A 40,861-nucleotide genomic window follows, 5' to 3' on the forward strand; every position below is an offset into this window, starting at 1 on the left:
TCCACACCCACAACATCATAGCCAACATACACATCACACGCGGGGGGGGCGCCCCCCCCCCCCCCCGCGACATTCGGGTCAGCTGAAGTACGCGTCGGCGGGATACCACACTCCGCCGCCGCCGATGGTGAGGGCGTTTCCGGGGTGGAACTCCGCCACGGAGATGGCGCGGTTCGACGAGGGCGTGGCCCAGAAGGCGTACCCCTTCTCACCGATCTGCCTGTTCACCTCTCCCCAGGCGGCCGCCTGGTCCTCGGGCGACGCGTCACGGGCTGTCTCCAGTGCCGCCTGGAACTCCGCGTCCTCGTGCTTCAGGTAGTTGCTTCCGGTGTTGGAGATCTGGTTGAAGAACGCGGGGAAGGGGCTCACGAAGGGCAGCCGCAGTGCGACGATGACGTCGTAGTTGCCCTCGACCGTCTGCCCCGCGAACTGCGTGAGATCCGCGGCGTTCACCTCCACGTCGAAACCGAGCTCGGTCAGCACGAGCTCGAAGTAGTCGTGGTAGTACTTCTGGGTGACCGTGGACAGCATCCGCACCTTGACGTCACCGCCATCCGCCGCGTAGTCGGCGATGATGCGCTTGGCCTCCTCGATGTCCGCGTCGGGGTACGAGCCGGAGCTGCACGCATCGGTGTCGGGGACGAACGGCACGCAATCGTGATCGCCGTCCCACTCGATGGCGTCGGCATTGAGCACCGTGTTGGCCGACTTCGGGTCGATGCCCATCTGCACCGCGCGACGCACCTCCGGATCCGTCATCGGCCCGCGGCTGACATTCGGATAGAAGGACTGCGCCCCGAGCGAACCCTCCAGGTAGATGACGAAGTCGTCATTGTCCCGGAACTGCACCCATTCCGATCCCTGCAGCGGCGGCGCCAGGTCGAGCGCCTTGCTCATCAGCGCCTGGGTGCGCGTCTGCGCGTCTGCGATGGTGTTGAACCGGAGGGAGGTCAAGGCGACGTTGTCGGCATCCCAGTAGTCCGGATTGGCGGTCAGCGACATGTGGCTGTCGCGCACCCACTCCTCCATGACGAACGGGCCGGCAGCGACCGGCGCAGTCGAGAAGCCTTCGGGGTCTGCCTGCATCGCGGTGGGCGAGCCGATATATCCCAGAGTGGTGTTGTTGGTCAGCAGGGACGGGAAGGATCCGCTCGGACGCACCAGGGTGAACTCCAGCGTCAGCGGATCGAGGATCTCGATGGACTCCACCGATGACAGCAGCGATTTGGCAGGTGACGTACTGTCCTCAGCACGGTGGCGGTCGATGTTGAACAGGACGGCCTCGGCGTCATACGGGGTGCCATCGGTGAACTCGACCCCGTCCCGCAGCGTCAGCGTCCATACCTTCAGATCGTCCGATTCCAGCGACTGCGCCATCGCCGGCACGACTCCCCCCTCCTCGTCGTACTTCATGAGCGAGCCGAAGATGGCCGAGGCCCGATCGCCGCCGGATGTGAAGGCGGTCGACAAAGCAGTGGGGTCGAGCGTCCGGATCTCCCCGGTCGTGGCGACGACGGCATCCGTCCTGACCGATCCGGAGCCCTCGTCGCCGCTTTCTCCTGGCGGCGCACTCGAGCAGGCGGTCAGGACCAGGGCGAGCGCCGCGACTGCGGCGGACAGAGCTTGCAACTTCATTGATGCACCTCTCTTTTCGAGCGGGACAGTCCCACTCACGTTTGACGGCGAGGTCCTCGTCGCCCGAGGCGTCCTGCGTGCACCGGGAGTGCCGCAGAACGCCGCTACACGTTCGCCACGCGCGGAGGGAGCCCGGCGTCAGTCGACACCCGCTCTGCGCGCTGCCATACCCGTTCCACCGCCGCCGGCTCCGGGATCAGCCAGAACCGGTCGGTGTGGACGGAGTCGGCTACGAGTTCGCCGACCTCGCGCGCAGGCTTGCCGAACTCGGCGAGCTTTCGCACGACATCCTGCCTGGCCTCGCGCTCCGCCTCGGTCAGAGGCTCGTCGCGGTACAGCCACCCTTGGTCGGGGTTCTTCAGCATGGAGTTCTGAGTGAAGCTCGGACACAGGCACGAGACCCGCACCGCCGAGCCCTGCCGAGCCAGGTCCGCACCGAGGATCTCGGCGAACGAAGCCGCGGCATGCTTGCTGGAGGCGTACGGTCCCATGCGCCCTGTGGTGATGCCCTGCATCGAAGCGGTGATGATCACGTGCCCCACGCCGGCTTGCATCATCGAGGGCAGAAAGGCCTGCACGGTGGCGATGGCCCCGAACACGTTGAGGTCGTATACCCAGCGCCATTCGTCGAGCGGGATCTCCCACGCGGGGCGCTCGCGGCCGCCCGACCCGGCATTCGCGCAGAGCACAGTGACCGGCCCGAGGGCGGCGCGGATCTCCTCCGCCGCGGCACCCAGCGACGCCGGGTCGCGCACGTCCGCGCGCAGGCCGAGGACGGTGGCGCCTTCTCCTTGCAGACGGTCGACCGTCCGTGCGAGCTGGTCTTCCTGGATATCGATCAGCGCCAGCGCGAACCCCCGCGCGGCGAGCGCCTCAGCGATCCCCTCGCCGATCCCGTTCGCTCCTCCGGTGATCACGGCGACGCCGTTGTCGCGATTGCCGTTCATGCGTTCCTCCCTTCGTGAGCTGCGCCGTCGCAGCTCAGGCAGCTCGAAAAGTCGGGACGCCGTCGCCCCGGGGTTCCTCCACAGCCCACCCGAGCGACACCGCGCGGCGAACGCGCGCCAAGGTGTCGCCGAACGCGAGGAACCACTCGTCGTTCACCAGGTCGGCGAAGCTCTTGCGACCACCCCGCCAGGGAATCGTCCCTGCGATCTCGTAGACCGTCAGCGGACGGTCGCCCAGCGCGGCACGCACAGGTGTCATCTTGGTGTCGACGTAATCGAGGTGGCTGCGGATCAGCCCGTCCACGTCTTCGACGAGCGGACCGTGCCCTGGCAAGCAGACTCTGATGTCCAGGTCGCGCAGACGGCGCAGCCCCTCGACATAGTCGGTCAGCGGATCGTGAGCGGTGAAGGGACGCACCGTCACATGTGGGTTGCCGTTTCCGCGCGGGAGCATCGCGTCGCCACTGAACAGCACACCGGTGGCCTCTTCGAACAGCGCCGCGTGCCCGGGGGTATGCCCCGGGGTCGGGAGGACCCTCAGCCGCCGTCGCCCCACTTCCAACACCGCATCGTCTTCGCACCACCGCATCACGCGAGCGACCAGCGGGTGGTCCGGCTGCTTCGTGTCGACGATCATCGCAGCTGTGTGGGCAGGGAAACCGAAGCCGCAGTACCAGTCGATGGCCGCCTGACGGTGCGGGAGCCCCTGGTAGTTGGACATCGCAGCGACCGTGGGCTGCTCATCACGATGCAGGCTGACCGGCAGCGGGTCGCCCCCCCGTTCGCTGAGGTGCTCTGCGAAACCGGAATGGTCGCGGTGAGCGTGGGTCAGGAAGATCCCGCCCAGGGGAGCGGAGGCGGCCTCGGCGAGCGCGGCGAGCGCGTCCACATGCCGCGTGGGCACGTCGTTCCACCATGCCGTATCGACCGCGAGCGCGTCGTCGTCACCCATCAGCAGGTAGGCGTTCGTGGTGATGCGATACGGCCTGCTCACCATCTCGGCTTCGACGCGCCAGATCCCCGGCAGCACCTCTACCGGCTCGCCCTCGTTCTCACACATGGGTGCCCCCGCGCCCCTGACCCACCTCAGACGTAGAGGTGCGCTTTCACGTCGAGCGCCGCGACGGCGCCGTCTTCGTCGATGACCAGCGGATTGAGGTCGATCGACTCGATCCGCTCGTCCCGCATGAGCTCGGTCAGCGCATCGACGACCGCGCGGAAACCGTCATGCCGCGCAATGGCAGGCACATAGCGCTCGAGCGTCCGCGCCAGCTGCACCTGCGACAGCGGCAGCATCCGCACCCCGACGCGCTTGTCCTCTACGCCCGACCCGCCCTCGCCGATGGCCACGAAAGGCTGCCCCTCCGCGCTCCGGGACAGCCCGACGAAGTGCTCTTCGTCGAAGCTGACGCGCTCCGAGAACGTGATGTCTCCGTCGAACAGGGCGCGCAGGTAGTCGACAGCGGCGACCCCCGCGGCCTCGTCCGGGATGTGGGTGAGCACAGCGCCCGCCTTCGCCCGATGCGCGAGGTCGGCCTCGGCCTTCGCGACCAGCGGATACCTCGCAGCAGCGAGCGCCGCGCGGGGGTTCTCGTCACGACCGACCCGCCACTCCTCGGGCCAGCGGAGCGGAACCCCTGCCAGCAACCCCCGCATCTCGGCGCCGGTCACGACGCGTGTCCGGCCAGCCGGGTCACCCTCGAACCGGATTCCGACGTCCTGCGTGCCGGCATCCCCGCTCGAGAAACGCGACAGCGCGCTGAGCTTGGCCACCGTCTGGGCGCTGCCGAGCGCGACGGTCGTCCGCTCGTAGAGGTTCGATGTACGGAACTCCCGGCGATCGGAACTCGTCGCCAACACGGGGTGCTTACCCGCGTGCAGGGTGAGGTTGATGGCATCCATCACCCAGCCGACATGGGGGGTGTACGTCGGGTCGGGGACGTCGAACAGGTGCACGGCGATGTCGACGTTCTCATCGCGGATGACGGCGCCGACCACGCGGCGGAACTCGTCGGGCCGACCGAGCAGCCCTGCTCCCATGTCGTAAGGGTTGTAGGCCTTGTCCGCATGCTCGGCACCCATGAGCTCGACGGCGGTCTCGCGCTCGAAGGCGGGCAGCACGAGGTCGGTGCCGTCGATCTGGTCGCTGAACGAGATCAGCGCGCCGCCGCTGCCCCCGAAGACACCGATACGCCCTTCGCCCCAGCGCCGGTAACCGGAGGAGTCCAGAGCGGCCAAGGAGGCCACCATCGCGTCGATGTTCGAGACGATGGTGACACCGAATTGCTCGGCGATGCCCTCGACCAGCCGCATCGGCGAGCCGATCGCCCCCGTGTGCGAGGCGGCGATCGCCTGCCCCTTGCTCGACCGCCCGGCGAGGAGCGCGACGATCGGGATGTCGCGGCGCGCCGATTCCTGCGCCAGCGCCGCGAACTCGGAGAGGTCCCCGACCGTCTCGATGTACACACCCAGCGCACGCACGCCCGTGTCCAGGAGCGCGCGGCTGACCGTGAGGTAGTCCATGACGGCCGACCCGCCGAGGGAGAATGCCGAGTGGATGCCCAGTCCGGCCGCGCACGCCGACGACAGGCAGTTGATGAGCATGCCGCCCGACTGACTGACAAGGCCGATGCCGCCCGCTCGCACCGGCTCACGCAGGCGGCTGATCATGACATTCATCCCGTGCTGTGCTGAAAGGAACCCGAGGGATTGCGGACCGAACAGCGGGATGCCGGTGCGCTCCGACCACGCCACCAGCTGACGCTGGGCCTCGTCGTTGCCGCTCTCGCCGAACCCGCCGGTGAACACGTTGACCGCGACGACGCCACGGCCCTCCAGCTGCGGCAGCAGGTCGAGCACCTGCGGCGCGGAGATGAGCAACCAGACGATCCCCAGAGCGCCATCGACCTCGTCGATGGACGCGACCGCCGTGCGGCCGAACATCATCCCGCCCCGTCGGCTGACCAGGTTGATCCGCCCGGCGAACGGCAGATCACCCTGGGTGAGCGAGTGCATGATCCACCCGCTCGTACCTCCGGACTCATTGGCGCCCACGATGGTGACCGCCTCCGCCTCCCAGATCCTGGCGAAGGCACCCGACCAGTCGGGCGTGGTCGTCTGGTTGCTCGTCATCTCGAGTGTCACTGTTTCGTTCCCTTCACGGCCGGCCGGGTCATCGACCGTGGAATTCGGGGGGAGGCTGCTTGTCGAGCCAGGCGATCACCGACTCCTGGTGGTCCTCACTGAGCATGGTGAGTCCTTCCAGCGCTGCGCCGGCGGCGTTGTTGCGGAAGAACTGCTCCTTGGCCATGTTGTTGAAGATCTTCTTCGTCCAGCGCATGGCGAGCGGCGGCAGCGTGGCCAGATCCTCGGCGATCTCACGGGCCGTCGGAATGACCTCGGCGTGAGCCACCGCGTGATTGACCAGCCCGATCCGCTCCGCCTCGGCGCCTGTGACGAGCGTGCCGCGCATGATCATCTCCTTCGCGCGCGGCAGCCCGACCAGGGCCGGGAACATGTAGGCCCCGGGGGACATCAATCCCCGACGCGTGTGAGGATCCCCGATCTTGGCGTCTTCATCCATGACGGTGACATCCGAGTACAACGCCAACCCCAGCCCGGCGCCGATGGCGTGCCCCGTGATCGCCGCGACCATCGGGATCTCCATGCTGAGGATCGCCATGGGGAGCTCGTCCGACCTGTCCACCGGAATCCGGGCCACCCAGTCGGGGTTCTCACGCAGGTTGCCCATGCGCTTGGCCTGCTCACGCATGCCGCCGACGTCGCCGCCCGACGAGAATTTGTGCCCCCGACCCTGGATGAGGATCGCCCGCGGCCTCGGGTCGTAGCGCACGAGCCGGAAGAACTGGGTCAGCTCAGGGGTCATCTTGTCGCTCGGGTTGGCCCGGTTCGGGTCGGACCCGAGTGTCACCACGCACAGTCTGCCGTCGAACTCGACCTCGATCGCCCGGAAGTCCGGGTACTCGGGCGGCTCGGTCGGGGCCTTGCGGTGGCCGTCCTCGCCGATGAGGGAGCCGGTCTGGCTCATCTCAGGACTCCTCGACGGAGCGAATCGACAGGAGCGACGGGCCCTCGGCGTCGGCGAGGAACTGGATCGGCCGCAACGTGATGTCTGCGATGGTCGAGATCGCCGAGACGGGATAGCGCATCCGCATCCCGGGCAGACCCCAACCATCCGCGTCGAACTGCCGGATCTCCGGGGTGCTCACCTCCGCCACCTTGAACGTGAAGTTCTCCGCGACCTGCACGATGCGCAGGCCCTTCGGGGTGTCCACCAGATCGACGCTGGAGTTGATGCCCATCGAGCTGCCGGCGGTCAGGATGGGCTTGGTCGTGACGATCTGGATCAGTTCCCGGCCACCGTCCTCCACGCTCAGATGACTGCCGTCGTGGTAGCGCTTGAGCTTGACCGAGTCAGCCGTTCGCAGTGGGATCCCCCACCCTGAGCGCAACGGCTCCACGGCGTCGGGGTTGTCGGTCAGGGCCGCGAGCTGGAAGATGCGGGGGCGGTAGCCGAACCGGCAGAGCACCCCCACCTGTGCGATCGAGGTCTCCCCCCACGGGGTCTCCGGGAAGTGATACGCCCGGACCATCACGAAAGACGGACCCCGCAGCGGCGCCAGTGACGACGGCAGATAGTTCTGCGCCGTGAACATGTCCATCTCATAGATGACCTGAAGGAATCGCGCGTCGGGGAACGTCAGCTCCTCGGAGGCGAAGCTCTCGATGAACGGCGCGTCCTTGGCGAGGTCGTCCAAGGACGCCTCACCGAACTCCGCCCAATCGGGGATGAACTGCAGGGTCGTCTTCGACCCGGTGGTGTTCGTCATCGTTCGCTCCTCACGCGTTCTTGAACTTGGGCATGACTTCGCGCGCGAACACGCGCATGCTGTTGAGGACGTCCTCCTGCTCGAGGCACTCGGTGGCCTGGACGACGAAGTTCATGCCGTCCACCCCGATCGACTCCCACTTCTTGATGACGCCGATGATGCGCTCCGGGTCGCCCACGGCGAGACCCGGCGGGATGCCGGTGTCGTCCGTCGCTCCCAGAGCCTCCTGACGCAGTGTCGGGAGGAATCCGCCGACCTGGTAGGTGGGCGACGAGTAGACCTCTTTGACAGGGGCACCGTGCGAGGTGCCGTAGTTGAAGTTGTCCAGCAGCCCGCGTCCGATCGTGGCCGCCCGCTGCGGATCCTCGTCGCAGAACATGAAGTTGACCGTCTGCACCTGCTCGTTGACGAAGGCACCGACCGGGTCGCAGTTGCGGATGATGCGGCGGTAGTTGGCGATCTTCGCCTCTTGCGCCCCGTATCCACCCATGCTGAGACCGAAGGAGCCGAGGCCGCGCTCGGCCGCGTCGATCTCAGTGCCCTCGCTCGTGACGGCGACCCACATCGGGGGGTGGGGGTCCTGGTACGGCTTGGGGATGACCTCACGCTCCGGCATGCTGAAGAACCGCCCCTGGTGCGAGAACGTCTTCTGGGTCCACATCTTGGGAATGGCGCGGACGTACTCGTCCCACGATTCCTTCGTCGTGTGCGGGTCGGCTCCGAAGCCGCCCAGTTCACCCCATCCGCCCGATCGTCCGGTGCCGAGGTCGACGCGGCCGCCGGACAGATAGTCCAGCACCGCCGTACGCTCGGCGACCTTGATGGGGTGGTTCATCCCCGGAACGAGCACCGAGATGCCGAAGCCCAGCCGGATGTTCTTGGTCTCCCGGGCGAGGGCCCCGAGGAACACCTCCGGGGCGACCGAGAACGAGAACGGCGACGTGAAGTGATGCTCGACGAGCCACACGTAATCGAAGCCCAGCTCGTCGGCGAGCTTGACCTGCGCGATCGTGTTCTCATACGCCTTGAGGATTCCCTCTCGGCTCGTGTCGAACGAGCCGATCTCGTACAGCAGACCGAATTTCATGGGTGCCTTCCTTCCGCGCTCTCAGCGCTCGTTACGTTCCGCGAATTCTGCGAGAGTCCTCTTGCCCACGATGAGCTTCTGCAGTTCTATGACGCCCTGTCCGACCTCATAGAACTTGCCTTCGCGGTACAGCCGTTCGAGGACCATGTCCTGGGTGAACCCGTACGCGCCGCAGACCTGCAGCGCGAGGCTCGTGACTTCACGCGCCATGCGCGAGCAGACGATCCTTGTCGATGCCGCGATGGCCTTCAGAGCGGGGTCTCGCCGATCGACGGCTTCGGCCGCCCAGTTGACCATCGCGCGCGCGCCCTCGACCTGCGCGACCATCTCCCCGATCAGCACCTGCACGGTGGGGAACTTCGCGCCGATCGCCTCGCCGCGGTGCTCTCGCGACGTGGCGTAGGCCAGAGCCTCCTCTACGGCGCGACGCCCGATGCCCACACAGATGGCGCTGGCCCGCACCTTGGCTTCGGCTTCGGTGCCGACCATGATGTCGAACCCGTTGGTGCCGTCACCCAGCAGAGCCGAATCCGGCACGCGGAGGTCGATCGTCACGGGAGCGGTGCCCTGACCACCGAACGCCATCATCTTGATCGGCGCATGAGGCTGCCAGCCGGGATCGGTCGTGTCGATCAGGAACGCCCCCATCTCCCGCTCGCCTGTCTTCGCGAACAGCAGCGCGACGTCCGCGTAGGGGGCGAAAGACGTGAACATCTTGGACCCGGTGATGACCCATCCGTCGCCGTCGCGCACCGCGCGAGTCGTGATCTGGCGCGGGTCCGAGCCGGTCTGCGGCTCCGTGAACGACCACGCTCCGAGCAACCCCCCGCTGATGAGGCCTTCGCCCCACCTCTGCTTCTGCTCGTCCGTACCGAATGCCTGGATCGCACTGGCGACCTGCACGGTGGGGCCGGAGTAGAGCGCGGCGCACGCACCGTGACTCGCGACCTCCTCGATGGCCTCGACATAAGCCCTGAACGACCCCTCGTGCCCCGCGGCGGCGTCGGAGAAGGGCATGGTCGGCAGCCCCAGTTCGCACAGCAGCTGCCAGAGCTCGCGGGAGAACTCCTGCTCTCGGTCGACTCGCGCGGCCAGGTCTCGGATCCGAGGCCCCGCGGCACGGAGAGCGGCGAGGATGTCAACATCCAGTTGCTGGGAAACGACCACGCTCACGAAAGGGCTCCTCGATCTACAGAACGGCCACGGGGGCGATCGGACTGCCGGTTCCGCCGCGGATCCGCAGCGGGCTGGCGATGAACAGGAAGGCCGTCGCGTCGCGACGGGAGAGCTCCTCGAGATCGAGGAACTCCAGCAGGTAGATACCGCAGTCCCGAATGAGGAACTGATGCACCGGGCACACCGTGCCCGGTGCCCACGGGATCACCTCGACACCTGAGTTGTCGGCGCCGACCAGGGCGACGTCGTGGCGGGCGAGATACTCGGCCGCATCGAGCCCGATTCCCGGGCGATCGCCGTGATAGCGCACGTCGTCCGACTCCCACGCGGTGATCCAGCCCGTCCGGATCAGGACGCAATCACCCGCCTGCAGGGCTTCGCCGGCGGACTGCAGCGCTTCCTCGATGTCGGCGGCGGTCACCTCGTACCCGGGGTCGAGCCGCGTCACGCCTTTGGTCTTGGCGATGTCGATGAGAACGCCCCGTCCGATGAACGGAGGAGCCTTGTCGATGCCGAGCCGACGCAGACCATTGCTGCGCGCGGCCCGGTGGTCGTATCCGTTGAACATCTGGTCGTCGTACCAGACGTGACCGAGAGCATCGAGATGGGTCACGCTCCCGTGCGTAGCCCAGGACAGGTGATCCACGGCTGTCTGGAATCCGCTCGGCGCCTTCGCTCCCGCCAGGTAGTCGCCGGCGTCGTGCAGCATGAAGTGCTGCGGGGGCGCACCGTTGCGCGGCGCCTTCGGGTCGCCGATCACCTGGGACAGCTGCACCACTTCGCCGCTGCGCGGCAGCGTGAGGGCCGCGAGGAGCACCTCGGGACTGAGGAGATTGGCCGCGCCGGCCTCATCGTCTTCGCCCCACCTGCCCCAGTTGGACAGCTCCGGCCGAGGCGGGGTCTCCCCCTCCTCGCTCGCGCGCGGGTTCCAGGCTGCGCTCACCGCCGAGCGTCCTGGCGATCGAGGATGCCCTTCATGTTCGAGTACATGAACTTCTCGAGCACCTCGTCCGGCAGATCGAGGTTGCGGGCATCCGTCACCGCTTTGGTGAGGTTGATCAGCGGGTAGTCGGTGCCGAAGATGACCTTGTCCGCCCCGGGCTGCGCGTGCCAACGCCCGCCCATGAACTCGAGCAGCTCTTTCGGGTAGCGCTTGGGCGACCAAGCCGACGTGCAGATGTAGAGGTTCTCGTGCTTGGCTGCGAGGTGCGCCATCATGCCGACCCACGGGTCGCCGATGTGATGCCCCACGATGGTGAGGTCGGGGAAGGCGAGCGCGACATCGTCCAGGTGCAGCGGATAGTTCGGATAGGTCGGCCAGAGCGGACCGGGCATGCCGATGTAGGTGAAGACGAACAGGTCCAACTCCACGCACTTCGCGTACAGCGGGTAGAACCATTTGTCGTTCGCAGGCGTTCCATACGGCGCCGGAAGGATGTGCACGCCGCGGATGCCGTACTTCTCCTTGTGCTCCTCGAGGATGCGCGGGTTCTCCATGAGGTCCCAGAACGATGCCGGACCCTGCCGGGGCGGCAGGATCGTCCCGGCGTGCTCGTAGCGCCCCGGGAACTGCTTCATGATGTCGACGTGCTCCTGGACGCGGCTCTCCAGCTCCGAGCGCTCCGCCTGGTAATAGAGCGATGCCTGGAAGATCGCCAGTTCGACGTTGTTGTCGATGAGCTCCTGGTTGCTCTCCTCGGCCGTCGCCGGCTTGGTGACGGGCTTGTTGCCACCCTGGTCGAAGAACCGCATCGCACGCGCGCGCTGCGGGTCCTGCCGCCACGACTCCTGATCACCGAAAGTGTCCGCCGTGGTGGCGGCCCACCCTGGGTGGTAGAAAGCGTCAATCACCGGTCCGTCGTACATGCCTGTCTCCCTTGATCAGCTGTTGGCGTGTCTTGCGTGTCTGCGCGGAGCCGCGTCGCGTCGCGCTGCAGGCGCGCCCGCTCCAGGACTGCCTCGATGAGGTCGGGCGTCGCCTCTGCGGCTGCAAGAGGCTGCGTCTCCCCCTCCTGGTACACGGCGGCGAGGTATTCGTCGGCCGAACGTCCGCGCATAAGTCGTTTCGTGAGCCCCAGGGCGTGAGCAGGCGCCAGGCGCAACTCATCGAGCAGCTCCTCCAACGCCTGATCGACGTCATCGTCCTCGCAGACGCGGGAGACCAGACCATGCGCCTGCGCCTCGTCCGCCGGAAGGAGGCGCCCGGTGAGCAGGATGTCCCGGCCCACCGCGCCGGCGAGCTCCGGGAGCAGAAAGGTGGCGCCCGCATCGGGGGCGTAGCCGACGTGGACGAAACTCAACCGGATCGTGGCGCTTCGAGCGCACAAGACCAGATCCGCACTCATCGCCAGCGCGGCTGCCGCGCCGATCGCCGCACCTTCGATGACACTGACGACGATCTGGCCCATCTCGGTGATGGCACGGATCGTGCCGTCCATCCGGGTGCGGTAATCCTCGACGTAGTCATCGGGCAGCCCTGCGGCCAGCTCGTTCAGATCGCCGCCGGACGAGAAGACTCCGTCTGCTCCGCGCAAGACCACGAAGCGGATATGCGACAGTGTGCGCACGTGGTCCAGCTGGGCCGCGAGAGCATGATGCATGGCACGCGCGACGGAGTTCATCCGGGGCCCACGTAGTGTGAGGTAGGCCACATCACCTAGTTCGGTGAACTCGACATCGGGTTGCACATCTCGAACATATCTGATCAAAGATCAATGGTCAATAAACTTGATCAAATATTCGGATCGGGTCTCCATGTCCCGCGAGACCACGCGCGGGACTCCGCCGCTATGAAGGAACTTCGACGAGGCATCCGACCAGGTCGGCGCCCTGCGCGAAATGATCCACGGCGAGCTTGCGCGCCCGTTCCGAGTCGCCGGCGGCGATGGCTTCGATGATCGCCGGATGATCCCGCAACGACGCGTCGAGGATGCCGGGGACCGCCTCGTAGAGGTCGTCCCGCACGTACTTGTGCGACAGGCGGAGGAACCAGCGGACCCGGTCGCCCTCGGGGATGCGGTTGATGTACCTGTGGAACTCCGCATTCAACCGCGCGGCGTCGCGCAGGGTCGCCTTCGTGAGGTTTCTGGAGCTCAGCGTCTCGAGCTTCGCGTGGATCGCCCGCAGGTTCGCCACATCCTCGTCCGTGGCTGCCACGGCCGCCCTGGCCACGAGCACGCCGGTCAGCACTCCCTGAATCTCGAACACATCATCCAAGTCCTGCCGCGACAGCGGACGCGCGCGGAATCCGCGGCGTGGCCGAAGTTCGACGAGCCCTTCGTTGGACAGCGTGATCAGCGCCTCACGCACCGGCATGCTGCTGACTTCGAGCTCCTGAGCCAACGAGTCCAGCGAGATCTTCTCGCCGGATTCGAAGCGGCCGCGAAGAATGTCCTGCCGCAGCGTCTCAGCGATCTCATCGCCGAGCTTAGGTCGCGCACCCACCATGTCGCCTCGCCCCTCCCGCGGTCCGCCCGGTGTGGCGCAGCGCGGTTCGTAATTTTATCAGATCAAAGATCGCCGGACAGGGTATCAGTCGCGCGCCCGCTCGATGTGCTCGGCGGCCGCCCGGAGTCGGTCGAGCGCCGCGTGGAAAGCCGCACGGCTGACACGACCGGGCCGCCCGTACACGGTCATCGCGAGCGCCACTTCGCCGTCCTGCCCATGGATGGGGACGGTCAGGTTGAATTCCTCTGCGACTTCCTCACCCGCAGCCAGTTTGGCGTTGACGTCGACGAAGCGCTGTGACCATGTCTGGGCCGGCGACAAGTGCACCGCTGCCGACCACCCTCGGTCGGCCACATCGCGCAACGTGGCCAGCATCGCCTCGCGATCGCCGTCGGGGCTGATGCTCAGACCCTTGTCGACCCACGCCTCCCGTGCGGCGTCCCCCGCCTCGGCAGCGAATGAGATCGCGTAAGGGGGCCCGGCGGGAGCCTCGTCCCCCACCCGCGTGCTCGCACGCACGCTCAGCGGCGACCAGGTGCTCGCCATCAGCACCAGCCGGTCCCCATCGATGCCCGTGATCGCAACCTCACCGCCCAGCTCATTGACGAGGTCGAGCATTTCGTGCCGCGCGACACTGAGCAGGGATCGGGCGTGCGGGTCGTCGAACTCCTCCGCGAACAACGGCCCGGGCGTGAACCGACCGTAGCCGCCGCGGAAGAAGATCAGGGGAAGCGTCTCGCGCTCCACGTCGAGCCCATGGACGCCGCCCAGAACGATCCAGTGGTCTCCCGCTTCGACGACCTGCGTGATCTCGCAATCCATCCACGCCACGGACCCCTCGATGATCGGGGAGCCCAGATCACTGCGGCGCCAGGCCACGTCGGTGAACTTCTCGCTGGAGGGCCTCGCCATCTGCCGGCACAGGTGTTCCTGGTCCCATGTGAGTACGTTGACGCAGAAGCGACCCGACCGCTGGATCAGTGGCCAGGACGTCGAGGACTTGGTGGGCAGGAACGCCACCATCGGCGGGTCCAGCGATACCGAGGTGAAGGTACCCACGGTCATGCCGATGGGCTGCTCGTTGACCAGGGCGGTGATGACGCAGACGCCCGTGGGGTACTGCCCGAGCACCTGCCGGAAACGCGTTGCGTCCGTCGCCTGGGAGGTGTCCCTCGTGGTGGTCGCCATGGCGACTCCTTTCATTTTCGATCGATATCAGACGCCGGGCGCACCCGGTCACTGCTCGGGGCGATAGCGGTAGCCGCCGCCCGTCTCCCGCTGGAAGTCCGCGGACTCGTACAGCGAGCGCTGCACGGCCTGCTCATGGCGGATCGCCTGGACGAACGACTCACGGAGTCCGGCGCGCATCGTTCGCTTGATCGCCTGGAGCGCCGCGCGCGGTTGACCCGCCAACTCCGCGGCGAAGTCCTCGGCTGCGCCGCGCACGTCTGTCGCGGGAACGACCCGGTCCACCAGCCCTGTCGCCGATGCCTCCGGCATGGAGATGCGCCGGCCGAGCGAGAGCATCTCGGTAGCGCGCTGATTGCCCACGAGCCACGGCAGCGTCGCTGTGAGGCCGAAGCCGTGATGGATGCCGATGGCCACGAATTTCGGCCACAGGTATGCCGAATCCGCCGCGACCCTGTAGTCAGCACACAGCGCGAGCCCCATTCCCACCCCGATGCTCCCGCCCGTCAGCTCGGCGATCCACGGCTTGGTCAGGGCGAGGAAACCCGGCGCCGTCTCGTAGATGGCAGCCGCTGTGTCAGCGGGATCACGGGCGACCCGCCAGTCCCGGCCCGCACAGAAGTGCTTGCCCTCGGAGCGGACGACCACGGCACCGCAGTCGGGATCGGCATCCAAAGCCGCGAGCTCCCGCAGCAGGGCGCGCAGCACATGCACCGTCAGATACGTCTCGGCGCCTCGACGGATCTCGATCACGCCGACCCCGGCAGCGATCGGCTCGGCGCGGAATACCCCGACCTCCTCGGAGGCCTGCACGGTCATTTCACCCCCACCGATCGGAGTGCCGCCCGCCCGCTGCGGATGAACTCCCGGTGAAGGGCCGTCTGGCGCAGCGCCGAGTCGAGGAAGAACCCGCGCATGTCGTCCCATCCGCCCGTCCAGGTGAGCCGCCGCGCATACTCCCAGATCGGCGCGTCGCCGAGTTCGGGAACGAGCGCGGCGACCTCGCGAGTGCGACGGAGGTGATGCTCGACCAGAGCGCGGCTGCGATCGGCGAGTCCGCGAAAGCGGTATTCATGGCCGGGCAGCACGTGCAGCACGTCCCAGGCACCCACCCGCTCCAGCGCGGACAGGTAGTCGTCGAGCGGATCCGTGTTCGGCAGGGCACCCAGCCCGACCCCCGATGCGATGCGGGGAAGCACGTGATCGCCGGAGTAGAGCAGCCCTCGCTCGCGATCGACAAGGCACAGATGCCCTGACGTGTGGCCCGGCGTCACCACGGCCTCGAGGCGATGGCCGGGCAGGTCGATGATCTCGCCGTCCTCCACCGCGCCGTCAGGCGCGAAATCGCGGAGGACGAAGGGCATGCGGAAGAAGGCTTCCAATTCCCCTCGGCGCTGGGGCGGCACCCCCCATTGCGCAAGCCGATCGCCGTGTGCCCGACGATCCTCGTCCCCCTGCCCTGCCTCCTGGCGCAGCACGTCGCGTTCGCGGGCGGAGAGGATCACGCGAGCGCCGCACAGTTCGCGCAGCCGCGGGGCGATGCCCAGGTGGTCGGGGTGGGAATGCGTGGCGATCACCGTCCGCACGTCGTTCAGGGAGCGCTGGAGTCCCGCAAGCTCGGCGCCGAGGGCCTCGAGGTTGCCATCACTGTCCCAACCGGGGTCGATGAGATGCACCCCTCCCGCATCGTCCAGGAGCGCGTAACACAGGGTGTAGGGCATTGCCCCGCCGGCGATCGGCAACGCCAACGCCCACACATCGTGAGCGACCTCCTCCCGGGGCGCGAGGTGACGACGCTGCCACGCGTCCCGCTGCGCGTCGCTCAGCGGGATAGGAGGGCTGTCCGTGGGGGTCGGCATGATCGTCGCCCCGTCACCCGGGCAGGGGCGCGGTGTGATCGCGCTCCCGGATCGGGAGTGTCCCTGTGGCGACGAAGGGGAAATGGCAGGCGACGCGGTGGCCGGCGGCGACTTCCGCCAGCGGCGGCTCCACTTGTGCGCAGACGTCCTGCGCCCACGCGCACCGCGTGCGGAAGCGGCATCCGGACGGAGGATCGACCGGCGACGGCGGGTCGCCGGCCAGTGACGCCTTCGGCGCCGGGGCATCCGGATCGGGGTCGGGGATCGAGTCGAGCAGCGCGACGGTGTAGGGGTGCGCGGGCCGCGCATACAGTGCGTCGGCGTCTGCGATCTCGACGATCTTCCCCAGATACATGACCATGACACGGTCGGAGATGTTCTTCACGACGGCCAGATCGTGTGCGATGAACAGGATCGAGAGATCGAACCGGTCCTGGAGATCCTCCAGCATGTTCAGCACCGTCGCCCGCAGGGAAACGTCCAGGGACGAGACGGGCTCGTCGCACACCAGCAGCTTCGCTCCCGCGACGAGCGCCCGTGCGATGGCCACGCGCTGGCATTGACCGCCGGACAGCTCCGTCGGCTTGCGGCCGCCATACTCCTGAGGATCCAGTCCGACCGCGTGCAGCATCTCGTCGACCTTCTGCTGCCGCTCGGCGCGGGTGCCCTTCTTCCAGATCGTCAGCGGTTCGGCCACGATGTCGCGAACCGTCCGGCGCGGGTTCAGAGATGACACCGGGTCTTGGAAGACCATCTGCAGCTCCGGCCGCAACCGACGCATCCTGTCGCCCGAGAGCGTGGTGAGATCCGTGTCCTCGAACAGGACCCTGCCAGCCTTCGGCGCGGGCAGCTGGAGGACCGCGCGCGCCATCGTGGACTTGCCGCAGCCAGACTCCCCGACGACACCCAGGGTCTCCCCGGCACCGAGCTCGAAACTGACATCCGAGACCGCGCGGACGGTTCCCGCCGCGGTCGGGTACTCGACCACCATGCCGTCCACGACCAGCCGGGCGCCTCCGGCCGCGGCTTCGGCGGCAGACGTCGCGGCGCTCATCCGGCCACCCCCACGGCGTCGGCCCCGGGAGCGGTCGTCGCAGGCGGCATCGCTCCCGCTGACGCGTCTGCAGCGTTGCGCATGACGGCGCGCGCATACTCCGGGCTGCCGACGGGATACCAGCACCGATAAAGGTGGTCCGCCCGTTCCGGGGTCGCCAGCAGCGGCGGTGCCTCGACTCGGCAGCGCTCCTGAACGGCAGGACAGCGCGCCGCGAAGCGGCATCCGACAGGCGGGGCGGCCAGATTGGGCGGGTTGCCCGGGATCGCCCTCAAGCGGGTGTGACTCGGGTCGTCGCGCCGCGGAAGCGCGTCCAGGAGGGCGCGTGTGTACGGCATCCGCATGTCTTCGAAGAGCACTCGCGTCGGCGCGGATTCGACGACCTGTCCGGCGTACATCACCATGATGCGGTCGGTGCGAGTGGCCACGACCCCCAGATCATGCGTCACCAGCACCATTCCCATGTTGCGCTCCCGCTGTTGCCGCTGCAGCAGGTCGAGGATCTGCATCTGCACCGTGACATCCAGAGCCGTCGTCGGCTCGTCGGCCAACAACAGCTGCGGATTCCCGGCCAGCGCGATCGCGATGCCCACCCGCTGGCGCATACCACCGGACATCTGATGGGCGTAGACGCGCATGCGCTTGGCCGGTTCGGGTATGCCCACGCTGCGCAGCAACTCGATCGAACGCTGCGCCGCCTCTGCCCTGTTCGTCTCCGGCGCGTGCTTGCGCACGGTCTCCATCAGCTGCGCACCGATCTTCTTCACGGGATTCAGCGACGTCAGCGGGTCTTGCAGGACCATCCCGATCTGACTCCCCCACAGGCGCCGCACCTTCTTACGGGACAATGCGGTGATGTCGGTGCCGTCGAAGACGATGGTTCCCGTTCGAACGACGCGAGAGCCGGGCGAGACGAGACCCATGATGGATCGGGAGAGGACCGACTTGCCCGACCCGGACTCGCCCACCACCCCGAGGGTCTCGCCACGTCGCAGCGTCAGGCTGACGTCAGCCACCGCGGTGACCGGCTGGCGACCGCCGACGAACGTCGTCGTCAGACCGGTGACGTCGAGCAGGGGCGCCTCAGCGGCGTCGACCGTGCCAGCGGTGAACTTGGTCATAGGGTCACTTCCGTTCGTCCCGCCCTGCGTCCCCGCAGGTAATCGCCGAAGAAGTTGAAGGACAGCACTGTCAGCAGCAGCGCGGCCGCGGGGAAGCCCACGATCCAGGGCGCATTGTAGAGGTATGCGCGCCCGCCGGCGATCATGTTCCCCCAGCTGGATTCGGGTGGCTGGATGCCGAATCCGAGGAAGCTCAGGGAGCCTTCCGCCACCATCACGACGGCGACGACGGTGAACGCATAAGCCATCAGACTGGGCAGGACGTTGGGGAAGATCTCGCGGAAGAGGGTGCGGCTGCGTCGGGATCCGAGCACGGTGGCCGCCGCCACGAAGTCGCGTTTGGACCACACCAGCGTGTTCGCGCGGGCGAGCCGCGTGAAGGTGGGGACCATGACGACTCCGAGGCCGATCACCAGGATCTCCTTGCTGGGGCCGCGCACGGCGACCAGCACGATGATGAAGATGAGGGCCGGAAAGGCGAGCACGACGTCCACCAGCACACTGATGACGGTGTCCACCCACCCGCGGTAGTAGCCCGCGAGCATGCCGAGGACCAGCCCGACAGTCAGCCCGAGGAGGACGGCGACAAATCCGACCTGCAGCGATGCCTGGGCCCCCCAGATGAGGCGCGAGAGGATGTCGCGCCCGTACTCATCGGTGCCGAGCAGGTGCTCTGCGCTCGGCAGAGCGGCGATCACGGCGTAGTCCGGCAGATCCGGTGCCGCCAGCGGCAGCACCGGCGCCAGGGCCGCCGCCAGGACGATCAGCACGCCCCAGAGCCCGAAAGCCCAGACGAGGAACGGCGCGCGCGTCCATCGGGCGCGCGGAGGCCGTGCGACCAGCTGCGAGACGGGCGCTTCCGCCGCCACCGTCTCGGTATCGACGAGCGGGGGAACCTTCGGGTCATCCACGAGCGGACCTCACTCTGGGGTCGAGTACCAGGTACAACAGGTCGATGACGATGTTGACCACGACGTAGAAGACCGCGATCACCGCGACCGTCGCCTGAACCATCACGAAATCGCGGCTGTTGACCGAGTCCACCAGCAGCCGGCCCAGGCCAGGCAGTGCGAACAGCGTCTCGATCACCAGGGTCGAACCCAGCAGTCGAGCGGTGTTGATGCCCGCAAGCGTGACCAGTGAGAAGGATGACGGCCGGAATACCTGACGGAACAGGATGTTCGGCGTGGACATCCCCTTGGCTTGCGCAGCCAGCACGAAGTCGTCACGCATCGTGGTCTGCATGTCGCCGCGCAGCAGCCTTTGATAGACACCCGCCGGTTCCAGCGCGAGTGCGAACGCGGGCATGAGCAGAAGGGTGAAGTGCAGCCAGATGCCGCCTTCGGCAATCGTGACGTACCCCGATGTCGGCAGCCACCCGAGCGTCACCGAGAAGACGTAGATGAGCCCGAGCCCGACGACGAAGTGGGGAGCGGAGATCGCGGAGAACGACCAGATCGTGCTGACCTTGTCCACGACGCCGTGAGGGCGGTACGCCGCGTACATGGCGAGACTGATCGCGACCACGAGGGCGATGAGCTGCGCGAGGATCATCAGCTCGAGCGACACCGGCAGTCGCTGCGCGATCGCCTCGCCCACAGGTTGTCCCGTGCGCAGGGACACACCGAGGTTGCCGACCAGCGCGTTGCCGAGCCAGATGAAGTACCGCACGATGACGGGGTCATCCAGTCGCAGCTCTTCGCGCACCTGCGCCAGCTGTTCGTCGGTGGCGTTGTCTCCGAGGATCGCGCGGGCGGGATCGCCAGGAAGCAGGTCGACCATCGCGGACACGAGGAAGGTGACCGCGACGAGCACCACGAGGAGGTGCCCCAGCTTCTTGCCGAGGAAGACGACCCAGAGCGGCGCGACCCTCCGGGCCCGCCGGGCATCCGTGGGGATCGCCGCTGTCGCCGGCGGCCCGATCAGGGCACCCGATCCGCGCTGCACCGGGGGACGTATGACGTCGCTCATTCGCGTGAACACCTCCTTGTGCCGCTTCGCGTTTCAGATTAATGATATCTGATCAGACGTGACGATGATACCCCTACATCGCCCCTGCGCCGCAGAAGCGGTCGTCAGCGCCCCGTGAACGTCGCGGGGCGCTTCTGCACGAAAGCAGCTGTGGCCTCGGCATGGTCCTCGGACAAAAAGGTCACGGCCTCGGCCCACAGACCGTAATCCAGTGCCAGCTCGACCCGGTCGCGGACGATGCGGTTCAACGCCGCCTTCGTCCCCTGCACCGCGAGCGGAGCGAGGGACGCCAGCCTGCGGGCCACGTCCAGCGCGTCGTCGATCACGGCGTCGGCGGGAACCGCTTTGTAGACCAGACCCCACTCCGCAGCCAGTGAGCCGGTGACCCGCTCCCCGGTCAACAGGTGGTAGCGCGCGCGACCCAGCCCCGCCAGCAGCGGCCACATCACGGCTCCGCCGTCACCGGCAACGACGCCGATGTTGACGTGCGTGTCAGCGAGCACTGCGTCATCCGCGGCGATCACGACGTCGGAGAACAGTGCGATGGTCGACCCGAGCCCCATGGCATACCCGCGCACGGCGGCGACCACGGGTTGCTTGATCGCCAGCATCGCATCCACGAGATCACGACCGTGCATGACCGAGTGCACCCGCTGCGCAGCGCTCGGTGCGACATCCGGCTCGGACAGATCCGAGACGTCGGCGCCCGAGCAGAACGACCGGCCGGCCCCGCGGATGAGCAGCACGCGGATGTCGCTCTCGTGGCGAGCACGTTCGAGTGCCGCCATCAGCTCGTTGTGCATCCGCCCGGTGAGTGCGTTGTGCCTATCCGGACGATTGAGCGTGATGGTCAGGATGCCGTCGGCCACGTCCACCAGGACGGGGGACTCCTCCGTCGATGTCATTTCTCTCCTCCCGCAGCAGGCGCTGCGCCTAGATTCGCCACGATCGCCGCACGCGCGGCAGCGCGCTGCGGGTCGGCTGCCGCCAGCTGCTGCAGATCCACCTCGCGGTCCAGATCGGCCAAGAGGCCGGGCCTCGCCCGCGCCCAGAACATCCGTTTGGTAAGCCCGTAGGCCCGGCCGGGAACCGACGCGAGTTCCAGCGCCACCTCACGAGCGCGGGCGACCGGGTCCTCGGCGAGCTCATCGACCGCGCCACGCGACAGCGCGTCACCGGCCGACAGGCGGCGCCCGGAAGCCAGCCACACCATCGCGGCGGCCTCCCCCATCACACGTCCGGCGAGGAATGCCACGCCACTGTCGGGAACCAGGCCGATGGCGCTGAACGCAGGCACCAACTTGGCCCCCGCAGCCGCAATGCGCGCGTCCGCACCGAAGACCAACGAGAGTCCGGCACCCGCTGCCGCACCGTTGACGGCGGCGATGACAGGTTTCTCGAGCGCCACGTAGGCGAGCGTGTGAGGCTGGTACGTCGCACGCAAGCCCTCGGTCGCGACATCGCCGGTGCGGGATTCGCGCAGATCGGCGCCCGCGCAGAAACCCCGTCCTGCCCCGGTCACCACCACCGCGCGGACGTCATCGGCCGCAGCGCGCGCCCAGGTTCGGGTGAGCTCGTGCGCCATCGCGATGGACAGCGCGTTCATGGCATCCGGCCTGTTGAGGGTGACCAGCAGCACGCCGTCCGCCAGGCTCGTGGTGACAGGCGACTGCTCCATCAACGCTCCCTCGACAAGATCGCGGTGACCTGGCTCGACAGTTGGCCGCCATTGCCATGGGCCACTGCCGTGACGACGTCGGGGACCTGGCGCTCCCCTGCCGTCCCGCGCACTTGGCGCACCGCTTCGATGAGGGCGAAGATGCCGTACATCCCGGGATGGCAGAACGACAGCCCGCCGCCGTTGGTGTTGACGGGCAGCTCGCCGCCCGGCGCGATGCGGCCGCCCTCCACGAAGGCCCCGCCTTCGCCCTTGGCGCAGAACCCGAGGTCCTCAAGGAACAGGATCGGGTTGATGGTGAACGCGTCGTAGAGCTGTGCAACGTCGATGTCGGCAGGAGTGAGACCCGCCATCTCGAAGGCGCGGGCACCGGACTGGCGCGCAGCCGTCGTCGTCAGATCGGGCATCTGCGAGATGGAACGGTGAGAGTGGGCCTCGCCGGCGCCGAGCAGGTAGACGGGCACGGTCGGCGCGTCGGTGTAGGCGTCGGCACGCGTCATCACGATCGCGCCCCCGCCGTCGGTGACGAGGCAGCAGTCGAGAGTCGTGAACGGCGTCGCAACGGGGCGGGCGGAGAGCACGTCCGCGATCGTGAGCGGGTCGCGCTTGAACGCCTTGGGGTTGAGCTGCGCCCACCGGCGCGCAGAGACGGCCACCTCCGCGAGCTGCTCCCGCGTCGTTCCGAACTCGTGCATGTGCCGGGTCGCGGCCAGCGAGTATCCGGTGACGGGATGCACCGGGCGTGCCGGCGCCTCGTAATTCGGCACCTCCGGCGGATACGGCACCCGGCCGGGGCGACGCATATCGGTGCGCTGCGTGCTGCCGTAGACGATGAGCGCGACATCGCAGGCTCCGGCCTGCAGCGCGATCGCGGCGTGGTGCACGTGGCTGACGAACGAGCTGCCTCCGATCATCGTGCCGTCGGTGTACCGCGGCGCGATGCCGAGATACTCCCCGACGTCGAGGTTGGCCATGCCCCGCCCGACGACGGCGGAGAAGAGACCGTCCACGGCGCTCTTGTCGATTCCGGCGTCCGCGAGTGCGCCCGCCGCGGCCTCTCCGATCAGATCGAGCGCGAAACGGTCAGGGCCGACCTCACCGAGTGCCGATTCGGCTACACCGCGGATCGCTGCCGCGCCGCGCAGCGAGTGCACCATCAGCTCGCCTCTCTGCTGAAGACCAGACGTGGCTCCTGGTCGGCATTCTCGGAGTCCGTCGCCACGCGACCACGGACGCGCGCACCGAGCGGATAATCGGCCGCGTCGTCGTCGGCGGATGCCATCACCCGGAAGCCCTCCTCAAGATCGACCAGCAGCACGTGGTAACCCCCGTCTCGTCCGGAGACGAAGGTCTGGGAATAGACGGTGCCGAGGCCGGCGCTTTCCTGCCACCGCAGCTGGATCGACCCGCAGTGGGGGCAGAGCACGCGAGGCGGGAAGACACTGCGGGCGCAGCCGTCACAGCGCTGGAAGGGAATCTCTCCCTCGGCGCGCCTGCGCTGATAGGACGCCCAAGGCGCCGGTTCCACGGGGACGAGGTCGGCTTCAGTCATGCCGTGACCTCACCGCCGCCGGTGAGCACGACACGCGGCTCCGCCCCCGACGCCTGCGCCGTGACCGTCAGCGCGAGGTTGCGCAGCCCTTCCGACGCGGGGGCCGACGGATCGTCCTGCACGGTCACATGGAGCGTGTCACCGGGCCAGACCTGTCCCGAATAGCGCACGAAGTAGCGCCGCAGCGCCAGCGGCCCAGCCACCTCGGCGATCGCCGTCGCGGCCGAGCCGGCGGTGAAGAGGCCATGGGCGAACACCGACGGGTAGCCCGCCCGCGTGGCGAACACCTCATCGTGGTGCACGGGGTTGAAGTCGCCCCCTGCTCCGGCGTATCGCACGATGTCGGTACGGGTGAGCGGTCCGATCGTGCGCTCGGCGAGCACGGGCTGATCGGTCATGCCGTCTTCTCCCCGCCGAGCGGAGCGAACTGGATGATGTCGTTGGAGTACACCTGGACGAGCTCGCCGTCCCGCTCGAAGTCCGTGCGCACGCGCATGATCTCCATCGGTCCCCGGCTGCCCTGCTTCTCTTTCACGGATTCCACATGCATCGTGACCGTCAGCTCGTCGCCGGCGCAGACGGGTTGGAAGTACTGCCACTCTCCCCCGCCGGCCAGCACCCGCTTCACATCCAGCCCCAACGACAATCCGCCGTCGCGTGGAGCCCAGTGCGCGCTCGCTGCGACGAACGTGGGCGGCGCGAGGATCCCGCGCAGGCCCGCCGCAACGGCCGCTTCGCGGTCTCGGAACAGCGGGTGGGTGGCACCCACGGCGCGGACGAACTCGGCGATCTTGCCTTCTTCCACGACGAAGCGGTACGGCTGCGATGACTGACCGACGAGGTCTTTCAGCCCGCTCATGCGCTCCCCTCCGGCACGTCGAAGACGATGAGCGCGTCGGCTGCGACCACCCGGCCCTCGGAGATCCGCACCGGGTTCACGTCGATCTCGGCGATGGTGGGCACGTCGTGGGCGAGCCGCCCGACCGCGACGGCGATGTCGGCCACCCGGTCGAGCTCCTCGTCGCTGAGCCCGCGCGCTGCCGTGCGGATGCGTCCGTCCAGCAGCTGCGAGATCGTGCGCACGGCCGTGTCGTGCGTGAACGGGGCGTGCAGCAGCACGGCCGCGGCCATGATCTCGATGGCGACGCCCCCCAGCCCGACGGCCACCATGGCGCCGAAGACGGGGTCGCGGTGCATGCCGACGGTCATCTCGATGCGGGCGGGCACCATCTCCTGTGCCAGCACCCCGCCGATCACGGCATCCGGGGCCTTCCGGGCGACCTCCTCGAGCATCCCCTCCAGCTCCCGTGCAGCGCTGTCAGCGGTCACGGCCAGTCGGATCGCCCCGTACTCGGTCTTGTGCGGCAGGTCGTAGCTCATCACCTTGAGTGCGATGGGCCCGCCGACCTCGGCGGCGAACGCTGCCGCATCCGCGGCGTCTCCGACCAACCGCTCGCGAGTGACCGGCACGCCGTACGCGGCGAGCAGGGCCTTGGCGTCGGATTCCATCATCGACCGCTGCCCGGAGGCGACGCCGAGCAGGTCGTGGAGGTTCTCCGGGGCCGCGGGGATCTGACCGAGATCATCCAGCGGAGGACGGGTGGAGTAGTCCTTGACGGTGGCCAGCGCCGTCATCAGGCGCTTCGGATCCAGGTAGATGGGAACGCCGGCCGCCTGGAACTTCTCCATGTACCCGGTCGCGAGCACGAAGACCGGCTTGTCCGTTGATTCGTACGTCTCGATGATCCGGTCGTTGGAGGGATAGTCCCCCGCCCAGGTGACCACCGCGAGGCAGTCGTAGGGATCGAGATCGCGCATCTCGCTCAGCACCTTGCCGAGCGATTCCGGCGATGCCAGCGTCTGGGCGGTGATGTCGACGGGGTTGTCGATCGATCCGTAGAACGGCTGAGGCATGTACGACTCGAGCCGCGCGGCGGCGTCGGCCGAGGGCTCGGATACGGCCAGGCCACCATGCGCGGCCGCATCCGTCAGCAGCACTCCGGCGCCGCCCGATGTCGTGACGATGCCGACGTCACCGACCGGGATGCGGCGCCCGTCCTGGAACGCCAACCCCAGGTCGACCAATTCCTCCATCGACGAGACGACGCGGATGCCGTACTGGTGGCAGACGGCATCGAGCACTTCGGAGGAGCCCACGATCGACGCCGTGTGGCTCATCGCGGCTCTGGCGGCCTCGTCGCTGCGGCCCGTCTTCAACAGCACGAGCGGCTTGTCGAGTTCGGCAGCGCGCCGAGCTGCGGCGATGAGCGTCTCCGGGTCCTTGAGCGACTCGCTGAAGATCAGGATCGTGCCCACCTCGTCGCGGTCGACGAGGTAGTCGATGACGTCGGCCAGCACGACGCCGGCTTCATTGCCCGTGCTGACGAAGTACCCGAGACGGATGCCGGCGCGCATCGACGCGTTGGTGATGTACGACGCGAAGCCCCCGCTCTGCGACACGAGGGCGACGGGACCGGGGGTGGGAAGGGTGACCGGCCCCGACAGTGCGAAGTTCGCCATCACACCCTCGTGCAGGTTCATGAATCCGATGCAGTTCGGGCCGAGGACCTGGATGCCGGTGCGCTCGATGATCGCCTTGAGCTGCTCCTGCCGCGCCTGCCCATCCTCGCCCGCCTCGGAGAATCCGGAGGTCAGCAGGGTGACCCCGCCGACACCCTGTGCAGCGAGGGCTTCCACCGCGTCCACGGCCTGCTCTGCGGGAACGGCCACGATCGCCATGTCGATGCCCTCGGGGAGCGAAGCGATGTCGGGGTAGACCTTCAGCCCCATGAGCTCTTCCGCACGCGGGTTGACCGGGTAGATCGGGCCGGCGGTGAAGCGGCGGATGATGTTGTCCAGCAGCTGCGTGCCGATGCGTCCTGGTCGGTCGGAGGCGCCGACGACGGCGATCGAGCGCGGCGACAGCAGCCGGCTCAGGTCGGTCTTCGCGCGTGTCATGCTCGGCGCGCTCATCGGACCATCATGCTTCCGCCATCGACCGACACGACCTGGCCGGTGATGAACCCTGCCCCCCTGCCCGCGAGGAACAGATAGGCCGGAGCGATCTCGTCGGGCTGCGCCCAGCGACCGAGAATCGTCTTGGCCGGGTCGGCCCCGAATTTCGGGTCGGTGAGCACCTTGCGGGTCATGTCGGTGACGGCCGCCGGGGCGACGGCGTTGACGAGGATGTTGTAGCGACCGAGCTCCTTGGCCGCACTGCGCATGAGCCCCAGGATCCCGGACTTGGCCGCGGCGTAGTTGACCTGGCCGACCGAGCCGTTCTGCGCCGTCGAAGAGGACGTGAAGATGATGCGCCCGCCTCCCGCTGCGATCATGGGCTCGACGACCGCCTTGAGCCAATAGAAAGAGGCGTTCAGATGCACATCGATCACCTCGTTCCACTCCTCGAGCGTCATCTTGCGGATCATTGCGGGGCGGGTGATGCCGGCGTTGCTGACGAGCACCTCGATCGCGCCGAGCTTCTCGGTCACCTGGTCGACCGCGGATTGCACACTGTCCTGGCGCGCCACGTCGCACTGCACGGCGATCACGCGGCCGCCGCGCCCCTCGAGCTCCGCCGCGGTGGCCTCTGCGGCAGCGAGGTTGACGTCGATGACTGCGACGTGGGCGCCCTGATCGGCGAACGCTTCGGCGACGGATCGCCCGATCCCCTGCGCGGCTCCTGTGACGGCGACGACGACGCCGTCGAACTCGGACGTGGGCGGTGCACTCACTGCCAGCTCCTTTGCTCGCTCAGACGAGTCGCTCCGCAACGGTGCGGCCGACTCTTCCCGGCAGTCAACCACGGCTCGCGGAAGGCTGTCAATTTTTTGATCAGAAATATTTGACTCTTCCGAACGGCGTCAATATCTTGGGACGAAGGACCTGGAACGAAGGAGTTGCATGGACGCCCTACTCGACGAGACGCACACGGAGTTCCTCGACGTCGCCCAACAGATCGCTCGGTCGATCGGCGTGGCCAATCCGGCCGACATCCGCGACCGGGACACGCTCAGCGGATGGAGCACGCTCGCATCGTCGGGCCTTCTCGAGCTGCGCGACCGCACCGGTGGCGCACCGCTGGCCAGCGGTGTCGAGGTCGCCCTGCTGTGCCGGGCTCTCGGCACATCGCTCGTTCCCGAGCCCTACCTCCCCTCCGCGGCCATCGCGGCCGACCTCATCGCTCGCAGCGGCGATGCTCAGGCATGGGCTGACGATCTCGCCAGCGGCGAGGTGCTCTACGGCATCGCGCTGAGCGCGGATCTGCGCCGGATCGCGAGCCCCGGCGAGCAGGCGGTCATGTGGGGCGGCGCCGGCCCCGCCGGCTATGCGCTGGCTCTGCAGCGCGACGGCGATCGCTGGACCCTCCTGCGCAGCAGCGCGGTCGGCTCGGAACGACTCAGCGGCATCTCGCCGACGAACCCCCTGTGGTCCCTGGACTCTGCGGAGTGGGAGACCGGGGGCACGCTGTCGGCAGATGATGTCGACCGGGTGTACGCACTGGCGCTGACCGGCCTCGCGGCCGACACCGTCGGCGCGCTGGAGGCGGGCCTGCGTGGCGTGGTCACCTATTCCGGGCAGCGCAAGGCCTACGGCCAGCACATCGGTTCCTTCCAGTCACTCCAGCACATCGCCGCCGACGCCCACACCGCCGTCGAAGGAGCCCGCGCCGCGGTGTTCTACGCCGCGTGGGGTGTCGATGAGCTCAGCGCGGCCGAAGCCCTGCTCGCAGCGCGCACGGCCAAGGCAGCAGCGGCGGCGATGGCGTCGGGCGTGGCGGAGGACATCATGCAGATATATGGCGGCATCGGCCAGACGTGGGAGCACATCGCCCACTTCGTCACCCGGCGTGTGATGTTCGACACAGCGCTCCTGGGCGACGAAGACGTCCACCTCGATGAGATCGCACGAGCGCGGCTGGGAGGCAACTGACATGGATTACCGCGACAGCGCCGAAGAGGCCGACTACCGCGCCGCACTGCGGACATGGCTCCAGACCAACATCCCGGAGCCGGCAGACACCGACGATGCACGCACGCAGCAGCGCATCGACTGGCACCGCAAGCTCTACGAGGGCGGGTACCTCGGGCAGTCCTGGCCTGCGGAGTGGGGCGGCAAAGGGCTGAGCCCGACCATGGACGCGATCCTCAACGAGGAGAACGGGAACACCGACGCGCCCATGCTGCCCCCGACGCTCGGCTACATCGGCCGCGCATTGGGGATGTTCGGCACCGATGCACAGCGCCGCCAGTTCATCCCCGCGTCCTTGAGCGGTGAGATCCAGTGGTGCCAGGGCTTCAGCGAGCCCGGGGCCGGCTCGGACCTGGCGGCCATCTCGACGCGCGCGGTCCGCGATGGCGACGAGTGGGTGGTCAACGGCCACAAGATGTGGACGTCGTTCGGACAATGGGCCAACTGGTGCCTGCTGCTCGCTCGCACCAATCCGGATGTCCCCAAGCACAAGGGGATCTCCGCCTTTCTGCTGCCCATGGACACGCCGGGGCTCGAGCTGCGGCCGATCGTACTCGCCAACGGTGAGCCCGAAACCAGCGAGGTCTTCTACGACAACGTGCGCATCCCCGCCGAGAACATGCTCGGGCAGGAGGGCGACGGCTGGAAAATCGCCATGACGACGGTCGCCTATGAGCGCGGTCCGTCCGACATCGGGGCCATCTCGGCCTACCGCAAGAAGCTGACCGAGCTCGAGGCACTCGCCAAGGACACCGGCCGCGATCAGGACACCCAGGTGCGCCGCGAACTCGCTCGGGCATATGTGCGGGGAGAAGTCGTACGCTTGACGGCGCTCGAGCAGCTCAGTTCCCGCGCAACGGGGAAGCCGGTGGGAGAAGAGGGCTCGATCGCGAAGCTCCTCTACACGGAGTCCGCACAGGAGCTCGCTCACCTGGCGATGGCCCTCCGGGGCCCCGACATCATCACCGGGCGCGACACCGAGACGGCACGCGACTACTTCCAGACGCGCCCGATCAGCGTGTACGGCGGCTCCTCTCAGATCCAGCGCAACATCATCGCGTCGCGCCTGCTGGGCATGCCGGCGCAGTGACCGAGAATGCGGAAGACCCGATCCTCGTCCAAGACGTCGGCGAGGTCCGCGTCCTGACGCTGAACCGTCCTCGCGTGCTCAATGCGATCTCGCGGGCGCTGGGATGGCGGCTCATCGAGGAGTTCGAGCGTGCGGATGCCGATCCGCGGGTGCGGGTGATCGTGCTCACCGGATCCGGCGAGCGCGCCTTCTCCGCCGGCGGCGATCTCGTCGAGCGTGTGTCGGATGCCGAGACGGCGGAATCCCGCGCCGCGTTCATCGAGCGACTGTTCGTCCGGCGTCGGCGCACACCGACGATCGCCGCTGTGAACGGCCTCGCCTTCGGAGGAGGCCTCGAACTCGTGCTCGGCTGCGACATCGTCGTCGCTGCCGAGCACGCGACCTTCGCTCTGCCGGAGGCGACGAGGGGCTTCCTCGCCTCTGCCGGCGGGATCGTCCGGCTGCCCCAGGCGATCGGGCGCAGCCGCGCGATGCGGATGGCGCTGACTGGTCGCCCCATCGACTCGACGACGGCGCTGCAGTGGGGCCTGGTCACCGAGTGCGTGCCGGCCGAACGTCTCCGATCTCACGCGCTCGCCCTCGCCGGCGAGATCGCAGCGGCCGCACCCCTGGCCGCCGAAGCCAGCCTGCGCATCATCAACGCCGTCAGCGACGACGACGAAGCGGCATGGGCGCTCAACGACCGGATGCGTGCAGAGGTCGGCGCCAGCGAGGACGCGCAGGAGGGGCCTCGCGCCTTCTCCGAAAAGCGCCCTCCGGTATGGCGTGGCGCCTGAGGCCACGGCCCGTTGAGAGAGCCCGAGAAACCTCTCGGATTTTCATCAAAAATATTGTATCATCAGCGCGACGCCAATCTGCGTCTACGCCCGTGTTAGCAAGGAGGCAACACAGTGCACATGAATTCGAGAGCGAGAGGAAGACGCTTCGGCGCCATCCTCGGGGGAGCGGTCATCTCCGCGATGATGCTCGCCGGTTGCGGCGGAGGGGGCGCGGCAGCACCCGCGCCTTCCGCCAGCGAGGAAACTGAAGTCGGCGAGATCCAGACCGGTGGCACCGCGAAGCTGACGTTCCTGTCGGAGTTCGGCGGGTTCGACCCGGTGCGCCTCGTCAGCGTCGGAACGGGGATCGAGCGGGCCGTCGCGGTCATGGACAGCCTGCTCATCCGCGACGAGCGCACCGACGAGGTCAGCGGCAAGCTCGCCGCCGGCATGACGACCGCAGACGACGGCAAGACCTGGGTGCTCGAGCTGCGCGAGGGCGTCAATTTCACCGACGGCACTCCCCTCGATGCCGAGGCAGTGATCTTCAACCTCGAGCGCCACATCGCGCCCGACTCCCGCAGCAACGCCAAGGCGTTGCTGGCCGGCATGGAATCGATGGAAGCCACCGGCCCGCTCGAGGTGACCTTCACGCTGGCCGCTCCCGACGGCTCCTTCCCGCTGACCTTCACCGGCTCCACACCCGCCGGCATGGTGGGTTCTCCCGCTGCACTTGCCGACCCCGAGGCGTTCAACAGCAACCCTGTCGGCGCGGGCCCCTTCAAGTTTGATTCCTGGGTCAAGGACGACACTCTGACCCTGGTGCGCAACGACGACTACTTCGTCGAGGGGCAGCCGTACCTCGATGAGGTCATCTACCAGGTGCGTCCTGACCCGCAGACCCGTGTCGACGAGCTGATCTCCGGCAACACCGACTTCAGCCTCGTACCTGCGAATCTGTGGCCGCGGGTTTCCACCACTCCGACCGTGAAGCTGCACCTCGCCCCGACCGGCGGCGAAGCACTCATCCCGAACGCCGCGGAGGGCCCGTTCCAGGATGAGCGGCTCCGCGAGGCGCTGCTGTACCTCTTCGACGGCAAGACCAGCGCACAGGTGCTGGCCGGTGGCACCGAGCTGTGGGACGGCGACACCACCTGCACGCCGTGGGCTGTCGGAGCCCCCGCCTGCGACGGCGTCGAGCCGATGAATGCGGATCTGGAGAAGGCGAAGGAACTCGTTGCCGACTACGCCGCGGAGAACGGCGACCCCAGCGTGGAGTACGTGCACTACGCGACGTCCCGATCGGCGGAGTTCGTCCAGCAGCAGCTGGCTTCCATCGGCATCACCGCTGTCATGCGGGCGATGGACCCCACCGCTCACGCGGTCGCGCAAGCCGCCGGTGACTACCAGCTGCTGCAGGGCACGACCGTTTCAGCGGGATATCCCACCGTCTGGACACGTCTTTACGAGGGCGGCCAGAACTGGGGTCGCGTGGCCCACCCCGAGCTGCAGGCAGCGCTGTTGACGGCACGCACCGCGCCCACGCTCGAGGAGCGCAGCGCGGCGTGGAAGGACGTCGACGAGCAGATCCGTGAGAACGCCGTCATGGTCTGGTACTCACCCAACCTGAGCGGAATGGCTCACTCCAACAAGCTGCACCTGGGCAGCGAGGCGCGAGAGTACGACGGCAGCATGCTCGTCTACCTCGACGCCGCATGGAAGGAACAGTGACCGCGTAAGCAGGTCGACTCTCACGAGCCGGGTCCCGGAGTCCGGGGCCCGGCTCGTGCGGTTCTCTGACACGAAGGGGTTGCATGGCAACGCTGACATGGGGAGTGAAGGCTTCGCTCCTGCAGTACCTCACCACAATGGCGCGGGGGCGCGTCGAGGTGTTCGATGACGCGACGGTGACCGATCTCGGCATCGTTTTCCCCGCGGCCGAGACCGCGGACCATCCGCTGGTCTTTCGTGGCACGGTGCTCCTCACCGGCCACGGCGGCCTCATGCGGATCAGCCTGAGCGACCCCGTGATCCACCGCGAGAGCGACGGACGCTGGCTGCTGAGCGCCTGTCGCGCCGACGGCGAGCGCTTCCCCGTGGCCGACATCGATCAGTTCACGCAGGACGAATCGGGGCTCGTGCAGGCGGGCGTCACGACCCTCACCGCTGAGGGCGTGCCCATCTTCGGCGACCAGTATGCCGCCGGCACCGTGCTCGACAGTCCGACGATCACCCTCTGAGCACGCTCAGAGGGTGATCCCACCCGCCTCAGCTCGCCGCTTCCTCCGCGCGCTGCAGCGCCTCGACCTGTGCGGCATCCGGAACGTAGCCGTCGATGTGGCGCTCGTCGGGACCGTTGTAATCCGACAGCGGGCGGATCAGGGCATTGGCCGCCTGCTGCTCCATCACGTGCGCGGTCCAGCCTGTGACCCGCGCCGCGATGAACAGGGGCGTGAAGGTCAGCGTGTCGAAGCCCATGAGGCTGTAAGCCGGACCCGACGGGTAGTCGAGGTTCGGGTAGATGCCCTTGCGGCCGACGAACTCGGACTCGAGCGCATCGTAGAGCGCGGCGACGTCGGGTCGGTCGTAGTGGGCGACGAGCGTGTCCAGCGCCGCCTTCATGGTCGGCACGCGCGAGTCGCCGCGCTTGTACACGCGGTGCCCGAACCCCATGATCTTGCGCTTGGCGGCGAGGGCCTCGTCGAGCCACGGGACGACGTTGTCGGCATCGCCGATCTCAGTGAAGATGTGCAGCACGGCCTCGTTCGCGCCTCCGTGCAGCGGTCCCTTGAGCGCGCCGATCGCCCCGACCACGGCCGAGTACAGGTCGCTGAGGGTAGACGTGATGACCCGACCGGTGAAGGTCGAGGCGTTGAACGAGTGCTCGGCGTAGAGGACCATCGAGCGGTTGAACGCGTCGACGACGACCTCGTGGGGCTCCTCGCCGAACGTCATCCAGAGGAAGTTGGCGGCGTAGTCGAGGTCCTCGCGCGGCTCGACGAGCTGCTCGCCGCGGCGGCGGCGCTGCCCGTAGGCGACGACGGCCGGCAGCACGGCGAAGAGGCGGATGCTGCGGTCGAGGTTCTCCGCAGGGGTCCCTGCGGCATCGAGCACGTTGTCGATGCCGGCGGTGTCGATCGCACCGATGAGGCTGACGACGGTGCGCACCTCGTCCATCGGGTGGGCCTCGAGCGGCACCGCGTCGATGAGGGCCTTCACCGCGGGCGACAACGCCCGGTTGGCCCGCTCGACCGTACGCAGCTCCGCGAGCTGCTCGTCGCTGGGCAGCTCGCCGTTCCACAGCAGGTAGGCGACCGCTTCGAACGGCTGCGTAGCCGCGAGCTCCTGCACCGGGTATCCCCGGTACACGAGGCTGTTGATCTCGGGGTCGACCTTGGAGATCGCGGTCACGTCGGCGACGACGCCCGCGAGCCCCTTTTTGATGTCGGTGGTCATCGCACGCTCATTTCTCGATGTCGAAGTTGAAGACGTTGGTGTCGAAGTGGTTGTACGACTCGTAGTCGAGCAGGTCGTACAGGTCGGCGCGGTGCTGCATCTCCCCCAGCTTGCCGGTGAGGTGCCCCTCAGCGGTCAGCGTATCCAGCGCCCGGCCGGCCGCGCCCATCGCGATGCGCAGCAGCGACACCGGCCAGATCACGATGTTCACGCCGACGTCGCGCAGCTGATCGACCGAGAACAGGTCGCTCTTTCCGAACTCGGTCATGTTCGCCAGGATCGGCACGTCCACTGCAGCGCGCACGGCGGCGAACTCCTCGAGGGTGCGCATCGCCTCGGGGAAGATGGCGTCGGCGCCGGCGTCGACGAGGGCCCTGGCGCGGTCGATCGCGGCATCCAACCCGTCCACGGCGCGGATGTCGGTGCGCGCCATGATGAGGAAGTTCGGGTCGCGGCGGGCGTCGGCGGCGGCGCGGATGCGCTTGATCGCGGTGTCCTGGTCGACGACCGCCTTGCCGTCGAGGTGGCCGCAGCGCTTGGGGTTCACCTGGTCCTCGATGTGGGCCCCGGCGATGCCGGCATCCTCGAGGGTCTGGATCGTGCGGGCGACGTTCATCGGCTCGCCGAACCCGGTGTCGGCGTCGATGATCGCCGGGAGGTCGGTCATGCGGGCGATCTGCTGCCCGCGGCCGGCGACCTCGGTGAGGGTCGTCAGGCCGATGTCGGGCAGGCCGAGGTCGGCGCTGAGCACCGCGCCCGAGATGTAGACGCCCTCGAACCCCTTCTGCTGGATCAGTCGCGCCGACAGCGGGTTGAAGGCCCCCGGAAAGCGCTCCAGCTCGCCTGTCGCGAGGCGCTCGCGGAACAGGCGCCGCTTCTCGGCGGGGGTCACGGTCGAATACAGCATCAGTGGTCTCCTCAGTGGGCCGTGTCGGCGGGTGTGCCAGCGGCTGCGGCGGCGCAACTCCTCAAGAATGCGCGGATCCGGACGCGATCAGACCCGTGGGTCCCCGCGCCGCCCGGTTCTTGAGGAGTTACGCGCGACGCCATGTCTAGAACAGGCCCTTCGGCGCGGGAGCGGCGAGCAGCAGCCCGGGCTTCGCGACGATCGACAGCTGCCGCACCTCGTCGACGGTGAGCTCGGGCAGGCGCTGTGCGAGATCCAGGAACCGCTCGATCTCGGCGGGCTCGAGCACGGGCTCGGCGAGGACCCGGAACTTGCGGATGTAGTCCTCGCGGGCGAAGGGGCGCGCCCCCAGGGGGTGCGCGTCGGCGACGGCGATCTCGTCCTGAATCACGGTGCCGTCGGTCAGGCGGATCTCGACGCGACCGCCGAACGCCTTCTCGGCGGGGTCCTCCGAGTGGTAGCGGCGGGTCCACTCGGCATCCTCTGCCGTCGTGATCTTGTGCCACAGCGCCACGGTGTCCTCCCGCCCGGCCCGCTCGGGGGCGTACGAGTCGACGTGGTGCCAGCCGCCGTCCTGCAGCGCGACAGCGAAGATGTACGGGATCGAGTGGTCCAGCGTCTCGCGGGATGCCGTCGGGTCGTACTTCTGCGGGTCGTTGGCGCCCGAGCCGATGACGTAGTGGGTGTGGTGCGAGGTGTGCAGCACGATCGACTCGACGTTGGCCGGGTCGGTGGCCTCCGGGTGCTCGCCGTGCAGCTTGCGCGCCAGGTCGATCCAGGCCTGCGCCTGGTACTCGGCCGAGTGCTCCTTCGTGTACGAGTCGAGGATCGCGCGCTTGGGCTCCCCCGCGGCGGGCAGCGGCACGTCGTACGACGCGTCGGGGCCGTCGAGCATCCAGGCGACGACACCGTCTTCGCCCTCGTAGATCGGCGAGGGGCTGGTCTCGCCGCGCATCGCACGGTCGACCGCCTCGACGGCCATCTTCCCGGCGAAGGCGGGGGCGTGCGCCTTCCAGGTGGAGATCTCGCCCTTGCGCGACTGGCGGGTCGCGGTGGTGGTGTGCAGCGCCTGACCGACCGCCTGGTAGATCGTCTCGGTCGGGAGACCCAGCAGCGTGCCGATGCCGGCGGCGGCCGAGGGGCCGAGGTGGGCGACGTGGTCGATCTTGTGCTTGTGCAGGCAGATGGCGCGCACCAGGTCGATCTGGATCTCGTAGCCCGTCGCGATGCCGCGCACGAGCGCGTCGCCGTCGGAGCCGACGTGCTGGGCGACCGCGAGGATCGGCGGGATGTTGTCGCCGGGGTGCGAGTAGTCCGCGGCGAGGAAGGTGTCGTGGTAGTCCAGTTCGCGCACGGCGACGCCGTTGGCCCAGGCCGCCCACTCGGGGCTCGTCCGGCGCTCGAGGGCGCAGCCGAACACCGTCGCGCCGTTGCCACCCACCGAGACGGCGTGGTCCAGCGCCTGCTGGCGTGCGGCGCTGACGGGGGCGCGGGTGAGGGAGGCTGCGGCGACGGCGGCGTTGTCGATCACGCGGTTGATGATCATGTCGACCACCTCGGGTTCGACGGGAACCGGGTCGGTCGCGACCTCGGCGATGTGCCAGGCCAGCTGTCCCTCGCGGGGCAGGTCCTCGTCGCTGCGGTGGACGCGCAGGTGGTGCGTGATGGTCATGGGGGTCCTCTCTCAGAACGTGACGGGGCGCGCGCCGGAGCCGTCGTCGAGCGACGTCAGGATGCTCGCGAGCGCGTTGTGCAGGTGGATGTGCGTGGCGTGGGCGGCGAGTTCCGCGTCGCCGTCGGCGATCGCCGCGGCGATCAGGCGGTGCTCGGCGACGGATGCCGCAAGGCGGTCGGGGTTGTCGCGGGCGAGGCGCCGCACGCGCACGAGGTGGGTGCGGACGGTGCGCAGCGCGGCGGTGAAGTAGTCGTTGGCCACGGCGGTGTCGACCTCTGCGTCGAGCTGTGCGATGAGGGCGTAGTAGGCGTCGGGCCCGCCGGGGGCGGTGAGGTCGACGTCGGCGAACCGCTCGACGAAGCGGGCGAAGACGGCGCGGTCGCCGCGGCGGGCGGCGAGGGCGGCGGCGGTCTCTTCCAGGGCACGCCGCAGTTCGAACAGCGCCCGGATGTCGCCCGGCTCAACGTCGGTGACCACCGTCACGCGCGGGGACTGCTGCGTGACCAGGCCGTCGGCGGTCAGGCGCCGCAGCGCTTCGCGCAAGGGAGTGCGGCTCACCCCGAGCCGGGCGGCCTGCTCGACCTCGCCGAGCACGGTGCCGGCGGGGAGCGCGCCCGACTGGATCTCGGCGAGCAGAGTCGCATAGGCGCGTTCGCCCGCGCGTCCCTGGGTCGCTCCGTCGGTAGCCATCGGCATCAGTGTATACATAAACCCCGCCCGGCGGCGGTCTTGTCCCGCTGTCGCGGAATTGCGTATACATCGCTTGGCCACTCGGACTCCACAGCTGCCCGGATGAGGGGATCTGCCCGGATGAGGGCGGATCCCCACATACGCCCCTCAGCCCGGCAGATCTCCTCATCCCGGCCGGCCGGCCGGGCAGGGCCAGAGCGGCGCGAGGCCGCGGCAAGCACCGGCGCGGACCCGGGCGAGGCCGGCGCGCGTGCGCGCCCTACGCCCCGGCGCCCCGCAGGTGGGTGGCCAGAGCCTCGAGCGCAGGCCGCTGCCCCTTCACGAGCCGTTCGCCCGCGACCCCCAGCCCCACCCAGTCCGCGCGGTCGACCTCGGGGAAACGCTGGGTCCTGCCCGAGCGCGGCGGCCACTCCATCTCGAACTCCCCGAACATGAAGTCCGCCCGGGTGGCCGCGAACGCCGTGCCGTCCGCGACGAAGACGGTCACGCGCTTGCCTGACGCATACGGGTACGTGCCGAGTTCCGCGTACGGACCCTCGGGCGGCTCGACCCCGAGCTCCTCACGGAACTCGCGCTGCGCGGCATCCAGTGCCGACTCGGCGTCGGGGTCGTACTCGCCCTTGGGGATCGACCACGCGCCGGTCTCCTTGCCCGCCCAGTACGGACCGCCCATGTGGGCGATCAGCACCTCGGGCCCGCCGTCGGCGAGCCGGTAGAGCAGGAGACCGGCGCTGTGGACGGGCATCAGGCCGGGCGGGACTTCGGCGAGACCTCGTAGGTGTTCTCGGGGTCGGTCTCGGCCACGCCGGAGAGGGCGTCGTCGATCGCCGTCATCGTGTCGGCGTCGAGCGTGACACCCGAAGCCTTGACGGTGTCCTCGAGCTGCTGGGGACGCGAGGCGCCCACGAGGGCGGCGGCGACGTTGGGGTTCTGCAGCACCCACGCGATCGCGAGCTGCGGCATCGACAGGCCGGCCTGCTCGGCGACGGGCTTGAGCTTCTGCACCGCGGTGAGCACCTCGTCGTTCATGAAGCGCTTGATGAACGTCGCGCCGCTCTTGTCGTCGGTCGCGCGCGACCCCTCGGGAAGCGGCTGACCGGGCAGGTACTTACCGCTGAGCACGCCCTGCGCCATCGGCGACCAGACGATCTGCGAGATGCCGAGCTCTTCGGATGCCGGGATGACCTTGCCCTCGATGACGCGCCACAGCGCGGAGTACTGGGGCTGGTTGGAGACGAGCTGCACGCCCAGGTCCTTCGCGAGGGCGTGCCCTTCGCGCAGCTGCTCGGCCGTCCACTCCGAGACGCCGATGTAGAGCGCCTTGCCCTGACGGACGATGTCGGCGAACGCCTGCATCGTCTCTTCGAGCGGGGTCTCGTAGTCGTAGCGGTGGGCCTGGTACAGGTCGACGTAGTCGACGCCGAGGCGCTTGAGCGACCCGTGGATGCCGTCGAAGATGTGCTTGCGGCTGAGGCCCATGTCGTTGGGGCCCTTACGGCCGATCGGCCAGTAGAGCTTCGTGAAGATCTCCACCGACTCGCGGGGCTGACCCTTCAGCGCCTCACCGAGCACCTCTTCGGCGGCGGTGTTCGCGTAGGCGTCGGCCGTGTCGAACGAGGTGATGCCGAGATCGAGGGCCTTGTGCACCGTGGCGATCGCCGCCTCGTTCTCGACCTGCGAGGCATGGGTGATCCAGTTGCCGTACGTGATCTCCGAGACCTTGAAACCAGAGTTGCCGAGATAGCGATAGTTGACCATGGGAAAACGTTACCGCGCCGCCCGGACGGCGGGGCCGGGATGGACACCACCGCGCGGCCCGTGTACGCGCCGGGACCTCAGGCCTCGACCGGCATGTCCTCTGCGGCGCGCTCGTCATCCTCGGTGGCCACGAGCTGACCGCACGCGCCGTCGATCTCCTTGCCGCGGGTGTCGCGCAGGGTCGTGGGCACGCCGGCGTCGTTGAGACGGCGGACGAACTCGTCCTGCACGTCCTTGTCGGACGAGGTCCAGATCGACCCGGGCGTCGGGTTCAGCGGAATCGGGTTCACGTGCACCCATCCGCGGCCGCGCGCATTGAGCTTCTCGGCGAGCAGATCGGCCCGCCACGCGTGGTCGTTCATGTCCTTGATGAGTGCGTACTCGATCGAGACGCGGCGACCGGTCTTGTCGAAGTACTCGCGGGCGGCATCGAGCGCCTCGTCGACCTTCCAGCGGGAGTTCACCGGGATGAGCTCGTCGCGCAGGTGGTCGTCGGGGGCGTGCAGCGACAGGGCGAAGGTCACCGGGATGTTCTCGTCGGCGAGCTTGCGGATCGCCGGCACCAGCCCGACGGTCGAGACCGTGACGCCCCGGGCACTCATGCCCAGCCCGTGCTTCTTGTCGACCATCGTGCGGACGGCCTGCATGACGCGGTTGTAGTTGGCGAGGGGCTCGCCCATCCCCATGAAGACGATGTTGGTGACGCGCTCGCCCTCGTGGCCCACCTTGCGGGGGTCGCCGAGTCCGCCCTCGGCGATGAGGCGGTTGGCGCGCACGACCTGGTCGACGATCTCGGCGGCCGACATGTTGCGCGTCAGCCCCGCCTGGCCGGTGGCGCAGAACGGGCAGTTCATGCCGCAGCCGGCCTGGCTCGACACGCACAGCGTGATGCGGCCGGGGTAGCGCATGAGCACCGACTCGACGAGGGCGCCGTCGTGCAGCTTCCACAGGAACTTGATCGTGTCGCCCTTGTCGGTCTCCAGGCGACGCACCTCGGTGAGCAGCGGCGGCAGCATGCCGTGCACGAGCTCCTCGCGACCGGCGGCGGGGAGGTCGGTCATGTGGGCCGGGTCGGCGGTGTAGTGCGTGAAGTAGTGCTTCTCGAGCTGTGCGGCGCGGAACCCCGGCATCCCGAGCTCCTTCACCTTCTCGACGCGCTGCTCGGGGGTGAGGTCGGCGAGGTGCACCGGCGGCTTGCCGCGCTTGGGGCTCGCGAATTGCAGCAGCGGGCGGCCCTCGGCATCCTTCTGCTGGGACCAGCCCTCGGTCGCCGGGCGTACCTGCCGCGGTTTGGTGGCGCGCACGGGGGAGGAATCGGTCATGCTCCCAGGGTACGGGAGGCGCGCTGAGCGAGCGCTGGTGGCGCTACCACACCGCGGCGGGGCGCGGGAGGGCTGGAACGCCCTGCGGCGGCGCGGATACCGTGACGGGGTGAGCGACGAGTCGATCAGAATCCGCGACATCCGCCCCGAGGATGCCGGCGAGGTGCTGACCCTGCAACGCGCGGCGTTCGTCAGCGAGGCGCTCATCTACGGCGACCCCGACATGCCGCCGCTGACGCAGACGCTCGAGGAGGTGCAGGCGGAGCTGGTGGACAACCTCGGCTGCGTCGCCCTCGACGGCGCCCGCATCGTGGGCGCCGTGCGTGCCCGACGCGACGGCGACCTGCTGCTGATCGGGCGCATCGCGATCGCCCCCGACCAGCAGGGGCGCGGCATCGGCACGAAGCTGCTGACGGCGGTCGAGCACCGCGGGCGGGATGCCGGCGCGCGGACGGCCGAACTCTTCACCGGGTCTCTCAGCGAGGCCAACCTGCGGCTCTACGAGCGCGAGGGCTACGCCGAGTCGGACCGGGTCCCCGGCGACGGCAGCGACCAGGTCTTCCTGCAGAAGCCGCTGGGCTGACCGGGCGGCCGGGGCGGCTCGGCGGCTCATCCGGTGGCCGAGCAACGGCAAGCGCACGCGCGGCCGGGCGGCGCGGCGGGACCGAG

40 protein-coding genes are annotated in these 40,861 nt (G+C 68.4%); 6 read left to right on the plus strand and 34 right to left on the minus strand.

What is annotated here, in order from left to right; translation table 11 throughout:
- Window positions 1–78 precede the first annotated feature (78 nt).
- The 27 genes from NQ160_RS00920 to NQ160_RS01050 all read right to left on the minus strand — a co-directional run bounded on the left by NQ160_RS00920 (window position 79) and on the right by NQ160_RS01050 (window position 27,299).
- Window positions 79–1,635, minus strand: coding sequence for an ABC transporter substrate-binding protein (locus tag NQ160_RS00920; protein WP_257513347.1), 1,557 nt, complete (start codon window positions 1,633–1,635; stop codon window positions 79–81).
- A 104-nt stretch (window positions 1,636–1,739) separates the two neighbouring features.
- Window positions 1,740–2,582, minus strand: coding sequence for an SDR family NAD(P)-dependent oxidoreductase (locus NQ160_RS00925; RefSeq protein ID WP_257513349.1), 843 nt, complete (start codon window positions 2,580–2,582; stop codon window positions 1,740–1,742).
- A gap of 34 nt (window positions 2,583–2,616) precedes the next feature.
- Window positions 2,617–3,642, minus strand: coding sequence for an MBL fold metallo-hydrolase (locus tag NQ160_RS00930; RefSeq protein WP_257513350.1), 1,026 nt, complete (start codon window positions 3,640–3,642; stop codon window positions 2,617–2,619).
- Between the two features lie 26 nt (window positions 3,643–3,668).
- Entirely contained in the window at window positions 3,669–5,726 is a 2,058-nt protein-coding gene (locus NQ160_RS00935; RefSeq protein ID WP_257513351.1) for an acetate--CoA ligase family protein, read from the minus strand.
- A 28-nt stretch (window positions 5,727–5,754) separates the two neighbouring features.
- Complete coding sequence (locus NQ160_RS00940) at window positions 5,755–6,630, minus strand: enoyl-CoA hydratase/isomerase family protein (RefSeq protein ID WP_257513352.1); 876 nt, start codon at window positions 6,628–6,630, stop codon at window positions 5,755–5,757.
- Between the two features lies 1 nt (window position 6,631).
- Complete coding sequence (locus NQ160_RS00945) at window positions 6,632–7,432, minus strand: acetoacetate decarboxylase family protein (protein WP_257513353.1); 801 nt, start codon at window positions 7,430–7,432, stop codon at window positions 6,632–6,634.
- 10 nt (window positions 7,433–7,442) lie between these two features.
- Window positions 7,443–8,519 carry an LLM class flavin-dependent oxidoreductase gene (locus NQ160_RS00950; RefSeq protein WP_257513354.1) on the minus strand — a complete coding sequence of 359 codons (1,077 nt, stop codon included), beginning with the start codon at window positions 8,517–8,519 and terminating at the stop codon, window positions 7,443–7,445.
- A gap of 21 nt (window positions 8,520–8,540) precedes the next feature.
- Window positions 8,541–9,692: an acyl-CoA dehydrogenase family protein gene (locus NQ160_RS00955; RefSeq protein WP_257513355.1), complete on the minus strand. Its 1,152-nt coding sequence runs from the start codon at window positions 9,690–9,692 to the stop codon at window positions 8,541–8,543.
- Window positions 9,693–9,708: 16 nt separating this feature from the next.
- On the minus strand, window positions 9,709–10,638 hold the full coding sequence (locus NQ160_RS00960; RefSeq protein ID WP_257513356.1) for a cyclase family protein: 930 nt from the start codon (window positions 10,636–10,638) through the stop codon (window positions 9,709–9,711).
- Window positions 10,635–11,546, minus strand: coding sequence for an amidohydrolase family protein (locus NQ160_RS00965; protein ID WP_257513357.1), 912 nt, complete (start codon window positions 11,544–11,546; stop codon window positions 10,635–10,637). Before NQ160_RS00965 ends, NQ160_RS00960 begins: the two co-directional genes overlap by 4 nt.
- On the minus strand, window positions 11,543–12,382 hold the full coding sequence (locus NQ160_RS00970) for an enoyl-CoA hydratase/isomerase family protein (protein WP_308211425.1): 840 nt from the start codon (window positions 12,380–12,382) through the stop codon (window positions 11,543–11,545). The genes NQ160_RS00965 and NQ160_RS00970 overlap by 4 nt, the downstream gene beginning before the upstream one ends.
- 100 nt (window positions 12,383–12,482) lie before the next feature.
- Window positions 12,483–13,139, minus strand: coding sequence for a GntR family transcriptional regulator (locus NQ160_RS00975; RefSeq protein ID WP_257513358.1), 657 nt, complete (start codon window positions 13,137–13,139; stop codon window positions 12,483–12,485).
- Window positions 13,140–13,226: 87 nt separating this feature from the next.
- The gene (locus tag NQ160_RS00980) at window positions 13,227–14,330 is read right to left on the minus strand and encodes a flavin reductase (RefSeq protein WP_257513359.1); all 1,104 of its coding nucleotides are present in this window, start codon (window positions 14,328–14,330) and stop codon (window positions 13,227–13,229) included.
- Between the two features lie 48 nt (window positions 14,331–14,378).
- Complete coding sequence (locus NQ160_RS00985) at window positions 14,379–15,149, minus strand: enoyl-CoA hydratase/isomerase family protein (RefSeq protein ID WP_257513361.1); 771 nt, start codon at window positions 15,147–15,149, stop codon at window positions 14,379–14,381.
- A complete protein-coding gene (locus NQ160_RS00990) occupies window positions 15,146–16,189 on the minus strand; it encodes an MBL fold metallo-hydrolase (RefSeq protein ID WP_257513362.1) in 1,044 nt (347 codons plus the stop codon). The genes NQ160_RS00985 and NQ160_RS00990 overlap by 4 nt, the downstream gene beginning before the upstream one ends.
- Before the next feature lie 13 nt (window positions 16,190–16,202).
- Window positions 16,203–17,243, minus strand: a complete 1,041-nt coding sequence (locus NQ160_RS00995) for an ABC transporter ATP-binding protein (RefSeq protein ID WP_257513363.1) — start codon at window positions 17,241–17,243, stop codon at window positions 16,203–16,205.
- Entirely contained in the window at window positions 17,240–18,364 is a 1,125-nt protein-coding gene (locus tag NQ160_RS01000) for an ABC transporter ATP-binding protein (protein ID WP_257513364.1), read from the minus strand. The genes NQ160_RS00995 and NQ160_RS01000 overlap by 4 nt, the downstream gene beginning before the upstream one ends.
- Entirely contained in the window at window positions 18,361–19,275 is a 915-nt protein-coding gene (locus tag NQ160_RS01005) for an ABC transporter permease (RefSeq protein ID WP_257513365.1), read from the minus strand. Before NQ160_RS01005 ends, NQ160_RS01000 begins: the two co-directional genes overlap by 4 nt.
- Complete coding sequence (locus tag NQ160_RS01010; RefSeq protein ID WP_257513366.1) at window positions 19,268–20,335, minus strand: ABC transporter permease; 1,068 nt, start codon at window positions 20,333–20,335, stop codon at window positions 19,268–19,270. Before NQ160_RS01010 ends, NQ160_RS01005 begins: the two co-directional genes overlap by 8 nt.
- Before the next feature lie 104 nt (window positions 20,336–20,439).
- Window positions 20,440–21,240: an enoyl-CoA hydratase/isomerase family protein gene (locus tag NQ160_RS01015; protein WP_257513367.1), complete on the minus strand. Its 801-nt coding sequence runs from the start codon at window positions 21,238–21,240 to the stop codon at window positions 20,440–20,442.
- Window positions 21,237–21,974 carry an enoyl-CoA hydratase-related protein gene (locus NQ160_RS01020; protein WP_257513368.1) on the minus strand — a complete coding sequence of 246 codons (738 nt, stop codon included), beginning with the start codon at window positions 21,972–21,974 and terminating at the stop codon, window positions 21,237–21,239. The genes NQ160_RS01015 and NQ160_RS01020 overlap by 4 nt, the downstream gene beginning before the upstream one ends.
- A 38-nt stretch (window positions 21,975–22,012) precedes the next feature.
- Entirely contained in the window at window positions 22,013–23,170 is a 1,158-nt protein-coding gene (locus tag NQ160_RS01025; RefSeq protein WP_257513369.1) for an acetyl-CoA acetyltransferase, read from the minus strand.
- A complete protein-coding gene (locus tag NQ160_RS01030) occupies window positions 23,170–23,565 on the minus strand; it encodes a Zn-ribbon domain-containing OB-fold protein (RefSeq protein ID WP_257513370.1) in 396 nt (131 codons plus the stop codon). The genes NQ160_RS01025 and NQ160_RS01030 overlap by 1 nt, the downstream gene beginning before the upstream one ends.
- Window positions 23,562–23,963, minus strand: coding sequence for a MaoC/PaaZ C-terminal domain-containing protein (locus NQ160_RS01035; RefSeq protein WP_257513371.1), 402 nt, complete (start codon window positions 23,961–23,963; stop codon window positions 23,562–23,564). The genes NQ160_RS01030 and NQ160_RS01035 overlap by 4 nt, the downstream gene beginning before the upstream one ends.
- Window positions 23,960–24,424, minus strand: coding sequence for a MaoC family dehydratase N-terminal domain-containing protein (locus NQ160_RS01040; protein ID WP_257513372.1), 465 nt, complete (start codon window positions 24,422–24,424; stop codon window positions 23,960–23,962). Before NQ160_RS01040 ends, NQ160_RS01035 begins: the two co-directional genes overlap by 4 nt.
- Window positions 24,421–26,538, minus strand: a complete 2,118-nt coding sequence (locus NQ160_RS01045; protein WP_257513373.1) for an acetate--CoA ligase family protein — start codon at window positions 26,536–26,538, stop codon at window positions 24,421–24,423. Before NQ160_RS01045 ends, NQ160_RS01040 begins: the two co-directional genes overlap by 4 nt.
- Window positions 26,535–27,299, minus strand: a complete 765-nt coding sequence (locus NQ160_RS01050; RefSeq protein WP_257513374.1) for an SDR family NAD(P)-dependent oxidoreductase — start codon at window positions 27,297–27,299, stop codon at window positions 26,535–26,537. The genes NQ160_RS01045 and NQ160_RS01050 overlap by 4 nt, the downstream gene beginning before the upstream one ends.
- A gap of 169 nt (window positions 27,300–27,468) precedes the next feature.
- Between NQ160_RS01050 and NQ160_RS01055 the strand changes: the two genes are divergently transcribed.
- The 5 genes from NQ160_RS01055 to NQ160_RS01075 all read left to right on the plus strand — a co-directional run bounded on the left by NQ160_RS01055 (window position 27,469) and on the right by NQ160_RS01075 (window position 32,624).
- Window positions 27,469–28,497 carry an acyl-CoA dehydrogenase family protein gene (locus NQ160_RS01055; protein ID WP_257513375.1) on the plus strand — a complete coding sequence of 343 codons (1,029 nt, stop codon included), beginning with the start codon at window positions 27,469–27,471 and terminating at the stop codon, window positions 28,495–28,497.
- 1 nt (window position 28,498) lies between these two features.
- The gene (locus NQ160_RS01060) at window positions 28,499–29,626 is read left to right on the plus strand and encodes an acyl-CoA dehydrogenase family protein (RefSeq protein ID WP_257513376.1); all 1,128 of its coding nucleotides are present in this window, start codon (window positions 28,499–28,501) and stop codon (window positions 29,624–29,626) included.
- Window positions 29,623–30,402, plus strand: coding sequence for an enoyl-CoA hydratase/isomerase family protein (locus NQ160_RS01065; protein WP_257513377.1), 780 nt, complete (start codon window positions 29,623–29,625; stop codon window positions 30,400–30,402). The genes NQ160_RS01060 and NQ160_RS01065 overlap by 4 nt, the downstream gene beginning before the upstream one ends.
- 120 nt (window positions 30,403–30,522) lie before the next feature.
- Window positions 30,523–32,115, plus strand: a complete 1,593-nt coding sequence (locus tag NQ160_RS01070; protein ID WP_257513378.1) for an ABC transporter substrate-binding protein — start codon at window positions 30,523–30,525, stop codon at window positions 32,113–32,115.
- 83 nt (window positions 32,116–32,198) lie between these two features.
- The gene (locus tag NQ160_RS01075) at window positions 32,199–32,624 is read left to right on the plus strand and encodes an HtaA domain-containing protein (RefSeq protein ID WP_257513379.1); all 426 of its coding nucleotides are present in this window, start codon (window positions 32,199–32,201) and stop codon (window positions 32,622–32,624) included.
- 28 nt (window positions 32,625–32,652) lie between these two features.
- On the opposite strand, the gene NQ160_RS01080 is transcribed toward NQ160_RS01075, so the two are convergent.
- From NQ160_RS01080 to rlmN, 7 genes are all read right to left on the minus strand, one after another.
- Complete coding sequence (locus tag NQ160_RS01080; RefSeq protein WP_257513380.1) at window positions 32,653–33,840, minus strand: bifunctional 2-methylcitrate synthase/citrate synthase; 1,188 nt, start codon at window positions 33,838–33,840, stop codon at window positions 32,653–32,655.
- Between the two features lie 7 nt (window positions 33,841–33,847).
- Window positions 33,848–34,747 carry a methylisocitrate lyase gene (gene prpB, locus NQ160_RS01085; protein WP_257513381.1) on the minus strand — a complete coding sequence of 300 codons (900 nt, stop codon included), beginning with the start codon at window positions 34,745–34,747 and terminating at the stop codon, window positions 33,848–33,850.
- 145 nt (window positions 34,748–34,892) lie between these two features.
- Window positions 34,893–36,419, minus strand: a complete 1,527-nt coding sequence (locus tag NQ160_RS01090) for an MmgE/PrpD family protein (protein ID WP_257513382.1) — start codon at window positions 36,417–36,419, stop codon at window positions 34,893–34,895.
- Between the two features lie 12 nt (window positions 36,420–36,431).
- On the minus strand, window positions 36,432–37,112 hold the full coding sequence (locus NQ160_RS01095; RefSeq protein ID WP_257513383.1) for a GntR family transcriptional regulator: 681 nt from the start codon (window positions 37,110–37,112) through the stop codon (window positions 36,432–36,434).
- A gap of 259 nt (window positions 37,113–37,371) precedes the next feature.
- The gene (locus tag NQ160_RS01100; protein ID WP_257513384.1) at window positions 37,372–37,857 is read right to left on the minus strand and encodes an NUDIX domain-containing protein; all 486 of its coding nucleotides are present in this window, start codon (window positions 37,855–37,857) and stop codon (window positions 37,372–37,374) included.
- Window positions 37,857–38,870, minus strand: a complete 1,014-nt coding sequence (locus NQ160_RS01105) for an aldo/keto reductase family protein (RefSeq protein WP_257513385.1) — start codon at window positions 38,868–38,870, stop codon at window positions 37,857–37,859. The genes NQ160_RS01100 and NQ160_RS01105 overlap by 1 nt, the downstream gene beginning before the upstream one ends.
- 77 nt (window positions 38,871–38,947) lie before the next feature.
- The gene (gene rlmN / locus NQ160_RS01110; protein ID WP_257513386.1) at window positions 38,948–40,192 is read right to left on the minus strand and encodes a 23S rRNA (adenine(2503)-C(2))-methyltransferase RlmN; all 1,245 of its coding nucleotides are present in this window, start codon (window positions 40,190–40,192) and stop codon (window positions 38,948–38,950) included.
- Between the two features lie 109 nt (window positions 40,193–40,301).
- On the opposite strand from rlmN, the gene NQ160_RS01115 reads away from it, so the two are divergent.
- On the plus strand, window positions 40,302–40,775 hold the full coding sequence (locus NQ160_RS01115) for a GNAT family N-acetyltransferase (RefSeq protein ID WP_257513387.1): 474 nt from the start codon (window positions 40,302–40,304) through the stop codon (window positions 40,773–40,775).
- Window positions 40,776–40,861: the final 86 nt, after the last annotated feature.

The sequence above is a fragment of the Microbacterium sp. zg.Y909 genome (genome assembly GCF_024626565.1).

Bases quoted from the DNA above. Each gene is read 5' to 3' on its own strand.
- NQ160_RS01025 (WP_257513369.1), bottom strand. From the start codon at position 23,170: ATGGTGCACTCGCTGCGCGGCGCGGCAGCGATCCGCGGTGTAGCCGAA.
- NQ160_RS01105 (WP_257513385.1), bottom strand. From the start codon at position 38,870: ATGGTCAACTATCGCTATCTCGGCAACTCTGGTTTCAAGGTCTCGGAG.
- NQ160_RS01100 (WP_257513384.1), bottom strand. From the start codon at position 37,857: ATGCCCGTCCACAGCGCCGGTCTCCTGCTCTACCGGCTCGCCGACGGC.
- NQ160_RS00950 (WP_257513354.1), bottom strand. From the start codon at position 8,519: ATGAAATTCGGTCTGCTGTACGAGATCGGCTCGTTCGACACGAGCCGA.
- NQ160_RS01070 (WP_257513378.1), top strand. From the start codon at position 30,523: ATGAATTCGAGAGCGAGAGGAAGACGCTTCGGCGCCATCCTCGGGGGA.
- NQ160_RS01045 (WP_257513373.1), bottom strand. From the start codon at position 26,538: ATGAGCGCGCCGAGCATGACACGCGCGAAGACCGACCTGAGCCGGCTG.
- NQ160_RS01095 (WP_257513383.1), bottom strand. From the start codon at position 37,112: ATGGCTACCGACGGAGCGACCCAGGGACGCGCGGGCGAACGCGCCTAT.
- NQ160_RS01075 (WP_257513379.1), top strand. From the start codon at position 32,199: ATGGCAACGCTGACATGGGGAGTGAAGGCTTCGCTCCTGCAGTACCTC.
- NQ160_RS00980 (WP_257513359.1), bottom strand. From the start codon at position 14,330: ATGGCGACCACCACGAGGGACACCTCCCAGGCGACGGACGCAACGCGT.
- NQ160_RS00940 (WP_257513352.1), bottom strand. From the start codon at position 6,630: ATGAGCCAGACCGGCTCCCTCATCGGCGAGGACGGCCACCGCAAGGCC.
- NQ160_RS01000 (WP_257513364.1), bottom strand. From the start codon at position 18,364: ATGACCAAGTTCACCGCTGGCACGGTCGACGCCGCTGAGGCGCCCCTG.
- NQ160_RS00925 (WP_257513349.1), bottom strand. From the start codon at position 2,582: ATGAACGGCAATCGCGACAACGGCGTCGCCGTGATCACCGGAGGAGCG.
- NQ160_RS00990 (WP_257513362.1), bottom strand. From the start codon at position 16,189: ATGCCGACCCCCACGGACAGCCCTCCTATCCCGCTGAGCGACGCGCAG.
- prpB (WP_257513381.1), bottom strand. From the start codon at position 34,747: ATGCTGTATTCGACCGTGACCCCCGCCGAGAAGCGGCGCCTGTTCCGC.
- NQ160_RS01040 (WP_257513372.1), bottom strand. From the start codon at position 24,424: ATGAGCGGGCTGAAAGACCTCGTCGGTCAGTCATCGCAGCCGTACCGC.
- NQ160_RS01015 (WP_257513367.1), bottom strand. From the start codon at position 21,240: ATGACATCGACGGAGGAGTCCCCCGTCCTGGTGGACGTGGCCGACGGC.
- NQ160_RS00920 (WP_257513347.1), bottom strand. From the start codon at position 1,635: ATGAAGTTGCAAGCTCTGTCCGCCGCAGTCGCGGCGCTCGCCCTGGTC.
- NQ160_RS00945 (WP_257513353.1), bottom strand. From the start codon at position 7,432: ATGACGAACACCACCGGGTCGAAGACGACCCTGCAGTTCATCCCCGAT.
- NQ160_RS01030 (WP_257513370.1), bottom strand. From the start codon at position 23,565: ATGACTGAAGCCGACCTCGTCCCCGTGGAACCGGCGCCTTGGGCGTCC.
- NQ160_RS01060 (WP_257513376.1), top strand. From the start codon at position 28,499: ATGGATTACCGCGACAGCGCCGAAGAGGCCGACTACCGCGCCGCACTG.
- NQ160_RS01090 (WP_257513382.1), bottom strand. From the start codon at position 36,419: ATGACCATCACGCACCACCTGCGCGTCCACCGCAGCGACGAGGACCTG.
- rlmN (WP_257513386.1), bottom strand. From the start codon at position 40,192: ATGACCGATTCCTCCCCCGTGCGCGCCACCAAACCGCGGCAGGTACGC.
- NQ160_RS01035 (WP_257513371.1), bottom strand. From the start codon at position 23,963: ATGACCGATCAGCCCGTGCTCGCCGAGCGCACGATCGGACCGCTCACC.
- NQ160_RS01010 (WP_257513366.1), bottom strand. From the start codon at position 20,335: ATGAGCGACGTCATACGTCCCCCGGTGCAGCGCGGATCGGGTGCCCTG.
- NQ160_RS00930 (WP_257513350.1), bottom strand. From the start codon at position 3,642: ATGTGTGAGAACGAGGGCGAGCCGGTAGAGGTGCTGCCGGGGATCTGG.
- NQ160_RS01080 (WP_257513380.1), bottom strand. From the start codon at position 33,840: ATGACCACCGACATCAAAAAGGGGCTCGCGGGCGTCGTCGCCGACGTG.
- NQ160_RS00985 (WP_257513361.1), bottom strand. From the start codon at position 15,149: ATGACCGTGCAGGCCTCCGAGGAGGTCGGGGTATTCCGCGCCGAGCCG.
- NQ160_RS00995 (WP_257513363.1), bottom strand. From the start codon at position 17,243: ATGAGCGCCGCGACGTCTGCCGCCGAAGCCGCGGCCGGAGGCGCCCGG.
- NQ160_RS01055 (WP_257513375.1), top strand. From the start codon at position 27,469: ATGGACGCCCTACTCGACGAGACGCACACGGAGTTCCTCGACGTCGCC.